General features: G+C 37.0%; 58 protein-coding genes and 1 pseudogene (1 of these 59 only partly in view). 34 read left to right on the top strand and 25 right to left on the bottom strand.

Annotated features, from left to right (window positions below; all coding sequences use genetic code 11):
- Positions 1-362: 362 nt before the first annotated feature.
- Complete coding sequence (locus E2K98_RS02755; RefSeq protein ID WP_133332752.1) at positions 363-986, bottom strand: NAD(P)-dependent oxidoreductase; 624 nt, start codon at positions 984-986, stop codon at positions 363-365.
- 315 nt (positions 987-1,301) lie between these two features.
- Between E2K98_RS02755 and fumC the strand changes: the two genes are divergently transcribed.
- The gene (fumC, locus tag E2K98_RS02750; RefSeq protein ID WP_133332751.1) at positions 1,302-2,681 is read left to right on the top strand and encodes a class II fumarate hydratase; all 1,380 of its coding nucleotides are present in this window, start codon (positions 1,302-1,304) and stop codon (positions 2,679-2,681) included.
- A 75-nt stretch (positions 2,682-2,756) separates the two neighbouring features.
- On the opposite strand, the gene E2K98_RS02745 is transcribed toward fumC, so the two are convergent.
- Entirely contained in the window at positions 2,757-2,966 is a 210-nt protein-coding gene (locus tag E2K98_RS02745; RefSeq protein WP_026574432.1) for an alpha/beta-type small acid-soluble spore protein, read from the bottom strand.
- A gap of 351 nt (positions 2,967-3,317) precedes the next feature.
- Between E2K98_RS02745 and E2K98_RS32195 the strand changes: the two genes are divergently transcribed.
- Positions 3,318-3,470 carry a hypothetical protein gene (locus E2K98_RS32195; RefSeq protein WP_308913059.1) on the top strand — a complete coding sequence of 51 codons (153 nt, stop codon included), beginning with the start codon at positions 3,318-3,320 and terminating at the stop codon, positions 3,468-3,470.
- A 34-nt stretch (positions 3,471-3,504) separates the two neighbouring features.
- On the opposite strand, the gene E2K98_RS02735 is transcribed toward E2K98_RS32195, so the two are convergent.
- The 8 genes from E2K98_RS02735 to E2K98_RS02700 all read right to left on the bottom strand — a co-directional run bounded on the left by E2K98_RS02735 (position 3,505) and on the right by E2K98_RS02700 (position 11,290).
- Positions 3,505-4,617 (bottom strand): ABC transporter ATP-binding protein, encoded by a 1,113-nt coding sequence (locus E2K98_RS02735; protein ID WP_026574434.1) that lies wholly within the window; start codon positions 4,615-4,617, stop codon positions 3,505-3,507.
- Between the two features lie 109 nt (positions 4,618-4,726).
- Complete coding sequence (locus E2K98_RS02730) at positions 4,727-5,632, bottom strand: PucR family transcriptional regulator (protein WP_133332749.1); 906 nt, start codon at positions 5,630-5,632, stop codon at positions 4,727-4,729.
- 97 nt (positions 5,633-5,729) lie between these two features.
- Positions 5,730-5,921, bottom strand: coding sequence for a hypothetical protein (locus tag E2K98_RS02725; protein WP_372512604.1), 192 nt, complete (start codon positions 5,919-5,921; stop codon positions 5,730-5,732).
- 74 nt (positions 5,922-5,995) lie between these two features.
- Entirely contained in the window at positions 5,996-6,208 is a 213-nt protein-coding gene (locus E2K98_RS02720) for a YheE family protein (protein WP_133332747.1), read from the bottom strand.
- A 90-nt stretch (positions 6,209-6,298) separates the two neighbouring features.
- Positions 6,299-7,474 (bottom strand): YheC/YheD family endospore coat-associated protein, encoded by a 1,176-nt coding sequence (locus tag E2K98_RS02715; protein WP_235824691.1) that lies wholly within the window; start codon positions 7,472-7,474, stop codon positions 6,299-6,301.
- The gene (locus E2K98_RS02710; RefSeq protein WP_133332746.1) at positions 7,471-8,832 is read right to left on the bottom strand and encodes a YheC/YheD family endospore coat-associated protein; all 1,362 of its coding nucleotides are present in this window, start codon (positions 8,830-8,832) and stop codon (positions 7,471-7,473) included. Before E2K98_RS02710 ends, E2K98_RS02715 begins: the two co-directional genes overlap by 4 nt.
- On the bottom strand, positions 8,810-9,913 hold the full coding sequence (locus E2K98_RS02705; RefSeq protein ID WP_133332745.1) for a YheC/YheD family endospore coat-associated protein: 1,104 nt from the start codon (positions 9,911-9,913) through the stop codon (positions 8,810-8,812). The genes E2K98_RS02710 and E2K98_RS02705 overlap by 23 nt, the downstream gene beginning before the upstream one ends.
- A 3-nt stretch (positions 9,914-9,916) precedes the next feature.
- Entirely contained in the window at positions 9,917-11,290 is a 1,374-nt protein-coding gene (locus E2K98_RS02700) for a YheC/YheD family endospore coat-associated protein (RefSeq protein WP_133332744.1), read from the bottom strand.
- A 204-nt stretch (positions 11,291-11,494) separates the two neighbouring features.
- On the opposite strand from E2K98_RS02700, the gene E2K98_RS02695 reads away from it, so the two are divergent.
- The 4 genes from E2K98_RS02695 (at position 11,495) to E2K98_RS02675 (ending at position 15,599) form a co-directional block, all read left to right on the top strand.
- Entirely contained in the window at positions 11,495-11,842 is a 348-nt protein-coding gene (locus tag E2K98_RS02695) for a YlbF family regulator (protein WP_133332743.1), read from the top strand.
- A 347-nt stretch (positions 11,843-12,189) separates the two neighbouring features.
- Positions 12,190-13,059 carry a Cof-type HAD-IIB family hydrolase gene (locus E2K98_RS02685; RefSeq protein WP_133332741.1) on the top strand — a complete coding sequence of 290 codons (870 nt, stop codon included), beginning with the start codon at positions 12,190-12,192 and terminating at the stop codon, positions 13,057-13,059.
- A gap of 118 nt (positions 13,060-13,177) precedes the next feature.
- Positions 13,178-14,689, top strand: a complete 1,512-nt coding sequence (locus tag E2K98_RS02680; protein WP_133332740.1) for a coproporphyrinogen III oxidase — start codon at positions 13,178-13,180, stop codon at positions 14,687-14,689.
- A 118-nt stretch (positions 14,690-14,807) separates the two neighbouring features.
- Complete coding sequence (locus E2K98_RS02675) at positions 14,808-15,599, top strand: enoyl-CoA hydratase (protein WP_133332739.1); 792 nt, start codon at positions 14,808-14,810, stop codon at positions 15,597-15,599.
- A gap of 40 nt (positions 15,600-15,639) precedes the next feature.
- On the opposite strand, the gene E2K98_RS02670 is transcribed toward E2K98_RS02675, so the two are convergent.
- Positions 15,640-15,825: a YhzD family protein gene (locus E2K98_RS02670; protein ID WP_133332738.1), complete on the bottom strand. Its 186-nt coding sequence runs from the start codon at positions 15,823-15,825 to the stop codon at positions 15,640-15,642.
- Between the two features lie 124 nt (positions 15,826-15,949).
- Between E2K98_RS02670 and E2K98_RS02665 the strand changes: the two genes are divergently transcribed.
- The 6 genes from E2K98_RS02665 (at position 15,950) to E2K98_RS02640 (ending at position 23,755) form a co-directional block, all read left to right on the top strand.
- A complete protein-coding gene (locus E2K98_RS02665; RefSeq protein ID WP_133332737.1) occupies positions 15,950-16,849 on the top strand; it encodes an ABC transporter ATP-binding protein in 900 nt (299 codons plus the stop codon).
- Positions 16,842-18,095 carry an ABC transporter permease gene (locus tag E2K98_RS02660; protein ID WP_133332736.1) on the top strand — a complete coding sequence of 418 codons (1,254 nt, stop codon included), beginning with the start codon at positions 16,842-16,844 and terminating at the stop codon, positions 18,093-18,095. The genes E2K98_RS02665 and E2K98_RS02660 overlap by 8 nt, the downstream gene beginning before the upstream one ends.
- A gap of 124 nt (positions 18,096-18,219) precedes the next feature.
- Positions 18,220-19,440: a metallophosphoesterase family protein gene (locus tag E2K98_RS02655; protein WP_133332735.1), complete on the top strand. Its 1,221-nt coding sequence runs from the start codon at positions 18,220-18,222 to the stop codon at positions 19,438-19,440.
- An 18-nt stretch (positions 19,441-19,458) separates the two neighbouring features.
- Positions 19,459-22,458, top strand: coding sequence for an ATP-binding protein (locus E2K98_RS02650; RefSeq protein ID WP_133332734.1), 3,000 nt, complete (start codon positions 19,459-19,461; stop codon positions 22,456-22,458).
- A gap of 54 nt (positions 22,459-22,512) precedes the next feature.
- The gene (yhaM, locus tag E2K98_RS02645; RefSeq protein ID WP_133332733.1) at positions 22,513-23,457 is read left to right on the top strand and encodes a 3'-5' exoribonuclease YhaM; all 945 of its coding nucleotides are present in this window, start codon (positions 22,513-22,515) and stop codon (positions 23,455-23,457) included.
- 109 nt (positions 23,458-23,566) lie between these two features.
- Positions 23,567-23,755, top strand: a complete 189-nt coding sequence (locus E2K98_RS02640) for a sporulation YhaL family protein (protein WP_133332732.1) — start codon at positions 23,567-23,569, stop codon at positions 23,753-23,755.
- Positions 23,756-23,810: 55 nt separating this feature from the next.
- Here the strand turns inward: E2K98_RS02640 and E2K98_RS02635 are convergent, their stop codons facing one another.
- A complete protein-coding gene (locus tag E2K98_RS02635) occupies positions 23,811-24,686 on the bottom strand; it encodes a peptidylprolyl isomerase (RefSeq protein WP_133332731.1) in 876 nt (291 codons plus the stop codon).
- Positions 24,687-24,880: 194 nt separating this feature from the next.
- Between E2K98_RS02635 and E2K98_RS02630 the strand changes: the two genes are divergently transcribed.
- On the top strand, positions 24,881-24,976 hold the full coding sequence (locus E2K98_RS02630; RefSeq protein ID WP_081810749.1) for a YjcZ family sporulation protein: 96 nt from the start codon (positions 24,881-24,883) through the stop codon (positions 24,974-24,976).
- An 87-nt stretch (positions 24,977-25,063) separates the two neighbouring features.
- Here E2K98_RS02630 and E2K98_RS02625 read toward each other — a convergent pair whose 3' ends face one another.
- Positions 25,064-25,243 (bottom strand): hypothetical protein, encoded by a 180-nt coding sequence (locus E2K98_RS02625; RefSeq protein WP_026574454.1) that lies wholly within the window; start codon positions 25,241-25,243, stop codon positions 25,064-25,066.
- Positions 25,244-25,424: 181 nt separating this feature from the next.
- On the opposite strand from E2K98_RS02625, the gene E2K98_RS02620 reads away from it, so the two are divergent.
- Positions 25,425-25,808: a DUF1878 family protein gene (locus E2K98_RS02620; protein WP_235824690.1), complete on the top strand. Its 384-nt coding sequence runs from the start codon at positions 25,425-25,427 to the stop codon at positions 25,806-25,808.
- Here E2K98_RS02620 and E2K98_RS02615 read toward each other — a convergent pair.
- The 3 genes from E2K98_RS02615 to E2K98_RS02605 all read right to left on the bottom strand — a co-directional run bounded on the left by E2K98_RS02615 (position 25,805) and on the right by E2K98_RS02605 (position 27,808).
- Positions 25,805-26,377 (bottom strand): HTH-type transcriptional regulator Hpr, encoded by a 573-nt coding sequence (locus E2K98_RS02615; RefSeq protein ID WP_133332730.1) that lies wholly within the window; start codon positions 26,375-26,377, stop codon positions 25,805-25,807. The two genes, E2K98_RS02620 and E2K98_RS02615, sit on opposite strands and share 4 nt — an antisense overlap.
- Before the next feature lie 344 nt (positions 26,378-26,721).
- Positions 26,722-27,252: a tryptophan transporter gene (locus E2K98_RS02610; protein ID WP_133332729.1), complete on the bottom strand. Its 531-nt coding sequence runs from the start codon at positions 27,250-27,252 to the stop codon at positions 26,722-26,724.
- A 136-nt stretch (positions 27,253-27,388) separates the two neighbouring features.
- A complete protein-coding gene (locus E2K98_RS02605; RefSeq protein WP_133332728.1) occupies positions 27,389-27,808 on the bottom strand; it encodes an HIT family protein in 420 nt (139 codons plus the stop codon).
- Positions 27,809-28,399: 591 nt separating this feature from the next.
- Here E2K98_RS02605 and E2K98_RS02600 point away from each other — a divergent pair.
- The 3 genes from E2K98_RS02600 (at position 28,400) to E2K98_RS02590 (ending at position 31,308) form a co-directional block, all read left to right on the top strand.
- On the top strand, positions 28,400-29,140 hold the full coding sequence (locus E2K98_RS02600; RefSeq protein WP_133332727.1) for an ABC transporter ATP-binding protein: 741 nt from the start codon (positions 28,400-28,402) through the stop codon (positions 29,138-29,140).
- On the top strand, positions 29,133-30,344 hold the full coding sequence (locus E2K98_RS02595; protein WP_133332726.1) for an ABC transporter permease: 1,212 nt from the start codon (positions 29,133-29,135) through the stop codon (positions 30,342-30,344). Before E2K98_RS02600 ends, E2K98_RS02595 begins: the two co-directional genes overlap by 8 nt.
- A 241-nt stretch (positions 30,345-30,585) precedes the next feature.
- Positions 30,586-31,308 (top strand): EcsC family protein, encoded by a 723-nt coding sequence (locus E2K98_RS02590; protein ID WP_133332725.1) that lies wholly within the window; start codon positions 30,586-30,588, stop codon positions 31,306-31,308.
- Between the two features lie 21 nt (positions 31,309-31,329).
- Here the strand turns inward: E2K98_RS02590 and E2K98_RS02585 are convergent, their stop codons facing one another.
- Positions 31,330-32,508: a M20 family metallopeptidase gene (locus E2K98_RS02585; protein ID WP_133332724.1), complete on the bottom strand. Its 1,179-nt coding sequence runs from the start codon at positions 32,506-32,508 to the stop codon at positions 31,330-31,332.
- Positions 32,509-32,556: 48 nt separating this feature from the next.
- Complete coding sequence (locus tag E2K98_RS30715; RefSeq protein WP_165976149.1) at positions 32,557-32,727, bottom strand: hypothetical protein; 171 nt, start codon at positions 32,725-32,727, stop codon at positions 32,557-32,559.
- A 186-nt stretch (positions 32,728-32,913) separates the two neighbouring features.
- On the opposite strand from E2K98_RS30715, the gene E2K98_RS02580 reads away from it, so the two are divergent.
- From E2K98_RS02580 to E2K98_RS02535, 10 genes are all read left to right on the top strand, one after another.
- Entirely contained in the window at positions 32,914-33,279 is a 366-nt protein-coding gene (locus E2K98_RS02580) for an ArsR/SmtB family transcription factor (RefSeq protein WP_133332723.1), read from the top strand.
- A complete protein-coding gene (locus tag E2K98_RS02575; protein WP_133332722.1) occupies positions 33,276-35,411 on the top strand; it encodes a heavy metal translocating P-type ATPase in 2,136 nt (711 codons plus the stop codon). The genes E2K98_RS02580 and E2K98_RS02575 overlap by 4 nt, the downstream gene beginning before the upstream one ends.
- A 54-nt stretch (positions 35,412-35,465) precedes the next feature.
- Positions 35,466-36,095: a class I SAM-dependent methyltransferase gene (locus tag E2K98_RS02570; RefSeq protein WP_133332721.1), complete on the top strand. Its 630-nt coding sequence runs from the start codon at positions 35,466-35,468 to the stop codon at positions 36,093-36,095.
- A complete protein-coding gene (locus tag E2K98_RS02565) occupies positions 36,092-36,595 on the top strand; it encodes a copper resistance CopC family protein (protein ID WP_133332720.1) in 504 nt (167 codons plus the stop codon). The genes E2K98_RS02570 and E2K98_RS02565 overlap by 4 nt, the downstream gene beginning before the upstream one ends.
- Before the next feature lie 353 nt (positions 36,596-36,948).
- A complete protein-coding gene (locus tag E2K98_RS02560) occupies positions 36,949-37,146 on the top strand; it encodes a hypothetical protein (protein ID WP_133332719.1) in 198 nt (65 codons plus the stop codon).
- 174 nt (positions 37,147-37,320) lie between these two features.
- A complete protein-coding gene (locus tag E2K98_RS02555) occupies positions 37,321-38,259 on the top strand; it encodes a cation diffusion facilitator family transporter (protein WP_133332718.1) in 939 nt (312 codons plus the stop codon).
- 204 nt (positions 38,260-38,463) lie between these two features.
- Positions 38,464-39,126 (top strand): glutamic-type intramembrane protease PrsW, encoded by a 663-nt coding sequence (gene prsW, locus E2K98_RS02550; protein WP_133332717.1) that lies wholly within the window; start codon positions 38,464-38,466, stop codon positions 39,124-39,126.
- A gap of 266 nt (positions 39,127-39,392) precedes the next feature.
- On the top strand, positions 39,393-40,130 hold the full coding sequence (locus E2K98_RS02545; RefSeq protein ID WP_133332716.1) for a ZIP family metal transporter: 738 nt from the start codon (positions 39,393-39,395) through the stop codon (positions 40,128-40,130).
- A 95-nt stretch (positions 40,131-40,225) separates the two neighbouring features.
- Positions 40,226-40,528 (top strand): hypothetical protein, encoded by a 303-nt coding sequence (locus tag E2K98_RS02540; protein WP_133332715.1) that lies wholly within the window; start codon positions 40,226-40,228, stop codon positions 40,526-40,528.
- A gap of 136 nt (positions 40,529-40,664) precedes the next feature.
- Complete coding sequence (locus E2K98_RS02535; RefSeq protein WP_133332714.1) at positions 40,665-40,988, top strand: ArsR/SmtB family transcription factor; 324 nt, start codon at positions 40,665-40,667, stop codon at positions 40,986-40,988.
- Positions 40,989-41,656: 668 nt separating this feature from the next.
- On the opposite strand, the pseudogene E2K98_RS02530 reads toward E2K98_RS02535, so the two are convergent.
- From E2K98_RS02530 to E2K98_RS02510, 5 genes and pseudogenes are all read right to left on the bottom strand, one after another.
- A pseudogene (locus tag E2K98_RS02530) lies at positions 41,657-41,878 on the bottom strand (hypothetical protein); the annotation flags it as partial.
- 27 nt (positions 41,879-41,905) lie between these two features.
- Positions 41,906-43,465, bottom strand: coding sequence for a recombinase family protein (locus tag E2K98_RS02525; protein WP_133332713.1), 1,560 nt, complete (start codon positions 43,463-43,465; stop codon positions 41,906-41,908).
- 129 nt (positions 43,466-43,594) lie between these two features.
- On the bottom strand, positions 43,595-45,256 hold the full coding sequence (recJ, locus tag E2K98_RS02520; RefSeq protein ID WP_133332712.1) for a single-stranded-DNA-specific exonuclease RecJ: 1,662 nt from the start codon (positions 45,254-45,256) through the stop codon (positions 43,595-43,597).
- A gap of 18 nt (positions 45,257-45,274) precedes the next feature.
- On the bottom strand, positions 45,275-45,637 hold the full coding sequence (locus E2K98_RS02515; RefSeq protein WP_133332711.1) for a hypothetical protein: 363 nt from the start codon (positions 45,635-45,637) through the stop codon (positions 45,275-45,277).
- Between the two features lie 143 nt (positions 45,638-45,780).
- Complete coding sequence (locus E2K98_RS02510) at positions 45,781-46,128, bottom strand: helix-turn-helix domain-containing protein (protein WP_133332710.1); 348 nt, start codon at positions 46,126-46,128, stop codon at positions 45,781-45,783.
- Positions 46,129-46,773: 645 nt separating this feature from the next.
- On the opposite strand from E2K98_RS02510, the gene E2K98_RS02505 reads away from it, so the two are divergent.
- Both E2K98_RS02505 and E2K98_RS02500 read left to right on the top strand, forming a co-directional pair.
- Complete coding sequence (locus E2K98_RS02505) at positions 46,774-47,331, top strand: PepSY-associated TM helix domain-containing protein (RefSeq protein WP_133332709.1); 558 nt, start codon at positions 46,774-46,776, stop codon at positions 47,329-47,331.
- Between the two features lie 140 nt (positions 47,332-47,471).
- Positions 47,472-47,693, top strand: a complete 222-nt coding sequence (locus E2K98_RS02500; RefSeq protein ID WP_133332708.1) for a hypothetical protein — start codon at positions 47,472-47,474, stop codon at positions 47,691-47,693.
- A gap of 594 nt (positions 47,694-48,287) precedes the next feature.
- Here the strand turns inward: E2K98_RS02500 and E2K98_RS02495 are convergent.
- The gene (locus E2K98_RS02495) at positions 48,288-49,952 is read right to left on the bottom strand and encodes a GMC family oxidoreductase (protein WP_133332707.1); all 1,665 of its coding nucleotides are present in this window, start codon (positions 49,950-49,952) and stop codon (positions 48,288-48,290) included.
- Between the two features lie 501 nt (positions 49,953-50,453).
- Here E2K98_RS02495 and E2K98_RS02490 point away from each other — a divergent pair.
- The 3 genes from E2K98_RS02490 (at position 50,454) to E2K98_RS32275 (ending at position 52,586) form a co-directional block, all read left to right on the top strand.
- Entirely contained in the window at positions 50,454-51,956 is a 1,503-nt protein-coding gene (locus tag E2K98_RS02490) for an FTR1 family iron permease (RefSeq protein ID WP_133332706.1), read from the top strand.
- The gene (locus E2K98_RS02485) at positions 51,953-52,327 is read left to right on the top strand and encodes a hypothetical protein (protein WP_133332705.1); all 375 of its coding nucleotides are present in this window, start codon (positions 51,953-51,955) and stop codon (positions 52,325-52,327) included. Before E2K98_RS02490 ends, E2K98_RS02485 begins: the two co-directional genes overlap by 4 nt.
- 178 nt (positions 52,328-52,505) lie before the next feature.
- Positions 52,506-52,586 (top strand): cold-shock protein, encoded by an 81-nt coding sequence (locus E2K98_RS32275; protein WP_133332781.1) that lies wholly within the window; start codon positions 52,506-52,508, stop codon positions 52,584-52,586.
- Positions 52,587-52,752: 166 nt separating this feature from the next.
- On the opposite strand, the gene E2K98_RS02475 is transcribed toward E2K98_RS32275, so the two are convergent.
- Positions 52,753-53,361: a polysaccharide deacetylase family protein gene (locus E2K98_RS02475; protein WP_133332704.1), complete on the bottom strand. Its 609-nt coding sequence runs from the start codon at positions 53,359-53,361 to the stop codon at positions 52,753-52,755.
- Positions 53,362-53,718: 357 nt separating this feature from the next.
- Between E2K98_RS02475 and E2K98_RS02470 the strand changes: the two genes are divergently transcribed.
- Positions 53,719-54,270: an NADPH-dependent FMN reductase gene (locus tag E2K98_RS02470; RefSeq protein ID WP_133332703.1), complete on the top strand. Its 552-nt coding sequence runs from the start codon at positions 53,719-53,721 to the stop codon at positions 54,268-54,270.
- A gap of 658 nt (positions 54,271-54,928) precedes the next feature.
- Positions 54,929-55,568, top strand: partial view of a group II intron reverse transcriptase/maturase gene (gene ltrA / locus E2K98_RS02465; protein WP_133332702.1) — the start only. Its footprint extends 689 nt past the window's final position; 640 of the gene's 1,329 nt are visible here — the first part of the coding sequence; it begins with the start codon at positions 54,929-54,931; the stop codon falls past the right edge of the window.

The following is a 55,568-nucleotide window of genomic DNA, read 5'->3' as shown; positions in this document are numbered from 1 at the left end:
AAAAGGTGAGGAATATTTTACCCCTCATCGCTTACAAAAGATGCAAAATGCCTGGAATGCATCCTCTTGATAAACATTGTAACATTTGGTAAGCCGTATGCCTTAATAGGGCACGTACGGTTTGATAAGGGGGAAGCCTCGAGAGAGGTGTCCCTACTTTCTTATAGGCTGTGTAAAAGGACAATGTTGATTTTTAAAAACGTTGATTGGAGCGGAAGGTGCGAGACTCCAGCGGGAGCAGCGGGACAGGTGAGACCCTACAGGCGCTCAAGTGCCGAGGAGGCTCACCGCCCGCCCCGCGGAAAGCGAGCATCCTGGAGCGGAAATCAACAACTAAGTTTAACAGAGGTTTTTTATAAAAACTAATAAGTCAACCCCACCCGAAAACCAACAAAATCCTCACGAAACAATTGCTGATAGGCAAAATCACCCGTATCATAAACAGAAATCGACGAAGGATTTTTCGGAAGAACATCTTTTTCATAGCGGTATTGCCCGATTCTTTCACCAAGCGGTAAATACGTCGGACAGACAATCGTCCAATCAAGGCCTGATTCTTTCAAAATTAAATAAGCACGTAAATGTTCCTCAGCATCACGGGTCGTTTTTCGTTTTGATTCCGTTGATTGAAAACGATAAAGCTGAGGTGCTGAACGGGCTTGTAGAATTCCGGCACTACCAATCGTGACGATTCGTTTAATCCCTTCGCTCTTCATATTTTTTATAATCAGTGGCATGGAATCAGAAAGTGTAGACATGCCATCCGTATTCAAGGCACTAACTACTACATCCGCACCTTGGATCACCTGAGCAATTTTACTTTCTTCTAAAGCATTCCCCTTAATCATCGATAACCGGGAATCCTTATTTAAGGATAGTTTATCTGGATATCTTACAAGTGCTTGTACATCATGTTGGTCGGAAAGGGCGTTAGCTAAAATAATCGAACCCACTCTCCCTGTTGCTCCCAAAAGGCAAATGTTCACAAAAAGTTCACTTCCTAACCTTAAAGTTGTTGATATTTATCACAGGATTACGCTGCTTCCTATGATAACTTAAAATTGTTTAAGTATATTTATAAGGAGGGACATGTGTATGTCTGAGTATTCTGTAGTGCTGACAATCGGAAGTTTTTTAATCCTATCTTATTATATTATATATACCATCGTGAAAGTATAAGCCTGCAGACAGATTGTCTGCAGTTTTTTAATTTAACACAAGCCCCCTCCACCATTTTTATAAATAAAATGGATAAGAATGGGAATATATATGTAGAGGAAAAAACAAGTGAGGTGGGTTTTTTGGAGAATTTCAGAATTGAAAAGGATACACTAGGAGAGGTTCATGTGCCTGCGGATAAGTTCTGGGGGGCACAAACACAGCGCAGTAAGGAAAATTTTAAAATTGGAAGAGAAAAAATTCCATTAGAAATGGTTTATGCTTTAACCTACATAAAAAAAGCAGCCTCAATGGTAAATGGGCAACTTGGAAAGTTGAATGAAACAAAAATGGAGGCCATCAAGAGTGTATGTGATGACATTCTTAACGGGAAATATGATGAGCATTTTCCTCTGGCAGTCTGGCAGACAGGAAGCGGGACTCAAACGAATATGAATGTAAATGAAGTGATTGCGAATCGTGCAAATGAAAGGCTAAAAGGGGAGGGGAAAGCAGAGAAAATACATCCTAATGATGATGTAAACATGTCACAAAGTTCGAATGATACCTTCCCAACCGCCATGCATATTGCCGCTTATAAGAAATTAATTGAGCACTTAATTCCTTCGCTTCAAGAACTAAAAAACACACTAGAGGAAAAAGAGATTTCCTTTAAGGGATTAGTTAAAATTGGGAGAACTCATCTTCAGGATGCAACTCCACTAACATTAGGCCAGGAAATAAGCGGCTGGAGAGCGATGCTTGAAAAAAATGAGAAAATGATCACGGATGCCTGCCAATATTTACTTGACTTGGCGATTGGCGGTACAGCAGTAGGAACCGGTATCAACGCACATCCCGAGTTTGGAGCTAAAATGGCTGAAAAACTTTCAGAGCTGACGGGGCATCCCTTTCGCTCCTCACAAAATAAATTTCAGGCTTTAACCAGTCATGATGAAATTGTTTTTGTTCACGGCTCATTAAAAGCACTTGCTGCCGATTTATTGAAAATAGCCAATGATATAAGATGGCTTGCCAGCGGTCCAAGAAGCGGTATCGGTGAAATCAGTATTCCTGCTAATGAGCCGGGAAGTTCGATTATGCCAGGGAAGGTAAATCCTACTCAAAGTGAGGCCTTAACAATGGTTGTTTGCCAGATTTTTGGAAATGATGCTGCTATCGGCTTTGCTGCAAGTCAGGGGAACTTTGAATTAAATGTGTTCAAACCAATGATTATCTTTGATTTAATTCAGTCGATTACATTACTTTCTGACGGAATGCGCTCCTTTAACGAAAACTGTGCAAAAGGAATAGAGGCAAATGTGGATATAATCAGGCAGCATGTAGAAAATTCGTTAATGCTGGTCACAGCATTAAATCCGCATATCGGTTATGAAAAAGCTGCAGAAATAGCCAAACTGGCATTTAAAGAAAACACCACGCTCAAAGAAGCTGCTGAAAAAACAGGTTATGTTTCTCCAGATCAATTTGATGAATGGATTAAACCTGAAAAAATGGTCTAAAATGAAAGCCCCCTCTTCGAAAGAGGGGGCTTAGCCATATTATTTATTTTTTTTATTTACCAAATTACCCTTTGATTAACGGTTGAATGCGCCGCCGCCAAGTTGAGATTCAGCCATTGCAACAAGACGCTTTGTGATTTCTCCTCCAACAGATCCATTTGCACGAGAAGTAGTATCTGCTCCAAGATTTACGCCAAACTCTGATGCAATTTCATACTTCATTTGATCAAGTGCCTGTTGAACGCCTGGTACTAAAAGTTGATTAGAGTTGTTGTTACTTGCCATAGTTGAATAACACTCCTCTTAATAAATTTGGGGTCAGTATGGAATTGAACCATAATGGTTGAACCATTGCCGCCTTGGCCTAACCCATCGTTGAAATGTTTCTGTGTTTCTGTGTGTTTGTGTTTTTGTGTTGCTTTGTATTCTCTATTATGTTTAAAAATGAGAAGCTTATGCGAATGAGTGATTGGTAGTTTATTCCACTATTTTTGTTTTCCAAAACGAGCAAACTAATTTCATCTTATAACCTAAAGGGTGAGAGCTATGTCAGTGTGCCCGGTATGTAATGGATTACGGGAAGTATACTTACTATGCACGAATTGCGGAGATCCTATGTTAGAAAGTGGAAGACTGATGGATTTTTATGATGACTACAGTCCTTATATGGAGATTGATTTAATGAAAATGGAAGATGGATATCCGGATTCATATTCAGGGAATAAGTGCCCTCATCTATATCGATGCCCATCCTGTTTAGCCGATACAGTTGTATTTATAAAAGAATAAGCCCGTATAAAACGGGCTTATTCCAAAGAAGAACCTATTTTTCATTGTTTGGTCGAATACGGAATTCGTTGTCGACATCAAAGAAATGTGCTTTATTTAAATCAAATGCAAGTTCAATGGTATCTCCTGGTTTAACATCAGCGCGTGAATCTAGTCTGGCAACAAAATCCTGTTCGCCAATGGATGAATAAACCATTAATTCCGCACCAGTTAATTCAGCCACATCCACTTTTGCAGAAATTTTTGTACCGATTGAAGCTTCAATGAATACTGGCTCATCATGAATATCTTCAGGGCGGACCCCTAGAATGATGGATTTTCCGACATAGCCTTGCTCACGAAGGTATTTCATTTTACCTTCCGGAACGGCGATGGAGTTTTTGCCAATGACAAATTTTCCATCTTCAAGCTTCCCACTTAAGAAGTTCATGGCTGGAGAACCGATAAAACCGCCAACAAAAACATTTTCTGGTTTTTCATAAACTTCTTTTGGTGAACCAACTTGTTGGATAATACCGTCTTTCATGACCACAAGGCGAGTCGCCATTGTCATTGCCTCGGTTTGGTCATGGGTTACGTAAATCGTTGTGGTGTTAAGTCGACGGTGAAGCTTTGCAATCTCTGCACGCATTTGGACACGAAGCTTAGCATCAAGGTTTGATAATGGCTCGTCCATTAAGAATACCTTTGCATCACGAACAATTGCACGACCTAATGCAACACGTTGACGCTGACCACCGGAGAGTGCTTTTGGTTTACGAGTTAAATAAGGCTCCAAACCAAGGATTTTGGCTGCTTCTTTTACACGGCGGTCAATTTCATCCTTTGGAAACTTACGAAGTTTCAAACCAAACGCCATATTATCATAAACGGTCATATGCGGATATAATGCATAGTTTTGGAATACCATGGCAATATCACGATCTTTAGGAGCGACATCATTCACTCGCTTGCCATCAATGAAAAAATCTCCCTTTGAAATTTCTTCTAAACCGGCAATCATACGAAGCGTTGTTGATTTCCCACAGCCGGAAGGACCTACAAAAACGATAAACTCTTTATCATCAATATGAAGGTTAAAGTCTTCAACTGCAGTAACCTTATTATCATAAATTTTATAAATATGGTCTAATTTTAACTCAGCCATTTAACTGCCTCCCCTAATCAATTTATTCTATTCTCAGTTTACAAAGAAAGGGGAAAATTCGATATAGACAGGTTGCACAAAAAATGAAAACGCTTTTTTGGGCAGTATGTTACTTTGATCGATGTTCGAAGAGTAAACAGGCTAGAAAGACAGTAAAGGCACCGAAAAAATCCTTTAATTGAATCCCTGTTTTTTCGATAAATTTATCGATTCGATATTGAAGCGTGTTTCGATGAATATATAATTTTTTTGCAGTCAGGCTGGCATTTAAGTTATTTTCTAGAAAGGTTTTAATCGTAAAATACATATCAGGATCTTCATTAAACACTCCTGACAATTCTTGATGAATCATCTCCCGGAGTGTATCTGGCAGCTGAACGGTTAGAAAGGCTGGAAAAACACGTTGAAAGGTAAAAAAGCTGCTTTCTGTCAGATGATTTTGCCCGAATGTAAAGTATTCTTTTTCTCGCAAAAATTGCGAAGAAAGCCCTTTCGTAAATGGGGTGAATTTCCCAATATAAAAGAATGATTTTGCGTAAAAGTCACTTTCAAGGGTTTCGGACATCGTAAATAAATCTTTCTCCGGGAGGGACATTTGGTTCTTTTCTTCTACCAAAATGCCACTATTACCATTTTCCCAAATGATGATTACATCTTCCGAAAAAAATCCCTTTAATGCAGATTCAATCTCGGTTTGGTCCAAGTCATTTCCTTTAAAGTAGAAATGGATGAATCTAATTTGGATATCATGATCACAAGAAGGAGGTTGTCCATTTGTAAATAAAAATTCATACCATCGTTTTGAAAGATCACTTGACGGGATAATAGGGAATTCAATCCATTCATAAAGAGTTTTTAGCAGCATGAATTCTTGATCCGTTATGCATCCTTTTGGAATACCAATCCATTCATTTTCATGCTGGTTATAGAAGACATGAAATGATTCTGATGGACGATCAGGTTTTTTAGGAAATAAAACTGCTCCATCATACAAAGCTAATAATTTATTTAACATTGTTCATTTTCCCCATATCAAATTTTTGTCAGTTCCTTTTTTATTATAACAGTTTAAAGCTGAAAAAAGGCTGAACCGAAAAACGGCTCAGCCAAGATTATTCAACCTCATATGGGGGCTCTTCTTCTTTTAGGTCACGGGCTTCTTCAATATTGGTGGAATCATAACGAGCATGAACAGATCCGCCGGACATTCCCTCATTCATCATTCGGTCGATATCAAGGAAAACCTGGTCACGGCCTTCGTATTCCAAATCTTGCTGAGTTGAATTATCTTTTTCCTTTTTCAAGATTATCGCTCCCTTTCCCATTTTCTCCTAATTAGTTTGTGGAAAGGTCTCATTTTCATACGTAAAAGAAAAGATTAGTGATCATAAACATGGTAAAGCATAAGCTCGTGAACCTGACTAGTTAACCATTCAACCTCTTCTTGTAATGGGGGTACAAGAGTCCATTCGATTTTTCCTGTTTGATTATAGATGCCCGTATATCTTTGTTTCTTATAGTAAAAGGAAAAACTCCAGCCGGGAATATTTTGGTTTTTAAAGAGCGGCTTAAACTGAAAATGCATGAGCAAGGTAATCATCCCCTCAGGTAAGTTGTCCCTTTTAGCTTACCTTGTTCATGGGAGGAAGGAAATACTGAATTTATGGAAATATTAAAAAAGTTAAAAATTAGTGATTTGGTAAAATAAGCTGCAAAGCTTTTCAATTTTCCTAGTTTCTATTTCTGTTTCGTCAAAACTCATTGGTTTTGAATTAATTTCATAAAGATAATAATTCCCGGAATCGCTGACGCACGCATCAATGGAAAATTCGCCAAAAAACCCAAGCTCATCCGATAGAACCTTTCCAGCATGCTTGACGATTGTCTGAATAAATTCATCGTGTTCATTCGTTTGAAGGAGCTGATAAGGGAGAAGTCTGCCTCCTAGCGGAACATGGGTAGTGAGATCTTGATGATACGATTGGCGAATTCCAATCCCTGTAATTTGATAATCATTTTGCACTGCATGGACGAGAATTCGAAAATCAAAGCGATTCCCTTCAAATTCGGCGGAGTCAATCTCTTCTTGTGCCAAATAATGCTTTGAGGTTAGTTCCTGCTCCCAGTGCTCCCAAAAGGCTTGAAAAGTGGGGAAGTTTTCATTTCTTTTAAGGCCCTGAAGAAAGATTTCATTATTTTCAATTAGTTTTAATCGGTAAATTCCTTTTCCTTTGGCTGATTGAGCAGGTTTTAAATAAATATTTCCATGTTTTTGGAGAAATAAAAACAGGTCTTTTTTTGGAAATGCCAAAATCGTTTCAGGCAAAAAATTTTGGAGAATCGGATGATTTTTAAAGAGGAAATGAAGTTCAGCTTTGTCGATAAAACATGGGTTGAAGAATGGGATATTCTTTTCCTTCAAGATTTGGAAAACATGTTGACTCTGCTCAGCCTGTTCATAGTTTCGAAAAGGTATTCGATTATAGACAAGGTCAGGAAAGGGGACAGTAATTTTAATCCAATTCTCTTGTGCAGGAAGGAATGTAAATCCTTCAATAGAATCATCGTGAACTCCTTCGGATGTAAAGATAAAGCTTATTCCACCGTGTGAAATAAGCTTTTTTTGGAGTTCTATAAAGAGGGGCCCATTACCGGTAATTGCCCCATTTCTTTTTTGAGCTGTCATGATTCCAATGAGCGGCCCAAGATGATTATTTTTTATCCCCAATTCAAAGCTCAAATAATCCGGAACGGCTTGCTTGAAGCAAATCGGCTGCTTCTCTCCGCCAAGAGTTAAGGTCCCTTCCATCTCACTTTGATACCACTGTGTCGCAACTGGGTCAAAGTAAATTTTCATTTGAATAATTCCTCAGGATGTAAAATGGATTGTTCGGTAATAAAGATGGCGAATGCAAGGGTAAGTTTCCGGGTTAATAAGTCAAATTCCTCTAAATCGGGATGATTGAAGATTGATCTTCCTGGTTTCGAATTGGCTTCAAAAAGCCAAACGTCCCCATTCCGGTCAATTCCTAAATCGAAGCCAATTTCTCCAATAATACCTTCGATATTATGTTCGAGGGCTTCACTTAACAATAGGGCTGCATGGGAGAGTTTTTCGGTATAGAGTGCATTTTCTTCCCCAAGGAAAATTTCCTCGAGTGTTTTAATATCCCCACCGCTCCTCTTATGGGTTGTTACACTGCCGAGGCCAGCAATTTTTGCAGCAATTGCTGTTACCTGCCATTTTCCTTCCTCATCCTTATTAGTGTGGACTCGAAAATCAACCGGCCGTTTCTCGTGACGAAGCAAATGAATTCCCTGTTGTACAAGCATTTTATCTAAACGTTGAGTGGCAAAAACATTAGGAAATAATTTTTCAAGACTTGAGAATTTCCGTAGTCGATTTACGAAGTCCTCATCCTGATAGCGGCAAAAATACTCGCCCGTATGTTTATCGTAAATAATTTGATGGACACCCAATCCAAGACTACCATTTTTCGGTTTGATATAAACATGCCCATATTTGGCCAGCATCGTTTCAATTAAGGAAAAGGATGTAAACGGGATGGTTTCGGGTAAAAAGTTTGCTGCTAAACCATCCTGCTGGAGTCTTTCATACACATCAAGTTTATTGAAAAAACCCGGATTATACCAGGGAATTAGATAATCCTTTTGAAGCTTTTCTTTCACTTTAATTAATTTAGGGTTCCTTTCGCTTTTGCGATTGGGAAGACGGTCATAAATGACATTAGGGAATGGAACATCAAAGGTCTGCCATGTATTTTTGTGGTAAAAAAACCCGTTAATGAGTCCCTGCTCCCAATCTATATGTTGTTCACCAAACACAAAAGGCAAGGCCCCTGAATTTTTAACCGATAGAAGCTTGGTAAATAGCTGTGTTCTCTCTCCCATCGGCTGTGCAGGAAAAGGCGTGAAGCCAGCGGTGAAAATCCCAATCAGTGGACCGATATGGAGAGTTTGCTTATCTAAAAAGACATGCATTGGAACAGCCAGGTCAGGTAAAGACAAAGCTTCCTGGATAGCCTTACTAAGAACAATCCGATCACTCTTATCAGGATGCGGGAAAAAATGAACCTCGGTTGATTTGGAACCGAATGCGATTTTATTAATTGCTTCTCCCTTCAAGATGGAGGAGGGACAGAAAACAATCTGTTGGTTGTTTGGAGCAATCTCAATTCGATAGTGTTTTCTCATATAAGTTCTTCCTTTCTTGTAAATCAGACTGAGAAAGGTATTTTCCATAGAGAAGCGGCGCAAGGTCAAGAGTTTCTTTTAAGTCTTTCCGGGTCTGTAAGAGGACCTTTCTTCCGGGTTTTGAATTCATATCCAGAATCCATAGTGAACCGTTTTTCGCAAGTCCAATATCGACACCAATTTCAAATAAAGGTAAAAACTCTTTTTCAAGTAATGGGGGAAGATGTGTAATAATATATTCCAACTCACTGCAAATAAAGTCTTTATTGTGTGCTGGTAAGGTGGAGAGCCATGTAGGAAAGTCTTGGGCTGAACCGCCAGCACTTAAGTTTGATAGGATTCCACCGGTTGTTCCGACTCGAACTCCTTTCCCTCGTTCAACCCATACGCCATTTTCGTCTTTTTGGATAAAAATGCGGATATCAAAGGGCTGAAAATCGTCATTATATAGCTCTAAATATGGTTGATATAGGTATTTGTGCTGCTTCAATAGGGTCTTTAACCAGGCCATTAATTTGGCCTCATTTGGAAAAATGTGGGAAATGATTTTTTTGTTTTTTTCTGTTTTGACATGGAAGGTTTTGTCATTCTTTTTTAAATAATAAATGCCATAGCCTTGTGAGCCATTAATTGGCTTTAAAATGATTTTCTTTGTTTTATCCAGTTCTTTTAACAATCCTGTAATTTCATTCACTGGGTATGATTTCGGTAAATAAGCGGATAAAATTGAACTGCGTAATGCTTCGTAAAGGTCTAATTTATTAGGCAGACCATATCCTAAAAAGGTAATATCATCCCTGCTCTTTAACCAGGATACAATGGGCAAACATTGCTTCGAATGCTCATCCTCCCCGTAAAAGCAGCGATCATATAATATGGTTGGGATTGGAAATTCACATTCTACCCAACGGTTTATCTCTGAATCGAATTTTTTTCCTTTTACTTGAAGGCTATGGGGATGGATTTGGGAAGGGATAAAGCGGAAACATTCTATACCGCAAGAGTGTGCTTTTGCTGCAATTCCATCAAGATAGGAAGTCTCACTATCTATATTTAATGTCATAATACCTAATGCAATCAAAGATTATTCCTCCTTTTTAAGCGGGGGCTCAAAGGTAAGTTTAGTGCAAAAACGGATAATTGCTTTTGCAGACGGGCGAATTTTCCTGTTCCCATCCTCAAAGTTTTTCGACGGCTTGGAATTCACTTCAATAAGCCAAAGCTTCCCGTCATTGTCCACTCCTATATCGATTCCTAGTTCACCTGTAATTCCAGGGGAATACTGGCAGATGGTTGTGGCTGTATCAATCGAAAGTTTTTTCATTTGCAAAATAATCTTAGCGGCCTTTTCCTTTTCACTTCCGGTACTTAAGGCCTGAAGTGGCTTCATAATTCTTCCGCCTTTGGCAATATTGGATACGAACTCTTCTTCATGAGAAATTCGTGCTACAAGGGACGTAACAGACCAATTATTCTCAATATTTTTATGGCATAAGGCTCTAAAGTCCATGGGACAGGATTCTCTCATCATAAGATGAATTCCTTGCTGGATAATATAAATTCTATTACCTTGAATCATTTTTATTTGTTTATAAATATTTTCGATGGAGTCATTGGCTAAAATTTTATTTGACACTGCCTTTATAGAAGTTTTCAAACTATATCCGTTTTCACCGTGTGTTAATCTGAAAATATTTTTTCCTTGACTCCCATGGATGGGCTTGATAAAGACCATATCATATTTTTGTGTGAATTCTTCAAGATTTTCCTTCGTGAAGATTTTTGTCTCCGGTATATAGGAGTGTAGGGAATTTTCCTGGATTAATTGCTCATGTACATCCCATTTGGAAAGAAATCGGTCGTTAAAGATGGGGATCTTTAATTGGTCAATTTTTTCACGAAAACGTCCAAATTGGCTTGATTTTTCTCGCTTGCGTGAGTGAATTCGATTGTAGACCACATCCGGTAAGGGAAGCTTGGTTGGAACCCATTTTCCTTCTTCTAGGTAATATCCTTTATTCGAGAATTCCTCATCGGAAAAAACATAAAAAAATCCGCCCGCTTCAGAAATACCATGATGAAGCTCCTCACAAAATGTATGGATTGAACGAAAATTAGGTTCTTCCTGGTTTATAAAATTAAAATCGGTTAAAAGCCCAATAATTGGTCCAAGGAACAAAGTGTGAGTCTCTACATCAAATTTTGCTTGGAAGTTATAATGTTTTACAGGTAGGCAAAAATCTTGTATGAAAACTTCCGAAAGAGAGATTTCATTTGCCGCCATTTCGGTCATTTGAATTTTTGTCTTAATGGTTTGTTTCCCTAATGATAAAATTAATTCCCGCTCTCTTTGTAAATGTAATTTTTTAAATAATTGATTCGACAAATAGATATGATTGTCGTCCTCGCAGGCGGGTTTCCTGGGGGTAATGGTGATTTTGGTTAGGATTAGGGACATGATCACTCCTCATTTACTGAAGAATCGGTTAAAGTAAAACTTCACGAGGTAAATAGGCATTAGCTGACATAGTATCCTATGTAAATACAATCCAAATTGTGATTTTACTAAGAAAGGACATGGGAGTTAGTGACATTCTCGCTTTACCCGTCATAATTTGGTATAGTTGAATGTAATTGTTGAATGGTAAAGGAGTGGAAAGAAGTGGCAGTTAATTTATATGATGCAGCTTATGCATTAGAAACATCCATTCGTCAAAGTGATGAATTTGTACAATTAAAACAAATGTATAATGAAGTAAATGCTGACCCGGCAGCGAAACAAATGTTTAATCAATTTCGGGAGATTCAAATGAATCTTCAGCAAAAGCAAATGATGGGACAAAATATTTCTGAAGCTGAGGTACAACAGGCCCAAGCAACCGTCGCTCATGTACAACAAAATGAAAAAATCGCCCGTCTCATGCAGGCTGAACAAAGAATGAGTATGATTATCGGGGAATTAAACCAATTAATTATGAAACCGTTAGAAGAACTCTACGGCAAAATGTAAAATGTTTAAAAAAAGCATTCAGTGATTAAAACTGAACGCTTTTTTTATTAAAAAGGCTGTGTTAATGGACAATATTGATTTTGAAAAACGTTGATTGGAGCGGAAGGTGCGAGACTCCTGCGGGAGCAGCGGGACAGGTGAGACCCCACAGGCGCTTAAGCGCCGAGGAGGCTCACCGCCCGCCCCGCGGAAAGCGAGCATCCTGGAGCGGAAATCAACAACAAAGTTTAACGAGCAGAGCTTTATTGAAAAAAACAAATGTTCACTTCCCCCCTTGTTCTATAAATTGGTAAAAAAACATAAATGTGATATAAGGGTAATTTCACCAAAGAACAGGGGGCAACATAATGATTTATCGCTTGCTTGCGTTAAATATTGATGGCACACTTCTTCAATCAAATGGGAAGATTCAAAAATCAACAAAGGAAGCCATTGAATATGTCGGGCAAAAAGGGATCTATGTAACACTTGTGACCTCAAGAAGCTTTCCCTCGGCACGTAAAGTTGCCAGGGCTTTAAAAATAAAAACACCATTAATTACCCATCAAGGTGCCTATATATCTAGTGTACTAGAAAAGCCTATTTACGTGAAAAGAATCACCGAAGAAATTACCTATGACACTGTACGTTTGCTAGAAACGGTCCCATGTCAGATTCGGCTTGTCCATGAACAATTTTCATTAGCCAATAAATTAAAGCTGCACAATAATTTATTAGCAAAAACTGTTTTTACTTCTGGTGATCCTGTTTTCTATTCTCAGCAATTTGTGCCGTCATTAAGCGAATATTTGCATGATCAACCAGTAACACCGCCAAAAATTGAAGTTTATTTTGAAACCGAAAGTGACTTGAAGGATGCAAAAATAGCACTGGAGAAAATGTACACAGAAATTGATATGATTGAACTGGATTCCCTTCGTTTAGATATCGTTCCTGCAGGAGTTTCGAAATTAAGTGGATTGACTTATCTTGGTCAACAACTAGGGATTAGTAAAAAGGAAATGGTTGTGATCGGCGAAGGAATGGATGATATTCCACTCATTGAAGAAGTGGGTCTCGGAGTAGCAATGTGGAATGCAAGATACGAAGTGAAAAGAGCTGCGGACTGGGTAACACGTTCTCAAAATGAGAATGGGGTAGCCTACATGGTCAAAGAGCATTTCAGAAAGCAGCAGCCAATTGAATTTTTAAGGAAAATGAATATTATCAAAAAATAATTTTTGAAGGTACCAAGGTTATAACTTTGGTATCTTCTGTTTGCAATGATTTCCATTATATTGACCTTGAATTAGTGATTTTGTACACTTAAGGAAGTTTAATTTGAGGTGATTGTTTTTGAAAATATCTATTATTGGGTTAGAGGATACAAGATTTGATCGGCCGCTCCAGTTGATTGCCAATTTGTTTTTTGAAGAATCATTGATTCTAAAACAATATGATGAAAAAGCAGATATAAGCATAAAGTTTTCGATGCAAATAAACGAATTTGTGACAGTCTCGGCTGAATTAATCAGCCTTTCCGGAAAAAAGGTGACGGCAGAATACGAAAAAGAACTGCTACTGGGTGTTTCAGATAAAGAAACCTTTAAACAAATAAAGAATGCTGTTGCCCATGTATATTTAACAGTGCTGCAGGATTTTACCGGAATGATTCAAAAATGGGGAATTTTGACCGGTGTCAGGCCAACAAAGCTGCTCCATCGTAAAGTTCAAGAGGGGATTCCAAAGGAGCTTGCCCATCAGCAGTTAAAGGATGATTATCTGATTACCGATGAAAAGATAAACTTAATGCAACAGATTGTTGATAGGCAGCTGTCAGTCGTACCAGATTTATATACTCTGCAAAAGGAAGTCAGTATTTATATTGGGATACCGTTTTGTCCGACAAAATGTGCTTACTGTACCTTCCCGGCCTATGCCATCAATGGCCGCCAGGGGTCAGTAGATTCCTTCCTGGGTGGGCTTCATTATGAAATGAAAAAAATCGGCCAATGGCTAAAGGATAAAGGAATTCGAATTACGACCGTATATTATGGTGGAGGGACGCCGACGAGTATAACAGCAGAAGAAATGGACATGCTTTATGAAGAAATGTATGATTCATTCCCTGATGTTGAAAAAATTCGTGAGATCACGGTCGAAGCGGGACGCCCTGATACGATAACGTCGGAGAAGTTAGAGGTATTGAAAAAGTGGAAGATTGACAGAATTAGCATTAATCCTCAGTCATACACTCAGGAAACCTTAAAAGCAATTGGCCGGCACCACACTGTCACAGAAACAATCGATAAATTTCATTTAGCGCGTGAAATGGGAATGAATAATATTAACATGGATTTGATTATCGGCCTACCTGGGGAGGGTCTGCCGGAATTTACCCATTCACTCGCTGAAACAGAAAAATTGATGCCGGAATCTTTAACGGTTCATACTCTGTCTTTTAAACGTGCTTCTGAAATGACTCAGAATCGGGAAAAATACAAGGTTGCCGAACGTGCTGAAGTCGAGAAAATGATGGAGCTTGCGCAAGTTTGGACAGAGGATCATGGCTATGTCCCGTATTATTTATACCGTCAGAAGAATATTCTCGGCAATCTCGAAAACGTAGGATATTCATTCCCTAATCAGGAAAGCATCTACAACATTATGATCATGGAGGAGCAGCAGACGATTATCGGGCTTGGCTGCGGTGCTGCTAGTAAATTTGTGGATCCTGTTACAGGGAAAATCACTCACTTTGCTAATCCAAAAGATCCGAAGACCTATAATGACAGTTTTGAAGCCTATACAGAAGATAAGATTAAAATCTTAAATGAGCTATTCTCTGAGAAAGGTTCCCCTGCTTAAGCAAGTAGGGGGATTTTTCTATCTCCGGAAAAATTGCTTATATTGCGAAAATTTATTTTTATTCCTACCATTTCCATTTATAATAGAAGGAGAAAATTAATGGGGGGGCGCTTTTAGGTTGTCGAATCAATTTTTAACTGAAAAGGTAAATGTAATTGTCAATGGCCGTGTAGCAACTGTCGAGTTAAATCGACCGGAAACATTAAATGCAATGGATATCGATTTAATTAAGGGATTAGTCTTTAAATTAAAAGAAATCAGTGATTCTGATGACATCGATATTGTCGTGTTAACTGGGAAAGGTAGAGCTTTCTCGGCAGGCGGAGATATTAAAATGATGCAGTCGAATATCTATGAGAATGAATTTTTCTCTTTCATGGATTCAATTAGCGAACTGATTGTAACCTTGTACAGTATGCCAAAACTAACCATTAGTGCTGTCTCCGGAGCAGCAGCAGGCTTAGGATTTAGTTTGGCATTAGCCACAGACTATATTATTGCTGATCAGTCTAGCAAATTAGCGATGAATTTCATCGGAATTGGCTTAATCCCTGATGGTGGAGCTCACTTCTTTTTAGAGAAAAGAGTAGGAGAAGTAAAGGCTAAGCAGATTATTTGGGATGGTAAAATTATGAAACCAGACGAGGCCTTAGCACTCGGTTTAATTCAAGAGGTGGCAGAAGGTAATATCGACAATGCATTGGAAGCGAGAATTTCGGATTGGTTAAGCCGCCCTGTACAGGCGATGATTAAAACGAAAAAGATTTTAGCAGAAAAAAACCGCCCGCAGTTGCTTAAAATTTTAGAATTGGAAAAATACGGGCAAATAAAAATGCGGCAAACACACGACCACCAAGAAGGTATTCAAGCATTTATCGAAAAAAGACAACCAAACTTTATCGGAAAATAATGTAAAAAAGAAGCCCTTGAGCTTCTTTTTTTGATATGATTTAAGAATGAAATAGTAAGAGTTTACCACTTGGAGAAATGACACGATGGGTTTTTTCCAGTAAGTTTTTTTCTGATAATAGTTTCGTACCTAATTCTTTTGCTGCATCATCATGGTCAGCCTGGAAGGCTTCATCTAAAATCTTTTCTCCATTTGGTTCAAATGCAGTTAGTTTATACGTTTTCATCCTGAAATCCCCCTATTTAATAGATTGCTACTATTATTTTTGCATAATTCTTGAAATTTAGCAAAATAAAAAAGGAAACTTTTCAACCGTTTTCTCGTAATAATAATAAAGGAGTGATGGAAAATTGGTACTTCAACTTGAGAATGTGTCAAAGCGGTTTGGGCAATTTACTGCTGTAAATGAACTGTCGCTATTGATACCCGAAAAAGAGATGTTTGGCTTTTTAGGGGCCAATGGTGCCGGCAAAACAACCACTTTCCGAATGATATTAGGATTGCTTGAGCCAACTGGCGGGAAAATAACCTGGGATGGTAAACTGATTGATTATTCAACAAGCCACTTAGTCGGCTATCTTCCAGAAGAAAGAGGCTTATACCCAAAACTAAAGGTTCGGGAGCAAATTGTTTATTTAGCACGTCTTAGAGGAATGCAAAAGGCAGAAGCCGTAAAGGCATTACATGCTTGGCTAGAACGTTTTAAAATACCGGAATATGAAAATAAAAAAATTGAGGAGCTTTCAAAAGGTAATCAGCAAAAAATTCAATTTATCGCTGCTGTTATACATAAACCAAAGCTATTAATTCTCGATGAGCCCTTTAGCGGTCTTGATCCTGTAAATGTAGAACTTTTAAAGGAGGCGGTTGTCTCCTTAAAGGAAAACGGTGCAACCATTGTGTTTTCCAGTCATCGGATGGAGCACGTTGAGGAAATGTGTGAACATTTATGTATTTTGCACAAGGGAAGTCCGGTTGTTCATGGAGAATTGAAGGAGATTAAACGCACTTTTGGCAAAAAGAATCTGGTCATTCATGCCGATTTTTCACTAGATTTTTTAAAAAATCATTTCGGGGTGTTAAAGGCAAAAGCGACTGCCCAAGGAATTCATCTGCAGATTGAAGGTGAAATGATAGCGGAACAGATTTTGAAGGAAATTGTCGGAAAAGGATTCATTCGTAAATTTGAACTTGAGGAGCCTTCCTTAAATGATATTTTTATAGAGAAGGTAGGGGATTCCTATGAATAGTTTTTGGATTATTTTATTCCATACCTATGTAAATAAATTAAAAACAAAATCCTTTTTTTTCACCACATTGTTAACGGTAGTAATAGTTCTCGCCTTAACAAACATTCAAAATATCATTCATACATTTGATAAAAATGATGGAAAAGAAAAGGTTGCTGTATTAGATGAAACTGGTCAGCTTTATAATCCTTTAAAGAAGCAACTCAGCACAATTAATAAAGACATTACACTTACCCTTTATAAAGGCAGTTTAGAAAAAGCAGAAAAAAAGGTTGAAAAAGGCGATTACAGCGCAATTATTCAGCTGCGTTATAATGATGAAAAATTGCCGGAAGCCTCCTTTAAGGCAATGAGTATTGCGGACTCCGCCCTTTTTACCGATCTGCAAACAAGCCTTCAGCAGGTTAAAACCATGCTCGCGGCTGCGAAGATTCAGTTAACACCTGCTCAGCTGCAAAAGCTGTATGAACCTGTATCGTTTAATAAGGTGGCGTTGGAGAAAAATGCGAAAACAGAAGAGGAACTAAATCAGGCAAGAGGACTAGTATATGTTTTGCTTTTCATTATTTATTTCTCGGTCATTATGTATGCGAATATGATTGCCATGGAAGTGGCCATCGAAAAATCTTCAAGGGTAATGGAAATTTTAATCTCAAGTGTTTCGCCAATCAAGCAGATGTTTGCAAAAATTATCGGGATTGGTCTTTTAAGCTTAACTCAGCTCGCTATTTTTCTATCTGTCGGTTATGTCTCATTAAAACAAAATATGGAATCCTTGAAGGAAGGATTTTTCGGTGTTTATGGTTTTGGAGACATCCCGGTTGGAACGATTACCTATGCGGTTATTTTCTTCATTCTTGGCTATTTTCTTTATGCTACACTTGCGGCTTTTTTAGGGTCACTGGTCAGCCGGATTGAGGATGTGCAGCAGATGATTACGCCGATGACCCTATTGGTGGTTGGAGGTTTTATGATTTCCATGTTTGGGCTCGGGAAGCCGGATTCAACCTTTATTACGGCTACTTCTTATATTCCGTTCTTCACCCCAATGATCATGTTTTTACGGGTTGGGATGCTAAATATTCCGGCATGGGAGTCGTTGATTGGAATCGGCCTCCTTATTGCAACCATCATTATATTAGCAATCTTCGGTGCACGTGTTTATAAAGGCGGCGTTTTAATGTATGGGAAATCCAATTCCTATAAAGATATTAAAAAAGCACTGCAATTAACAAAAAATAAATAATCCCAAAAAAGAGTATCAGCCATTTATTATTGGAGGGTACTCTTTTTTAAAAAATTTAACACAGAACGTGCATTCGGTTTTTGGAGATGTTAAAATAAAGAAAAGACCGTGAAAGGAAAATTTTATGAAACAACTATCCTTTATTCATGCTGCTGATCTTCACTTAGATAGTCCGATGGTCGGCTTGAAATATTTGCCCGCTGACATTTTAACTAGAGTTAAGGAAAGTACGTTCACAGCTCTAAAAAGACTAACTGCCGAAGCAATTCTTCGTAAAGTCGATTTTGTCATTTTTGCCGGAGATTTATTTGATGGAGAAGACCGCAGCCTGCGAGCGCAATCCCGTTTTCGAACAGAAATGCTAAAGCTTGCTGAACATGATATTCCTGTTTTTGTAGTCCACGGCAATCACGATCATTTAAACGGAACTTGGGTACATCTAGACATGCCTGAAAATGTACATATATTTAGCCATGAGGTTGAAATGAAGCCGCTCGAAACCAAGAGCGGAACCCGGAGTCATCTTTACGGCTTTAGTTACCCCGAACGCCATGTATTTGAAAAGAAAATTGATGATTATCAAAAAATTGACGGGGCTGATTTTCATATCGGTATTCTTCATGGAAATGAAAGCGGCCGTGAGGAGCATGGTAACTATGCACCCTTTTTCATTAAGGATCTATTTGAGAAAAACTTTGATTACTGGGCGTTGGGGCATATCCATAAACGGGCGGTCTTATCTGAAAATCCGCCAATTATTTATCCCGGGAATCTGCAGGGGCGAAATAAAAAAGAAAAGGGGCCCAAAGGCTTTTACCATGTAACCTTAAAGGATACAGATGCTAATCTTGAATTCGTAGAGACATCCGATATTGTTTGGCAGGAAGCAACCGTCGATGCTTCTTCAGCAGAGAACTTTCATCAAATTTTACACTTATGCCAAATGACTATAAATAGTCTAAGAAAAGAAAAAATAGGAACTCTTTTAACGTTATATTTAGAAAATGTCCATTTAGAAAATGCAAAGGAAAAAAAGAGTGTAAACAACGAACTTCTAGAACTCCTTCTTGAGGACGAAAGAGAGGAGAAGGAGTTTGTATGGATCGTAGAACTGGGCATTGCTGAAAATGTTCAAGTGGACCGGGAGCATTTAATGGCCGAAGCGAATTTTTATGAGGAAATGTTTAAAACCTTAGATGACCATACAGACATTGAGGAAACATTAGCACCCTTGTATGACCATCGTTTAGGGAGAAAATATCTCGAGAATTTGACGAATCTCAACCAGAAAGAAATAGTTGAACAAGCAGAAAAGCTTTTAATTAGCTTACTTTATCAAGCATAGAGAAAGGAGTGAGTTGATTTGAAAATTATTGAGATTCATATATATGGGTATGGTCAATTGGAGAATATGCAAATCAAAGACTTAGCTGATTTTCAAGTATTCTTTGGGGAAAATGAAGCGGGTAAATCCACCATCATGGCCTTTGTTCATGGAATTTTATTTGGTTTTCCCACTAAGCAATCTTCTGAACTGCGCTATGAGCCCAAACATAATAACAAATATGGCGGAAAAATTAGAATCTTTCATGATGATTTTGGTTTTGCTGTCATTGAACGGGTCAAAGGGAAATCCACTGGAGATGTAAAGGTATCATTGGAAGACGGCAGATTAGGTGAAGAAGAGCTTCTTAAGGAATTATTAGGAAATTTTGACAAAGGTTTATTTCAAGCGATTTTTTCATTTAACCTAAATGGGTTACAGAACATTCATCAAATGAAAGGCGAAGAGATTGGAAAGTTTTTATTTTCCGCTGGTACATTAGGAACAGAACGCCTATCAGAAGCGGAAGCAGTCCTGCAAAAAGAACTGGAAACACGCTTTAAGCCAAGCGGGAAAAAGCCATTGCTAAATGAAAAATTACAAGAGCTTCATGCACTAAATGGAGAGTTGAAAAAGGCTTTAGCTAAAAATGATGAATATGATTCTTTCATTAAAAAACAGGAATCCATTCAAGAGGAAATGGCAGGAATTCACCACCAGCTGTCAGAAATGCAAGAAAGCAATGAAAAATTGAATGAGTGGAAGAAAATACATTCACTTGTCAAAGAAGAATTATGGACGAAAAATGAGCTCGCTGATCTAGGAGAAATTCAATTCCCTGCCCAAGGGATCGAGAGGTTTGAGAGATTAAATCAGTTGCTTTACCCGTATAATGCTCAAATCAAAAGCCTGCTTGAGAGAATTGAAGGCTTGAAAAAGGAATTGGCAGCTATTCGGCCAGACGATTTATTCCTTGAACACGAATCCACGTTAATGACAATATTGGATCAAATCCCTCTATTTGACCAGTTAGAACTGGAGAAACAGCAGTATCTTTCAAAGCTTCAAGATTATCAAGGTAGACTTTCTGAAACACTTGACCGCCTTCATTTGCCGGTAAAGGGAGAGGAAATTCTTTCCTTTAATACAAATATCTACGTAAAGAATGAAGTGGAAGTAGTAGCGAGCCGTGGCAAAAAGCTTAATGAAATGAAACTGGAATTGGAAGAGCGGTTTCAGGAAGAAAAAGCTGCTCTTGAAAAGCTTGAGATAGAGGTAGAATCAGCGGAAAGCCAGGTTCTTCCCCATAAAGAAAGAGTCCTGCTTGAGGAAAAACTAAATGGGGAGGACAAAAAAAGTTTAGAAAATGAACTAAATTCAATTAAAGACAAAATTGAATTTTATCGTCTTGCCAATGAACGTGAACAAAATGAATGGAAAAGACTCCAGAAGCAAAAGAAGCTTCAATTTCTTCTGTTTGAATTCATTTTACTTGGACTAGTATTCTACGGAATTTTTACGAAGCAATCCGGATTAATATTTTTCGGTATTTTTGCCGCCTTATTAACAGGAGTTTTAATGGTAAAAAGCTTCAATCGACCAAAAGGACAAGATTCCAATCCAACTTTAGATTCTTTGAAGGAAAAAGAGAAACAAGTAATCCAAAAGCTAGGTTCAGCAGAATATGCAAACTTTATGAAACTTCAGGAGCAATTACTTCTGGATAATCGGCGGAAGGAACAGTTACAAGGGTTGCAAATGCGACTTGAGCAGCAGAATGACCAATATGATAAGGTAATCTCCAAATTTGAAGCCTGGGAAATTGAATCGGCAAAATATAAGGAAAATCTTTTTACCCTTGCCAGCCAACTGAAGATTCCTGAATATATCGCCATGGCGCATTTACGCGAGGCTTTCGGGCTTATTGAACAATATAAAACGCTATGGAGAGAAAAGAGCCATCTGCAAGAGCGTGTTTCACAAATCAAGGCAAAACAATTATCCATAGAGAATAGTCTTGAATTATTTGCAAATCGTTATTTATCGGAAGTTCATATGGATCTGCATAAAAAAGGCTATGCACTCAGAGAGAAATTAAAGGTTGAAAATGAGAAAAAGATAATGAGTCAAGAGAGACTAGCAAAACTCCTGGATTTAGAGAATGAATTAACACAAAAGAAACGGGAACAGTTGCACTTAAAAGAAGAAATTACAAAGCTTTTTGATGAAGCTGACGCCAGCAATGAACAGCAATACTACGAACTGGGGGTAAAAGCTGAAAAACAAGCGAAGTTTAAAGAAAGATTAAAGGATATTCAAAAGCAGCTTCAGTTTTCAATAATTACTGAACCCGAGCGTGAGAGCTTTTTACACCTTCATAATATTGAAGAAATGGTAGTGGAACAGCAAAAAGAAGCCATCCGTTTAAAAGAAAGACTGACAGCACTGCAAGAGGAAGATGCCTCTATAAAATATGAGATTCAGGTCCTCGAAGAGGGTGGTATTTATTCTGAGCTTCTTCATCAATTTAAACAGAAAAAATATGAACTGGAAGAATTGGCAAAGGAATGGTCTGTTTATTGCCTTGCTCAAGATATTCTGGCTAAGACGGTTGAAAAGTATAAAAATACATACCTGCCAAGAATGCTGTCTAAAGCGGAGGAGTATTTGTTTTTTTTAACAGAGGGGAGATACCATCGAATTCATCTTCAAAAGTCGGGGACTGGCTTTTTAATTGAAAGGCAGGACTACACGATTTTTGAGGCAAATGAACTTAGCCAAGCGACTACCGAACAAGTCTATGTTTCGATAAGGCTTGCCTTGGCCACCACACTTTATGAAAAATATCGTTTTCCGATCATCATTGATGATAGCTTTGTAAATTTTGATGCAAGAAGAACACAAAAAATCATCGAACTATTAAAGAGTTTAAAACAAAATCAAATTTTATTTTTTACCTGCCATACCCATTTGCTTTCGAATTTCTCACATGAAAATATTCTCTTGCTAAATAAAGGGATTGTAGAAATTCCTTCATAGGGTGATAGACCAATATGTTATACTAGGTTTCATAGGAAGGGGCGTTGGAATACAATGGGTAAAGGAATTCTATATTATAATGTCGGTGACCAGGTTGAATTGTTTTTACTGATTAAAAGCGCCACGAAAGGGACGGCTAGTAATGGCAAGCCTTTTTTGACGCTTATTTTGCAAGACCAAAGCGGGGAAATTGAGGCTAAACTTTGGGATGCTGGTGAAGAAGATGAGAAAAACTATGCACCTCAAAATATCGTAAAAATACTTGGGGAACTTCAAAATTATCGTGGTAAAAGTCAGTTGAAAATTAGACAAATTCGCAAATCAGGACCAAATGATCATGTTAAGCTTGATGACTTTCTTGAGGCTGCACCACTAAGTCAAGATGAAATGTCTAGCAAACTGACTCAATATATTTTTGATATGAAAAATCCTAATATCCAAAGAATCACCAGACATTTAATTAAAAAGCACCAAGACGCTTTTTTAGTCTATCCGGCGGCAACAAAAAATCATCACGAGTTTGTTTCCGGTCTGGCCTACCATGTTGTCAGTATGCTCGATTTGGCCAAGGCTATATCCTCCTTGTATCCTAGTCTTGATCGGGACCTTCTTTATGCAGGGGTTATTTTACACGATATGGGGAAAGTTTTAGAACTTTCTGGACCAATCTCAACGAAGTATACGATTGAAGGAAATCTCCTTGGCCATATTACCATCATGGTGAATGAAATTGGCAAAGCTGCCGAAGAATTAGGAATTTCCGGGGAGGAAGTATTAATCCTTCAGCATCTTGTTCTTAGTCATCATGGAAAAGCTGAATGGGGCAGCCCGAAACCTCCGCTCATTAAAGAAGCAGAGATTCTTCATTATATAGATAATTTGGACGCAAAAATGAACATGCTTGACCGTGCGCTTGAAAGAGTAAAGCCGGGGGAATTTACAGAGCGAATTTTTGCCTTGGATAACCGCTCTTTTTATAAGCCAGTGTTTCATAAATAAAAGATAGCCCAATTGGGTTATCTTTTTTATTTGGATAAGAATAAATTCTGGAAATCCGAATACATTGTATTAAAAACATGGACAACCAATCGTGGAGGGAGTATTAAATATGTCTATTCCTATTTGGGTATTTGCAGTGGTAGCAGGAATCGTAATCAGTGCTTTAATGGCTATTAAGACCGGCAGGGAGGAACACCAGCTGGAAATGGAGAGTATTGAAAAGGAAGGGGAAATCTATCTAGAGCGCCTGGAAAAAGAAAAGGAACGGCGTGAAGGAGAAAAAGCGGCAGGAGTATAAGAAAAAGAAAGAGTGACTCACAAAAGTGGTCACTCTTCTTTTGTATCATTTAATATTATTGCTGTGGTGCAGCAGTTGTTGTTTCCGGTTTAAGAGCGTCTTTAAGGTCTTTATCACTAACAGTTACATCTGCAGCTTTTAATTCATTCTGCATTGCTTTATTAATGTCATCATTTGTTAATTTTGAGGATTTTACTTGATATTCAAGTTCTTTCTTCATTTGATCAAATGATTTTTTCTTTTTCTTGTCTGTAACTTGGATAATATGATAGCCAAACTGTGATTTAACCGGGTCACTAATTTCATTAATCTTTAGGGCATATGCTGCTTTTTCAAAGGCAGGATCCATTTTTCCGGTGCCAAACCAGCCTAAATCGCCGCCGTTTTGAGCGGAACCTGGGTCTTGTGAGTATTTCTTAGCCAGGTCTTCGAATTTTTCGCCGGCATCTAATTTTTTCTTAACCTCTTTTGCGGTTTTTTCATCGTTCACAAGGATATGACGTGCCTTAATTTCAGGCTGATATTTAGCGTAGGCATCTTTTAATTCTTTGTCAGTGACTTTGACATCTTTCATGGCCGCCTTTTCCTGCATCATGCCAACCTTCATGGTTTTCTTTAAGTCAGCTTCACTTTTATATCCATATTGTGCAAGTGCAGCCTCAAAATTAGACCCAAGCTGTTCTTTTAATTGTGCAACTTTGGCGTCCAATTCTTTGTTTGTAACGTTGTATTTCTTTGCAAGAACTTTTTCATAAACTAACTGCTGCAGAGCTTGATTCCCAATCTTGTCTTTCATGGCTTGATAAAGCTCTTCTTTTGTTACGTCTCCGACCTTGCTTTTTGCTACGGTATCAGATGACCCCGATTGATTACATGCACTTAATGCAATAACCCCGCCGGCTAACGTAAGGGCTAATAACCATTTTTTCACGATGAACCTCTCCTAAACAGTAAATTCTTGTGGCACACATAACTTGACCACAACCTATACTATAACATAAAAGGGAATAACAGCAAAAATTTAAGCCATGGAAGTTGGGCTTTTATCAGAAATTTTCATCGAGCCTAGTCGAAATGAGCATAGCCTGAATAGGATATCGTAATCGGCATGAAGGAGGGAAACATATGACAGGTGCAGCTGGTGGATACGGTGGAGGATTTGCGTTAATCGTTGTCCTTTTCATCTTATTAATTATCATTGGAGCGGCTTGGGTTTATTAAAAGCCAAAATTAAAAGCGATGAGATGTCTCATCGCTTTACTGTTTATGACGAATTTACTTACTCGTCATGCTGGAGATAAAAGAGTACTATGTATACAAAATCTCCACGTATGACGATACAAGTAAAATGGTAATGAGGACATTTATGGTCCGGAATACCTTATGCTGCCGATCTTCTGGAATTTCCTTTTGAATACAAAGGGAATTAGTCATTTTATTTACATAAAACAGGATAAAGATAGCAAAGACAATAAAAATGGAGATCATCAACGATTCCCTCCTTGTTGTTCATCAGTATACTCTTATTACAATATCAAAAAAAGTTAGAAAAAGATAGTCTAAAAGAGTGAAAGAAAAAAAGCCTTTGATATTTGAAACATAATTAAGCTAAAATGCTGTAAAGCCATAAAATAAAAAATTGTTTACCTTCTGGTAGAAAAGGTAAATAATGAACTTAAAAGTATTGATTTGGAATGAGGTAAATCCAGTGGAGAATCACGAATTACTAAATAAAATTCAGTTGCTTGAATATCATCAAAGACTTCTTCTAACATTAATCAACAATCCTAAACAGGATTTTTACAGGATGATCATTGAAAAAGGCCTTTCAGAGCAAGAAGTAAGGGAATTCATGCAAATTTGTGACGAATTGAGCATAAAAATGGAAGAACAAAAAGCGGAAGGATTTATTTATTTTCAACCGCTTTTTACCGAGTTTTTATATTTATTACCTGAAAAATTAGATAGTAAAGATGTAATTCGGGCTTGCTCTTCCCAGGGACTTTATTTACCGCTTATGAAGGAATTGAATAAATACATATACGCTGATTAGACTAGTTCTTGTTCTGATTTTGCTTTTCTTAGTTTGCCGTCTTGCTCCGTAAATTCACTTTCAATATTATGGAAAGAACGTTCGAAAATTTCCATGAAATCATCCCCGTAAATATTTCGAACAATTGCCATCATTTCAATAATATCGGGAAATTTCCCATACAAATCGCGTAGCGGTAGGGCACCTGTATATACGGCATTGCTGTTCGGTTCATATGTCTCCATCAATTGAAGCAAGATCTTTTCCCCTTCGACCGTTAGCTGGATATAGGTATTCCGTTTGTCGTTTTCCTTTTTCGAGAATTTGAGTAATCCTCTTTCTTCTAACTTCTTTGAAAAATTAAACGCTGTGGAGACATGCATAACTCCGAATTTTGCCACATCGGAAATGGAGGCACCGTTTAGATGATAGGCAATCCAAAGAATATGATGTTCATTAATATTTAAATCAAAAGGTTTTATCCACTGTTGCCAATCCTTCTCAATTGACTTCCACAAAGCTTTACTTAATTGAGCAATCCGCTGGCTAAAAAGCATCGCTTCTTTCATAGAATATTGTTTCTCTGACATCCCCAATTTCACCTACTTTTATATTTCTCTATTATCATTATGCCAATAAAATAAAAATTAATAAAGATATAAATTTACAAAATCTTTAGAAATTACAACAATGTTTCTAATTTTTTGATAATTTTTTTTAAAAAAAGGGTACGAAATAATTCTTATCCCTATTTTACGTGTTTTGTGGATTAATTCCAACCTTTTGAATATTCTATTTCTTAAAAAGTTTTTCCAGTAAGTTGATTACTATGTAGATAGAAAGCACAATACAATTGACAGATTATAGCGAGAACCATAAATATTATATAAAGAAAAGAACCCTTTGGGTTCTTTTCTAAATCGCAATCAAAAAATTATTTTTGAATAACAGACGGTGATGCCAATTTTGTTCTTTTTACAACTGATTGAGCAATTGGGAATAAAATCACCATAGCAACAGTATTTACAACAGTTGCAGGTAAAACAACTGCAGCAAAAAGTCCAACAAAAGGCCCAGGCAATCCAACAATTACTAAAGCAGACGATAAAAAGACAGTTCCAGATACTAATGTACCAAGGGCTGTTAAAACAGCAGCACTAATAACGGAATTCCGGAATTGCTTTAAAGCTGTAAATAAGCCAAAGAACACAGAAGCAGTGACAAGTTTGTCAATAATATTTGGAATTTGACCTCCTGGGAAACCAGTCGTTAATGCAGAAATAATTCCAGTAACAATGGCTAAAAGAAATACATTCTTAAACTCAGGAAATAGAATAATTCCTAAAAACATCATTAATAACATCATGTCCGGCTTCATGCCTAAAAATATTGGCGGAATCACCGCGTGTAAAACAGCCCCTATCCCTACTAGTAAAGCTAAAGCAACCAGATTCTTTGTATTCATTTCTCAACTCTCCTCTTCTAATCTCTGCTATTGGTTTCTCCTGCAGTGCACTCATTGCCTGCAGCGAAAAACTTGAAATCATTATACCACATTATCATTAAAATGATAAAGAAATAATTTTCAGAGAATTAAAAAATCAAAGGTGATTTTTGATTCCAGACGCCATTTCCTGCAGGATCGCAGGTGTGTAATCACTCTGGTTATTTTTCCATACCGCACCAAAACCATCACCTTTGCCATAGCGCGGAATTAAATGCATATGATAGTGGAATACTGTTTGTCCTGCTTGTTCGCCATTATTATTCACCGTATTTAACCCAACAGGTTCAAATTCCTGCTTTAAGGCCCTAGCAATTTCCGGGACAACTTCAAAGAGGTTTCGTGCAATTTCAGGTGTTAACTCGAATAAATTTTCTTTATGTATTTTCGGTATTATGAGAGTATGTCCCTTTGTGACTTGGCTAATATCTAAAAAAGCCAGTACATGTTCGTTCTCAAATACTTTCGCGGACGGGATTTCACCATTAACAATTTTGCAAAAAATACAATCGCTCATTTTTCGCACAACCTTTCCAATATGTTTGTCTTATTTTACCATGGTGGGGGAGCAATACAAAAGAAAAGAGCAGAATCCGTATAGGATTCCGCCCTCTCGAAGGGGAATTGCTTCAATTGGAACGTTCATTTAGGAGTGTTCTTTGATAAACACCTCATTTGACCTTAGAGTGTTTTTATAAAGAATCATCATTGTTCAAGCTGACCATCCCCTATGTTGTTTTTATATGTTTTCCCAACTTATAAAAACAGGAAGCGATCTGCGGTAAACACCTCATTTGTTAGTTTATTTGTGAATAAACCTTGGTGTTATGAACTCAAAATGGTTACATGCACATTGTACAAAACAACCATCCCCTTATTTGAAACGAATAGAAGCTGACTTGTTTGAAAGGAAATTGTCTTTAACAGACACCTCATTTCAAGTTTTGATGAATTTCTTCATCGAAGTAAGTTATTTCCCCTTCGAATATTATGATAACCAGTTTGATGGCTTCTATACAAAAAAAGATAAAAAAATTGAATTTCTATTTTTATCGTGGTCAATTTGTTAAAATGAAAGGAAATATCATTCAATGGAAGGGCGTTGTACATGTCTTTATTAACGATTGAACACCTTGTCGGGGGATATACAAAAAACCCCGTTCTAAAAGATGTTTCATTTGAAGTAAAGGAAAAAGAAATCGTTGGACTTATTGGCTTAAACGGTGCCGGAAAAAGTACCACGATTAAACATATTATTGGATTAATGGAACCGAGAAGCGGTGAAATAAAAATTAAGGGTCAAATTTTTACGGAAAATAAAGAAGCATATCGAAAATTGTTTACCTTTGTTCCGGAAACCCCCATATTATATGAAGAACTTACATTGGATGAACATTTGCGGTTAACCGCTATGGCTTATGGTCTTAATGAAAAAGAGTATAAGTCGAGGGTGGCACCATTGCTTTCTGAATACCGAATGGAAAAACGTCTAAATTGGTTTCCAGCCCATTTTTCAAAAGGAATGAAGCAGAAGGTTATGATTATGTGTGCCTTTTTAGTTCAGCCCGCACTTTATATTGTCGATGAACCATTTGTGGGATTGGATCCGCTTGGTATCCAATCACTACTAGATATGATGAAAAAAATGAAAGAAAACGGGGCAGGAATTCTCATGTCGACCCATATCCTTGCCACCGCTGAGAAATATTGCGACCGGTTTGTCATCCTCCATGAGGGGAAAATCAGGGCAAAGGGGACCTTGGCTGATTTACGTAAGGAATTTTCCATGCCGGATGCGTCTTTAGATGATTTGTATATTCAATTAACAAAGGAAGAAAAATATGTTTGATGAAAAAAGTCTTTGGAATCAGCGTTTTGGACACCGGCTTAAGGATTTAGGAAGTTATCTGCGCTATATTTTTAATGGTCATCTTGTAATTGTCTTGGTATTTTTAACAGGGGGGGCCGCTTTTTATTATCAGAAATGGATTGAGAAGCTGTCGGCCGGTTTCCCCGCCGAGCTGATTATCGCTGTAATAATTGGGCTTTTTTTAACCTATAGTCCTGTTTATAATTTTTTGCTGGAAGCAGACCGGGTTTTCCTGCTGCCTCTTGAAACGCGTCTTCGGGATTATTTTTTGCGGTCGGGGATTGTCAGCCTTGTTTTCCAAGGATATATTCTCCTAATGGTTCAAGCTGTTCTGATGCCCATGTATGCCCATGTAAGTACTAATGGTTTTCATTCTTTTTTACTGTTTTATGCAGTGCTATTGATTATTAAAGCATGGAACTTAGTGGTAAGCTGGAAAATTCACTATTTTGTTCAGCCCTCGATTTACCGTTGGGACATGGTTGTGCGCTATTTTATCAATGCTGTTTTTACCTTCCTGCTATTTAAACAAGCTAATTTCGTGATCCTATTAGTTATGGTGTTGGTGATGGGATTCTACTATTGGTCGTTTCGGGCTCGGACAAGAAAGCTCGGGTTGAAATGGGACTTGCTGATTGAACAGGAAGAGAAAAGAATGGCTGCTTTTTACCGGCTTGCAAATCTGTTCACAGATGTTCCGAAGTTAAAGGATACGGTAAAAAGAAGGAGATGGCTCGATCTTTTCTTGAAGAGAATCAGTTTTATTCAAAAAAATACTTATTTATTTCTATTTTCACGGACGTTTTTGCGTTCCTCAGATTACTTAGGTCTGTTTATTCGCTTAACAGTCATTGGAGCTCTCGCCTTGTATTTTATTTCGTTTGGTTTTGGGCAAATTGGCTTGGCCGTTTTATTCCTATATTTAACCGGTTTTCAGCTGCTGCCGCTTTGGAATCATCATCAAAACAAACTCTGGGTGGATCTTTATCCGGTTGCAGCGCAAGACAAGACAAATGCTTTTCAGTCGTTATTGATGGTTATTCTGGTGCTACAGGCCTTCCTGTTTGCTTTATTTATTTTACTAAAAGGGGAAATTGTAATCGCAATGCTTGAACTCGCAGCAGGACTAGTGTTTTCATACTTGTTTGTTTACCTTTATAGTAGGAAGCGGGTAAAGGCTTGATAGGTGATGGGATGTAGTGGAAAGTATCTGGCAACGTGGAAAGTAAAAAAGACTCATTGAAAAGTATTTCAGTAAAAATGGAAAATAAATCCATTAAAATTGCAAATAAAATCCTTACTAACTCGAAATTGCTCTTTACAGGAAAATTTAAGGATCGTGTCTACCGTCAACCCAAGAAATGAAACCTTTTTAATGAGAATTTCGTAAAATACTTTAAAGGCTCATTAAAGGTTGTGTTTTCATGAATGATTACGAATTAAAGGTTTATGATGAGGTAGCGGATTGGAAATTTAAAATCACGAAACGCTCGGGTATGGTCAGTAGATTTTCGAAAAAAGCGCAGGGGAAAATTAACGGATTGATCCCTGAAAAAGTTCATCAGGTCGTCACTGAGAGCATCAAAGCAATGGTGAAAACCACATTATTTGGTTCACAAATGACTACGAATAAACTTCAAGCAAACGGTCTTTCCCTAAAAGAACGGGATGAATTAATGGGCAAGAAAACAGCAGCCTTTCAAAAAACAGCACTTATTGAGGGAGCGGGAACTGGTGCGGGCGGAATCCTACTAGGACTTGCTGACTTTCCATTGCTGCTTACAATCAAAATGAAATTTCTTTTTGAGGCAGCTTCAATTTATGGCTTTAACACAAATGAGTATGAAGAAAGGCTGTTTATTCTTCATGTTTTTCAACTGGCATTTTCAAGTGATGAGGTCCGAAGGGAAACCCTTAAGAATATCGAAAATTGGGAGGAGCGAAAGCAGGTTCTTATCGAAATGGATTGGCGCAAGTTTCAGCAGGAGTATCGTGATTACATCGATTTTGCCAAAATGCTGCAGCTCGTACCGGGAATCGGTGCTTTTGTCGGTGCCTATGCCAATAACAATCTCCTCAAGCATTTAGGTGAAACAGCAATGAATGCCTATAGGTTGCGGGTATTAAAAAAAGCCCCTGAACTATAAAAAAGGTTCAGGGGTTAACTATTACTCTTGGTTATGAATTCGAATAGCCGCTGTACCTAGTGTTTTAGCAGCAATGAGCATTGCTTTTTCATCAATATCAAATTTAGGATGATGGTGCGGAGCCGGTTTTTCGACTCCTTCCGGTTTTGCCCCGGTGAAAAAGAACGTACCCGGTACCCTTTCCAAATAATAGGCAAAATCTTCACCACCCATTTGCGGTTCCGTTTTCTCAATCATTTGGACCTCCGGAACCTCTTCAGCACAGGTAATAAGAAAATCTGTTTCCTTTGCATGATTCACAACAGCCGGATAGCCTCTTTCGTATAAGAATTCGTAACTGCTATCAGCCAGGTAACACGTTCCATGAATGATTCGATCCATTTCTTTTTCAATAAACGATCGAACATCTTCGTTAAATGTCCTCACCGTACCGACAAGCTTTACTTTATCCGCTATGACATTAAAGGCGTTTTGGGCAGTAAAAGAACCTACCGTCACAACAGCAGAATCTACCGGATTTACTTTTCTGCTGACAATTTGCTGGAGATTTATGACGAGCTGGGATGCGGTAACAATTGCATCTTTTGTTTTGTGCGGCTGGGCACCATGCCCGCCCTGACCTTGGATATCAATTTCAAACCGATCGGCTGCAGCCATGATTGGGCCTGTTCGATATTGAATTTTACCAGTAGGCTCACTAGCCCATAAATGTGTGCCAAAAATAACATCTACACCCTCTAAGCAGCCATCTTCAATCATCGAAATAGCCCCGCCCGGTGCGTATTCTTCTGCATACTGATGAATGAATACATAATTACCGGCTAATTCATCCCGAAGTTCATTTAAAGCTTTTGCGAGAAATAACAGTGTTGCTGTATGACCATCATGTCCGCATGCATGCATAACTCCGGGAACGGTTGATTTATATGGAACATCCTTTTCATCCTGGATTGGCAAGGCATCAAAATCTGCCCTTAATGCAACGGTCTTTCCTGGATTTTTTCCATAAACCTTGGCGACCACTCCATTGCTGCCGATCTTTCCTTTTACCTCAATTCCCAGTTTTTCATAAAAATCTTGAATGAATTTTGCTGTTTGATACTCTTTAAAAGATAATTCTGGATGCTGATGCAAATAACGGCGAACTGAAACCATATCATCATAGTAACCTTCCAATTTAGCAAAAAGCTTATTAAGCATGAAACCCCTCCAAGATTTTTAATTTTTAAAATAGTAACTATTTTTATACTATTTTACCACTCTTTCATAAATATGTAGAATAATTGAAAAAGAGGCCGGTTCAGCCGGCCTTTTTAAGTAGCCGATTTTCTTCCAGATACCATCCTTCCACGGGTGATTTGCCATTACGACAATGGCATCATATTTTTCATGTTTAATCCCTTCTATGATCCTTTTCATTTCATGTCTTTTCTCAAGGCTCTACCCTGTTACAATTTTTTCAAATGTATGGTGGGGAAAGGGAGCACGGGCTACGTGTGAAAATTTTCCATATTTTCAAATAATATTCAAATAATCGTTTGACCAACTGGAATTAATTGCATATACTAATAATCAAACAGATATTTGAATATAGGTGGTGAAATGATGAAACACGAAGATATATGTGAGGTAACCTGTGTCGATGAAGATAAGGTGAAACGAGTTAAGGAATCAGTTTCCAACCAAAATACATCGGCAGTATCACAAATATTTAAAGCATTATCCGATGACACCAGGATTAAAATCGCCTATGCCTTAAGTGTAGAAGACGAATTATGTGTATGCGATGTTGCCAACATCGTTGGCAGCACGACGGCTACTGCATCTCACCATTTACGACTGCTTCGTAATTTAGGGTTAGCGAAATATCGTAAAGAGGGAAAATTAGTTTTTTATTCCTTAGATGATGATCATGTCAAACAATTGATTCAAATCGCTTTTGAGCATCAAAAGGAGGTGAAAAACACATGAGTGACGCTTTAGAAAAAACACAAGAAAAAGCTGTTTACCGAGTGCAGGGATTCACCTGAGCAGGCTGTGCGACAAAGTTCGAAAAGAACGTACAACACCTGGATGGTGTTGTGAATGCGAGTGTTAATTTTGGAGCATCAAAACTTACGGTTTATGGTGAAACAACTATAGAGGAATTAGAAAAAGCAGGGGCTTTTGAGAATATAAAGGTCATTCCTGAAAAACAAAGATTTGAAGAGAAAAAAGAACCTTTCTTGAAAAGACATTCAATGGTTATTACTTCATTTGTTTTTCTGTTCATTGGATGGTTTTCAGGGCAAATCAATGGTGAAGAGAGCATCTCATCGATACTAGCGTATGCCGCTGCAATTTTAGTGGGTGGTTATCGTCTATTTATCACGGGATTCAAAAACTTATTCCGTTTAGAATTTGATATGAGAACGCTAATGACTATCGCTGTTATCGGTGCTTCAATCATTGGTGAATGGGGCGAGGGGGCAACAGTAGTCATTTTGTTTGCCATCAGTGAGGTTTTAGAGACTTACTCTATGGATAAAGCAAGAGAATCGATTCGTTCGTTAATGGATATTGCTCCAAAAGAAGCCTTAATCAGAAGAGGTAATCAAGAGTTTGCCGTAGAAGTGGAAGATATTCGAATTGGCGATATTATGATCGTCAAGCCAGGACAGAAAATAGCCATGGATGGAATCGTAGTTAAAGGGGAATCTTCTGTAAATCAAGCTGCGATTACGGGGGAATCCGCCTATGTTTCTAAAAAGATCGATGGAGAAATATATGCTGGAACGTTAAATGTGGATGGACTACTAGAAGTCAAGGTCACGAAGCATGTGGACGATACTACCATTGCAAAGATCATACATTTGGTTGAGGAAGCACAAGCAGAAAGGGCTCCATCTCAAGCATTTGTAGATCGTTTTGCCAAGTATTACACACCAGTTATCATGTTGATTTCATTGTTGGTTGCTGTATTACCACCATTGTTATTTGATGCAGATTGGAGTAAGTGGATTTATCAGGGGTTGGCAGTGCTAGTCGTTGGATGTCCATGTGCACTTGTTATTTCTACTCCAGTATCGATTGTTACTGCCATCGGAAATGCTGCTCGAAATGGTGTCCTTATTAAAGGTGGAATTCATTTAGAAGAAATGGGTGCAATAAAAGCCATTGCCTTTGATAAGACTGGAACCTTAACATACGGAACTCCTGTTGTAACGGACTACATTTCATTGCCGAATATAGATGCTAAGGAATTGCTTACCATTATTGCAGCCCTTGAAAATGGTTCGCAACATCCGCTTGCTTCAGCCATCATGAAAAAGGCGGAAGAAGAAAAACTCCCTTATCAGAATCCTTCTGTTGAGGAATTCACCTCCATTACAGGCAAAGGGATCAAAGGAAGAATCAAGGAAAAAATGTATTATGTGGGCAGCCCGAATTTATTCGAGGAAATTTTAACAAATGGAATTCCATCTCACCACAAAGAAATGATTTCTGGGATGCAAAATCAGGGAAAAACAGTCATGGTGGCAGGAACTCCAAATGAAATATTGGGACTTTTTGCAGTGGCTGATGAAGTCAGAGGAAATAGTAAGACCGTAATTCAGAAACTTCACTCATTAGAGATTCAAAAAACCATTATGTTAACGGGTGATAACAGAGGAACAGCAGATGCGATTGGGAAACAAGTAGGAGTATCTGATATAAAGGCAGATTTGTTACCTCAAGATAAATTAACCTATATTAAAGAACTGCGAAATCAATACGACCGAGTGGCAATGGTTGGGGATGGTGTGAATGATGCACCCGCTTTGGCTGCATCCACTGTTGGTATTGCCATGGGTGGAGCTGGAACGGATACGGCATTAGAGACGGCTGATATTGCTTTAATGGCGGATGATTTAAGTAAACTTCCATTTACGTTAAAACTAAGCAGGAAAGCCTTATTTATTATCAAACAAAATATTACTTTCTCTTTAGGGATTAAAATTTTGGCCCTATTGTTAGTGATTCCTGGTTGGTTAACCCTTTGGATCGCGATTTTTGCCGATATGGGTGCAACGCTTATAGTCACGTTAAATGGGTTAAGACTTCTCCGAGTGAAAGACAAATAGCAGTGGCTTCCCATTATGTAAATGGGAAGCATTTTTTTGTGGGAGGAGATAAATGTGAATAATGGTTGGAATCGATTTATTTATAAATGTTGGTCGCCGATTTATGATCGCTTTTTTAATTCAGGGTTGTTCCTGAAGGCTAGAAAAGAAATATTTAAAGATATTTCTCTTGAAAAGGGCAGTAAAGTTCTTTTTGTAGGGGTCGGTACAGGTGCCGATATTCCATTCTTCTGGGGCAAAGGTTACGATATAACAGCGATTGATTATTCTGCTGATATGTTAAAAGTGGCAAAAGAAAAGTTTCCTGACTCTTCCGTTACTTTCCTTGAAATGGACGCACAGAAGATGGATTTTCCTGATGACTCCTTCAATTTTGTTGTCGCCAGTTTAATTCTTAGTGTAGTACCCCATCCAGAAGAATCATTGAACGAAATTATAAGGGTATTAAAGAAGAACGGTACGTTCCTAATATTTGATAAATTTGCCCCTAAGACCAAAAAAATAACTCTGAAACAAATTCTCTTACGTCCAGTGGTTAAATTACTTGGGACGGATATAGGATTAGACTTCTATGAGGTTCACAAAATTTTTGAAAATCAATACAAATTAATACAGGATAAAAATGTTATGATGAATGGAATGTATAGAAAAATCATTGGGGTTAAGAAAGGAAAAGGGAATTGAAAAAATTATTATTCTTATTAATCACTCTATTGGTGATGATTCCTACCATCGCCAGTGCACATACTGAGTTAACTTCCCCTACTCCTGCTGCGAATCAAGTGGTGAAAGAGGACCTAAAAACAATTGTCCTTACATATGAAGGAAAGATAGAATCTTTAAGTACAATGGATTTAATTAAAGACGGGCAAAAAATTTTTTTCGTTAGTGTCACGCCAAAAGATAATCAAATGATTGGCACATTATCAGCACCACTTGAAAATGGATCTTATACGATCCAATGGAGTATTGCGGGTGCACACGGTCATCCAATAAAAGGCGAAATTCCCTCTAAAGTGCAAAAGGAAGTTAAAGCAGAGCAAAGGCTGAAACAAAGCAATCAGTATGGACAAATGCTCCTTTTAAAGCACATTAGCATTATTCCTGTTCTCATATTTGCCTTTATTAATGGCGTTCTTTCAAGAAAATCTATAAAATTACCTTCCTTTAATCCACGCCCTTAGATTAGAGGGGAGAGCATGATCATCTTCATTGTTTTTTATATTACTGCTGTGATGAATTTACCGTCAAGTCGGAAGGTGCATCCAAGTGGGTGGAATGGCTTTTAGGGAAAAATATCCTTTCAACCTTACAAATGCAATTTTCACCATCATTTCAATCGGTATTATTAATCGTTCTTTCGATACTATTTTTGTTACTGATTTTGTTCAGCTTCAAACAGAGGAGACCTATTATAGCAGTAACATTTGGAGTGATTTTTATCATTGCTATCTATATGGGCCTGATGCTATCACTGTCCATTTAAATTTTAGAAGTTAGATGGACGAAAGAAATAAACAATTTAGGATGTGGCAAGGTGAAACGAGCTATTTATGTGATCATCACTATGATAATTGTATCAGTATTGGCGACATGGGTACTAGGAAAATATCATTCCGAAGTTCCATTTCAAACGCGTATGCTGATTACGGCTGGAGGGGTACTCTTATCAGGCATACTGACCATTTTCATGTCGAGGAAAGATGTTGGACATGTGGAAACAAAGTTGAAGTAAAGACTGATTCTTTCAGTCTTTTTTTATGTTACTTTATTGACAATATGCTCATATGTGCATATATTGAATTTATCATATTTATAAAACAATCAGAAAGGGTATTGAATGATACAGCAACTTAAAATATAGAACGAACATGCTTGTCATAATAAATTTAAATGAGGAGAGATAGAGATGGGACATCATCACAGTCATGGGCACGATCATGGACATCACCACGGTCACGGGCATTCGCATGCCCCTGCAAATTATGGATTTGCATTTGGTTTTGGAATTATCTTGAACACGATATTTATTATTGTTGAAATTATCTACGGTATCATAGGGGATTCATTAGCATTACTAGCTGATGCAGGGCACAACATAAGTGATGTCCTGGGGTTAATAATTGCCTGGATCGCCGTTTGGCTAGGGAAAAAAGCTCCTACTAAAAAGCGGACATATGGATTTAAAAGAAGTTCCATACTAGCCGCTTTATTCAATGCAGTTTTCTTACTGGTAGCCATCGGTGCTATTGCATGGGAAGCCATACAACGTTTTTCTTCACCAGCACCAGTTGCAGGAAAAACAGTGATTATCGTAGCAATCGTAGGAATCGTGATTAATGGCTTAACAGCATTACTTTTTATGGCTGGAAGAAAAAACGATCTAAATATCCGTGGAGCTTTCTTGCATATGGCTGCTGATGCCTTAGTTTCACTTGGGGTAGTCGTTGCAGGGGTTGTTATCCTTTGGAAGGGATGGCAATGGATTGACCCTCTCGTAAGCCTTGTAATTTCCATCGTCATTTTCTTTGGCACATGGGGTTTGTTAAAAGAGTCTATTAACTTATCATTGGATGCGGTACCAGAAGGAATAGATATTCATAAGATTAAAGAATATCTAAGTGGATTACCTACAATTTTAGAAGTTCATGACCTGCATGTTTGGGGAATGAGCACGACAGAAGCTGCCTTAACGGTTCATTTAATTCGGTCTGAAATTGATGATAACGATGAACTGCTTCAAAAATTAACAAAGGAATTGCATGACCAATTTGGCATTGAACATGCGACTATCCAAATTGAAAATGGCACCTATAACTGTTCCTTACAACCTGAGGGTACGATATGACTTCTTATGCAGAGCAGCGATTTCCATTAGGATATTGCTGTTTTTTGCAAGCTAATGGAGGTTTTATAGCGGTCCTAAGGGGTGAATTGGGACTAATTAAACATACCGCTTCAGGAAAGTTCATTATGTAAGTTTTAGAATCAGAAAGAAACTAATATATAATTAGTATGAGATATTGATAATATGTAATGGAAGGAGTTAGATATGTTAGCCATAATACTAGCTGGGATTGCTCCAGGCTTAGCATTATTAAGTTATTTTTATTTAAGGGACAAGTATGAACCTGAGCCATTGTCATTGGTAATCCGTACCTTTTTATACGGTGCCTTACTAATCTTTCCAATTTCATTTTTTGAATATGTAATAGAAACAGAAAACCTTATCACAGCCAAAACTGATACCGTTTTGTTTTCTTCTGGAATACTTGAGGAAGTTTTAAAATGGTTGGTTCTTTATTTTATTGCCTATCGGAACGCAGAATTTGATGAACCTTTTGATGGGATTGTTTATGGGACATCCGTCGCTTTGGGGTTTGCAACTGCTGAGAATATTGTATATTTAATGACAAATGGGGTAGAAATCGCTCTTAACCGAGCTTTGTTACCTGTACCTAGCCATGCATTATTTGGGGTTATGATGGGGTTTTACATGAGTAAAGCAAAATTTACAAAAGGAAAGAAACTATTCTGGATCTTTATATCGTTAATGGTTCCTTCCGTATTGCATGGAGTATTTAATTATTTATTATTAAATGAAGATTCATGGGTAATGACGATGATTCCATTTATGATTTTCTTATGGTTGTTAGGAATGAAAAAAGTACGAAGGGCAGAATTTCTTAGTATGAACCATTTTAATAAGCAGTAAAGCATAGAAAAGGGCTGATTTTAAACTAAGTTTTATGGAAGGTTAATTATATTGTAAAACTTTGTTCATAGGTTATTAATAATTAATGGGTAAAATAAATCATGCAACTAGGACAATTTGCAAACTTTTCAACCAACCCCTTCTTTAAAGATTCGGTTTTCACCGAATCTTTTTTATTTTAGCAAGCTTTGAAATCAATGCCCTCGTCTAAGCATACAGCTATTAGCATATGTTGAAATGTAAAGGTTTTAAAGAGGGGGAACTGAATGATTGAAGAAATAAAGGTAAGTTCATATGTAGCATTGCTTATTTTTGCTGCGCTGTATCTTGGTGGAAGTTCAATCCAATTCATGTTCCTTTTCTTTAAAAGAAATACTATGTCTTTACAGATTCTTTGTGGAGGATTCTTATTAGGATTATTTACATTTGAATTACTTCCAGAGGCATTTAGCCGTTTTAATATAATAGGTATTTTAACAGGAATTTCAATAGGTATTTTTATTATGATTTTAATGGAAGTTCTCTTGCATAAAAATCGATTTCTTCATAAGTTCCATGAAGATACGATGTATTTGTTATTCCTTGCTTTACTCATCCATAGTATACCGACGGGAATGACTTTTGGCATGAGCTTACACGCAGGACAAGCGATAAATTATGGTTTATTGCTTGCTTTTATCCTCCACAATATCCCAGAAGGTATGATAATTATGGCATCAATTCCCTTTACTAAAGATAAAAATAAATTATTCATCATTTTTTGTATCGCTCTTTCCATTATGATCGGAATCAATATTTTTATGGGTTTAAATATGAGAATGGATTCAATAAAGTGGAATACAGTCATAATGGGGATATCCATCGGAACAATTGGGTATGTCGCGTTCTATGAATTGCTTTGGAAAAAATCGAAAAATCTCCCCAAAGGGAAAGTAGTTCTATTTGTTGTCATAGGAATGGTAGGTATGCATTTTTTCTTGCGTTTTCTTCCTTCTCACCACTAATTATACTTGAACCAGTGGAAGCGAGTAGTGATTAGAATAAACGAATGGTACTGTGAAAAACTAGGAGGGTAGGAAAATTACAAGGAGGAATTTTTTTGACTCACTTCACAGACCATCATCATACGGGAGAGACAGTATCTGAAACAGGAACTTACATTTGTTCTACTGGTGAAAAAAAAGAACTTCATCAGGGGAATACATTTCCAGAATGCCCATCCACGGGAGGCTCTACAACCTGGACTCATGCAAGTCATACTCATAGAACTGGAGAAACGGTTATGGAATCAGGACATTATATAGATGCAGACGGAGAACATGTAGCCCTTAAACAAGGTGAAAAATTTCCACGTTGTCCTTCCACAGGGGAATCAGTTACATGGACGCATGAACAACAATAGATAGAAACGAAAACAGTCCAAATTTTTATATAGTTGGACTGTTTTCGTTTTACAACCATTTTTGGATTTGACAATATGTACATATGGACATATATTGAGGTTGGCATATTACATTAAAAATAAGGAAGGGTTGTAAATGAATCCGGAAGAAGAGGGGAAAAAGAAGATTAGCTGCTTAAATGAAGAAACACTTTTTATTGTTTCTCAGACGTTCAAAGCACTATCGGATAACACAAGAATTAAAATTCTTTATTTGCTGTCTCAAAAGGAATGTTCAGTAAATGAAATTGCTGAGGTTTTAGAACTTCACCAATCTACTGTTTCCCATCAATTGAGTTTTTTGAAAAATTTACGGCTTGTAAAGTTTAGAAGAGAAGGGACAACGGTTTTCTATTCAAATGACGACCAGCACATTATTAACCTCTTACAACAAGCGATTGATCATGCTTGTCACGATTAGTGTTTTTTTAAAAGGAGAGTTTTACATTTCACATAGTCATCATCACGGTCATGATCATGACCACGGAGATGTATTCTATACTCATGCACCGATTGGAAAAATGAAACTTGCTTTTTTCCTTACCTTAATCATTCTCACGCTACAATCCAAATGGAAAACGAGGAGCACCCTCATGATGAATCTGCGGTTTGCTCTACTACTGGACATCAACATGAACACCAACATTAAGAACGATTTAATTACTAGACAAAAAGGCGAATTCTATTAGGGAATTGCTGTTTTTTATAGGTGAGAAGAGACTATTATACCTAACATGTCAACTCCTTATTTTGAGTCAAGTCATCCTATCTTTCAGCTTTCATATGCAGTCGTGCTTTTATTAAATTTACAAGTTGATAAAAAGAAACGGGGGAGTTTGTCAATCCGTTATGGCTTACGTGTGGTGGTTGTACCCTATGTAGTTCTTGTACCATAATAATAAAATTAATTTAACCTTGCCATGTAATGGCAAGGTTTTTTGCTCAAACGATTGTAACTTGTAGCAATAAATCTATCAAATATTTTTATGCTCTGAAAAGCTTGAGCGAAAAGGGATTGAAAATATGAAATTAATTCACAAATGTAGCATAATTGAAAAAGAGGCCGGTTCAGCCGGGCCTCTTTCATTCTTAAATTAAAAACATTGCTACTATTGTTGTGACAACTAAACCTACTAACACAGGGATAAGGTTTCGTCTTGCCAGTTCAAACGGGTCAACATTACAAATGGCAGCAGCAGGGATTAGCGCCCACGGGACAAGGGTTCCGCCCCCTACCCAAATGGCCGCAATTTGCCCAAGAGCAGTAAGCGTTGCTGCACCTTTGCCAATTGCGATTGCAAACAGATGAGCTTTTGCAACTTTTAACTATGGAAATTTTTATTGGAAAAAGGGGAGGTTTAATACAACGTTCAATTCAAAATCCGACCTTGTACCTTTTGTTCTATGGGTAATGGTTAATTCCACACAATCGAAAATAAAATGTAAGAGTTCATTCTGGAATGGAGGTTCTAATGATTCAAGCGTTTCCAACACACTTCCGATTTTACTTTGGAATTCGGCAACATTAATCGAAAAAGGGATATCTTTTGCCTCAGATTGTTTTTGTATCCCGACTATCTTGACTTGGATATCCTCCATTTGCTGGACATATTGATTGTTTTTGCTCTGGTATATATCTTGGTCGATAATGCCTCTCTCCGCATAGTCATCATAAAGGCGAAGACGAAGTTTTTTTAGTTTTTCTAATCGCTTTTGGAGTTCTTCAACTGCTAATAATGAATGATCTTCCTGTTTCGGAACAGAAACATTTTCCTGGATTTTTTCCAAAAGAAGTTTTTCATCTAATTCTTCAAAGTTTTCTAAAATATCGATTATTCGTTTCAGAACACGTTCATAAGAAATATTTCCTTGGCAACAGGAGAGCATATAAAGGGCGTAGGATTTTTTTTCACCCTTGACATTGGTATAATAACTTTTCGTATGTTTTTTAGTCATATTCTTTCCACAGACAGAACACTTTACCAATTTGCTTAAAGGATGAATTCTTTTATAGAGATAGGGGTCATGTTTTACTTTAATGGATTGGATCCGTTCCTGAGCGCTTTTGAATAGTTCCTCATCAATCAAATGGTCATCCATTTCAGCAACCGTCCACTGCTCTTTAGGTTGCAGCTTTACTTTATTTCCCTTTAATTTAGTTTTGCCGAAGATCGAAAATCCTGCATACTTTTCATTAGTTAAAAGTCTTTTGACGGTTGTTTTCAGCCATTGTTTTCCTCCAGGAGAAGGAATTTGCTGTTGATTTAGCAAATCAGCTATTCGCTGATAACCAAAACCATCTTCTGTATACCATTTGAAAATTTGTTCAACGATCTCTTTTTCGCCTTCTTTTGGAATAAGTGTTTTAGTTTTGGCATCCAATTGAAATCCATAGGGAATAGGCCCACCTATAAAAAAACCTCTTTCAGCTGCAGCCTTTCTTCCAGATAACATCCTTCCACGGATGATTTGCCATTCTTCATGGAATAAAAAGAGTTCCATCCGTAACATTCGAAGGTCATTTTCATCTGTGCAATTGATAACGCGGTCAGGCGTAATGATAAGAATCTCATTTTGGGTCAAAAGTTCATATAAAATACCAGCATCCTTTTGGCTGCCACGGCTTAAACGGGAAATGTCTTTTACCACAATGGCATCATATTTTTCTTGTTTAATCCCCTCTATGATCCTTTTCATTTCATGTCTTTTTTCAAGGCTGGAGCCAGTAACAATTTCTTCAAATGTATGGTATGGAAAGGGAGCATCCTTTAAAAAGTTTCGCATGAGTATCCGTTGTGCTTGTAGGGTATCTTCATTGGTTAATTTCTCTAGCTTTAAATCTTGACGGCTTTTCCTTAGGTACAAGGCTGCGAAGTTTACTTTCCTTGGAAGTCTCATACACTTTCTCCTTCCTTAGCTAGTACCACTATACATAAACCATTAGCGAAATAAAGATAATAATAGCTTCATCAAAAATGTGGACTTGCAAGATTTCCTTTTTATAAGGACTATAACTTTGTTAATAATTTATTCTTTAATTCTTAAATTTTTCAGCAAAATATTTTTTCTTTTCATACAATGGGAAGTATATAGAACTTCCAATTTACTACTCTTTTTCCATTGAGCGAAATTATTAGCTATGTCGAATCCAATTATTTCTTTTTTACTATGGAATAGTTTTAAGTGATTCTGCTTTCTTCCAAAAGTTTCATAATGCGTAATATCATTTAAGGATGTAAAAAAAATTGGTTTCGGAAAATTAATTCCAAATGGTTCTAATGAATACAAATCATTTAAGAAGGTGTCTGTTACGTCATTAATAGATAATTCAAAGCAATAGGTAATAAGTGGATCTCTAATTTCTTGTTTCTTCGCGATTTCTTGTATAACTTTCCGAAATTCACCTATTTTATTTGAATCAGGAGTAATGGAAAATCCAGCGGCGGCTTGATGCCCACCAAATTTTAATAAGTGATCACCACATTCTTTAATGGCAGAAACGATGGAAAAATCAGTTCCATTCACACTTCTTGCAGAGCCCACTCCATCTTTTGAGATGACAATGGTAGGTTTGCGAAATGTTTCTGCAATCTTCCCAGCTAATATGCCAATAATTCCATGATGAAATGAACCATTGACAACAATGACCTGATCCTTATGTAATTGGTTTTCCTCGATTGTATCCAATGCGATTTTAAAGGAAAGTTGTGTCATTTCTTTTCTTTTCTCATTTAGATAAATTACTTTATTCACCATTTCCTTTGTTAAATTTTTCATTAACAACAATTTCACGGCAATATTTGGATCCGAAATTCTTCCACAAGCATTAAAAATAGGTCCGAATGTAAATCCAACTGTTGAACTATCGACTTTTGAGATGTGCAATAAATCTTTAAGATGCTTAATCAAAGGGATAGGATGATTCTCAAGCTTTCTTAATCCAAGCGAGCAAATAATTCTGTTCTCATCCACCATGGGCATTAAATCCGCAATCGTTCCAAGAGTAGCTAATTCAATTGCCTCACTCATAACTGCATCTGTTCTTCGCCCAATTCGTTCATACAAAGCTTGTGAAACCTTTAAAGCTACACCTGCTCCTGATAAAGAAGGAAAAGGGTAAGTATTATCTACCCATCTTGGGTTTATGAAAGCATAACAGGATGGATGTGGTCCCAAAACTTCGTGATGATCGGTTACAATTACTTCAACTCCCCGTTGTTTTGCAACTTTCATTGCTTCATGAGCACTTGAACCATTGTCCACAGTAATAAGTAAACTTACATCAGTTGGTAATTCAAAAACTGCGTTTGCTGTTAATCCATATCCTTCTTTCCTTAATGGAAGGCGAAAAGATACTTTTCCATTTAAATGAACAAGAATTTTATATAGAAGCGTCGTGCTTGTGATGCCATCAGTGTCATAGTCACCGAAAATAAAAATATGTTCCTTTTGATACAATGCTTTTATAATCCGTTGTACAGCCAAATTCATATCGTTTAACAAAAAGGGGGAGTACATTTTATCTATACTTGGTACCAAGAAGTTGATCATTTGTTCTTCTTTTTTATATCCATTAAGCCATAGATAATGAATAAGACGGGGATCTAAATCGAACATACGTGAACAGTAATAAAAATATCCTCTTTTAGGATGGCTCTCATAAGGGATATCTATTGGTTTCCAATGCATGATTACAGCAACCTTTCGTTATGGAAGGTAAAACCAAATATAATGCTTTCCATAATAGACCTCTAATAAAGGCAAAACATCCTCAACTACATTGTCACTCTGATAATAGCTACGAATATAAGGAAGTAGAGATTTTTTCTCGCGTTTTTTAATTCTTCGATTATAAAAACTAATTGGTACAGGAAAAGCCTTACAATCATTAATCGTTCCTTTTGTTACAACATAATAAAGTTCAATAGGTTCGTCCCAAGCTTTGTTAAAAATGGTTCCAGGATAGAATAAGTAACCTTGAGATTTGTAAAATTGAAGTTTACGTTTTAATTCTAAGAGGTTTGTCTCACCTATTTGATCCATGATATTTGCTAAAGTAATATTGTTCATATGTGATTATCCTTTCGAAAATTTTCATTAAAAATAAGATAGGAGTAGTCCTATCTTATCCAAATTACAGTTCGTTATTCATTTTTATAAATAGTTGTTCATTTACGTGAATAATATTTTTATTAAGACATACCATATTAGTACTAGTTCTTATTTTTATTCGTTAGAAACCAATTGATCCCGTGCTCAAGGGAAGAAACCAGATACTCAGCTGCTTCTGGATTTTGGTTTTCTAATAACGCAAGTTCTTTTGTTGCTCTGTTGAGTCGGAGTGAGGTTTCGCTCAAAACCTCATCATCTGATTCAACAGGCAATAGCATTAATTCTTTTTGTAATGTTTCGAGTAACGATAGGGGAATTGTTTCCGTTTTGCCCGTTTCTAAATTACTAAGATAACCCGCAGAAACATCTAATCGTTTTGCAAATTCATTTAATGTAATCCCTTTCTGTGTCCTAATGGTTCGAATTCGTTGTCCGATGTTTTGCAACAAATTAATACTTCCCTCCTTTATTCTAATGTCACATGTTATGAAATAGTGGTATGTCCCAGAACTTAGATATTTCTTATATAATATTATTTACTTTAATTTTACAACATATTCTGAATATTTGTAAAAGGGATAACGTTTTGTAATTATAGATGATCCTAAGGTATGTCCTTTTCACCAATGAGGGACGAGAATACTTAATGGTATACGAGTTTATGACGCTGATGATGTAGGAGAGGGGATTGGAATGGATTTTAAGTGGAATCTATAAAAAAGATAGAAAAAGTAACATTCTATTCTTAAAATAACTCGTGCGTATCTGAAAAATCAGGTACGCTTTCTTATTTTAGCATATTACCATATTAATATACTATTTTACTAATATAGTAAAATTTGGTAAAAAACAATTGACAAACCTAATTTATCCACGTAAAATCACATTAAGTTGCTATATTGTTAAGAATATTCAAAAAATATTTTTAAAACTTAATAGCTTATACGGGGAGCATGTTAAAAGAAGCGATTTATAAGAAAGTGTTTGTGGTCGTGGAAATTTTTTTAGATGGAAGGAGTTTTTACAGAATCAAAAAAGGATTGGGCATTATCCTTGATGTTTACTAAAAATAAGACAAGGTGTGTGGTGGATAAGTGTCAAAAGCTTTAAGACTGTACCAATTTAGCCGAAAAGTACATAAATGGGCTGGCTTAATTTTATCTATTTTTTTTATGTTCATAGCAGTCACAGGACTCTTGCTGGTTTACATGATCCCACTAGGAGTGGCTGATGAATTAAAAACGGGAAAGGAGGCTAGTCCAAGTCAAGCGATAACTATGGATAAAGTTGTTTCCATTGCTACGTCTCAAGGGCTCCCAGGTGTGAAATCGGTTGAAGATATCTTTAGAATAGAATATAGACCTGGTTTAAATATTTATCAGGTTCGATTCAATAACAGTCAAGATGTTCAAATCGATGCAAGTACGGGAAAAGTTTTATCTACAAATCCAGATTACTCAACTTTCATTATAACTTTACATGATGGTACCTTATTTGGTGATTGGTATAGATACAGTATCCTAACAATGACTGGTTTATCCTTAATCCTGCTTTCATTCTCAGGGTATTATATGGTGGGCTATCCACTTTATAAGCGTTTAAAGGCGAGAAAAAAAGCAATTAGTTTAGAAAATATCTCCACGAAACAATAAAAAATACCAATGTGTAACCCAAGTTAACAAAAACACTTTAAAAGAAAGAAGGAAATAAAATTTGTTGCTTGTCCTACAAATATCCAATCCAAATTATTAAAAAATTCATTTAATAAATTGGAAAGGAGATGAAGTATAAGATGAGTAGCCAGGAATTTAAGCGCTTTGCCTCAGAGCTTGTAGGTGAAGAGGTAGAAGTAATCACTACCAATGGAACATATACAGGAACACTTGAATATGTTGGCAGCGACAGTTTAATTTTGATAACTAGAATTAGAGGTAGAAGAGTAAGATTAGCTATTCGAATCGCTCTAATTGTTGCGCTTTTCAGTTTATTGACAGGTCGTAGGTTTACTTTTTAATCAAAAATTCAATTAATTAAGTAAAATAGTTGCCACATTATTATGGGCAGCTATTTTTTTATCCCAGCCTATGACAAACCGAAATAGTCGTTTGGTTATGTCTCTTTACCTAATACATTTTATGGATTTTTGCGCTTTTCTTGCAATGAAGGTGGAGAAGAAAGGTAGTCCCTTTGCGAATTTTACTTGAATTGAAATCTTTCCATGATGTTGATTGACTATCCCATATCTTTTATCTAATCCTGTCAAGTCCTTTCACTATGGTCCTGGAGAATTGCTGTTAGGGGTGCTTTTAGTATTTAATAATGAAGTACGTCCTACATAAAAAATATTTATCATTATCATTCAAAAGATGAATATATAAAAATAAAGATATGCATCCCTTCCTTGACTGCTTTTTTGCTACCTTTTTTAAAAGGTAGTTGTATCAAGATTTGGTAGATACTGTAAATAAAGAAGCTCAAAAGAAACAATAATTTTTTTAGATAATAAACAAGCCCTTAACCAAAAATGCGTTAAGGGTCTTTTGATGGTTTATTATCAAGGTTTTAATGGGTTGAAACGTGATGTTTAAAAACAGATAAGTCCACTTACTTATTTTTGGTCCCGAATAAATTTAACAGCATTTAAACCAATCATCTGTGCAGCTAAAGCTGTGTTTCCATCAGGCATTATTGGCGAAATGGAGAGATCGGCGACTTTCAGATTTTCAGTACCAAATACATTCAGAAATCCATCCACAACTCCTTCTTCAATGCTTCTTCCCATCCTACATTGTCCACCGTAATGATTGAGTACGTTATAGGATGCCTTGGCAAAATTAGCAAGTTGAGCTCGCTTTTCTTTTGTGTCTTTTAAATTGAAAATATCTTCCGAAGGATATACAACCTTATAAATCCCTTCTGGGTCTAATTTACGCGCCCTTTTAATGATATTAAAAGTTTCAATATAGTGGTCCACCATGAAGTCTAAATCCTCTTGGTTTGCCAATGGATTAAAGTCAACAGATGGATATGCTTCAGGATCGCTATGTGCTGCCAAAATGGTCCCTTTGCTTCTTGGATTTAGATTTACAATTCCAATACTCATGATATTACTTGGTTTATTTTCGTTAAAATCCCAGTTGTTTATCAAGACATCCTGAACGGGAACAAATCTTGGGAATATGTTTCCCAATAGTTGAAGACGACGTCCTGCTCTCTGTCCTGTATTATCATCTCTTTTAAAGGCACCTAATGGGATTGGTTGATCGGGATCAGATGACATTACCATTAAAAGGCGTGTTGTTTCCACTTCTATTCCTATACCCACTGCATAATGTGTTTGAAAATTGTACCCTACATTGGGACTTTCAACTAATGTGGTTATACCTGCTCTATCTAAGTCGGACGTTTTACCAATTCCAGAGCGGTTCAAAATGACCGAGGAAAAATTTCCCGCAGAAACGATAATGCCTTTTGATGCAAAAGCTCTCTGGGATTTGCCGTTTCTGACGAATTCAACTCCCACAGCTCTTTGTATTTCCCCATCTTGTTCAAATAAAATTTTATTTACGGTAGATTTTGCGATTACTGCAAGTTTCCTTTGACCAACTCCAAACTCATCAGGGGCGAATTCGTCACATTGTGTCACAATAAATTCGTTTAAATATCCAGTTGCAGTTGAAGAACGTACAAATTTTCTTGGCTCCAATTCTTCTTGAGTAAATTGTGATTTAATAAAAGTACAGTCTCTTATACCAGTATTATAGTCTTCTACTATCGGAATTTTTAAGACATCTGATGTTGCTTTGGCTAAAATAGTGGTAAGCCCATCCTTAGGCGTGATCTGTTGTCTTATAAAGATGGGACCATCGAATCCCCTCTCATCTGGGGTTTGTGTGTTACCCGTATAGGTTTCATTTTCAATAAATAATTCGCGGACATTATTGTAACTCCATTGGTTTCCTGCTAGGCTAGCCCATTCATCATAAAGGTTCCTGCTTCCTCTTACAGCAAGCATTGCATTGTGCTCAGAACTCCCTCCAATAAGTCTTCCACCTGATAATAGGAGTTGACGACCGATAGTTTGTTCTAATTTTGAAAGGATATTAAATGAGAATCTATTATCTGAGGATAAAGTAAGTGCAGTTCCTCCATTAGGACTGCTCATTTCTTCTGTCATATTTGTCCCTGGTTCAAGAACAAGTACAGATGTGGTTTTATCATCTGATAACTCATTGGCAATCACACCTCCCGCTGTTCCAGCACCGATTACAATATAATCAAAAGTATTTCATGCGGACATTTCATTATTCCCCTCTCATAATCCACACAAATCTAATTTTCAGCCTTATTTTATATGTATGAAGAATATCCATCTTTGTGTGTTTATCCTTGTGTCCATCAATTTTTGGGTGGGATTTCCCTTAATTTGGTGATTGGAGAATCACATTATGAAACGAATAGTGCTAGCGAATACCTAGGGAGCTTCGATTTAACAAGCGGTGAAAATTGAATTTACATAATTAAATGCAGGAGTTGTTCCGCAGCCTAAAACAGGAAGTAACCGTAATTTTTTGGGGATTATGATTTTTAAGGATATTGTTCTCTGCTTGTTAGAAACCGCATTAGTTATCAGCCATATTATTTATTTTTTTAGACTGATAAACCCGAGGGAAATAATAAAACTCCAATTGACAATCAATATCAATGAAAATACAATAGTTTTAGATGAAATTGAAATTCGTTATCAATTGTGACTTCACAAGGGGGATCCTCTATGGGCAAAAATCTATTACTTAAATTATCTATCCTTCTATTAATATTAGGATTTGGGGTACATACTTCTGTATCAGCGGCTGGAAATTCCAGTGAGGATATAAAGAAAGCTGAAGTTTCAATTGATAAAGCCATCGACTATGCTTCTAAAGGGAATCTTTCAGAAGCACAAAAGGCGTATGATCAATTTAATAAAACCTGGAGAGAAATTGAAGAAGGGATTAAAGCTGATTCCGCGACTGCCTACCGAGACAACGAATCAAATATGGGGCAGGTTGTTTATGCGTTAACCCTAAAAAAACAGGATCAAGTTTTACAAGCTTTAAAAGGTTTAAAAGCTGTAAATGAAAAGTTTGCAAGTGGGGGTTACCCAAAAGAGGCAGGCTTTAAGAAAGAGGATATTTCTTTAGATGATTTTATCGTGCTTCTCCAAGAGACAAAAAAGGAAATTAACGAACAAAATCAAACTGAAGCACTAGATGATATAAAAAAGGCAAGTAGCAGCTGGTTGAGCGTAGAAGGAGTAGTTGTTGCACAATCTGCCTCAGTTTATAGTGATTCCGAAAGGGATTTGGTTACGATTCAAGCCATGCTTTCTGCAAATCCATCAAATTTTAAAGATGCAAATAAAACCGTCGATAACATGATAAAATACTTAACCCCTTTAGCTGATAAATCAGAGTACACTTATTGGGATGCATCAATGATTCTAATTCGTGAAGGTTTAGAAGCATTGCTTGTTGTTATAGCCCTTATGTCTTTTGTAAAAAAATCAGGTGAGGGAAAGGGAAAAGGCTGGATTTGGACTGGGGTTTTATCGGGTCTTGGCGTTAGTGTGATTCTTGCAGTCATTGTTAAATTCGTCATTTCTTCTGGAGCGTTTGGTAACAATAACGCTCTAATCGCTGGTTGGACAGGGGTTTTTGCAGCAGTCATGCTATTGTATATGAGTTATTGGCTTCATAGTCAATCTAACATCGCTGATTGGAATCGGTATATTCGTGAAAAAAGCCAAACAGCATTAACCACAGGTAAACTTGTTTCTTTAGGGGTTCTTGCCTTTCTTGCGGTATTCCGAGAAGGAACAGAAACAGTATTGTTTTATATCGGAATGGCGAGCCAGATAAAACTTCAGGCATTACTGTTGGGTTTTCTTATTGGAGCTGCAATTTTGGGAATCTTAGCTTATCTAATGATATTTGTCGGATTAAAATTGCCACTTCGTCCATTCTTTATGGTATCAAGTCTAATTGTATTTTACCTGTGTATTAAGTTTACAGGTATGGGGATTCACAGCCTACAATTATCTGGCTTAATCCCAACAACGAATTCTCAAAGCATCCCAAGTATTGACTTTTTTGCACTATACCCATCTTGGGAAAGTACAATACCACAAGTAATTCTAGTACTAGGTGCAGTAATTATACTTTTATCAAAAAAATTTAAAAATCAAAAACATAATGCTGTGAACAATAATCACAATGAAAGTAGGAAACTATCATGAAAAAATTAACATCAATGGTTTTAGCAGTTGGTCTAGGGAGTGCACTAGTATTAGCTGGTTGTAGTTCAACTGATAATAAAGTTTCTGATGGTGTAAATAAAATGTTGGATACAACAGGACAGTTATCAAAAGCAATCGATAGTGGGGACCAAGCAAAAGTAAAAGAAGTTGGACCAAAATTAGAAGATCAGTGGTCTTCGTTTGAAGACGATGTGAAAAAGGATAATAAAGACCTTTATGCAAAAGTAGAAAAATATCTAGATCCGACGATTGCTGGTTCAGAAGCAAAAACTCTTGATAAAGAGGCGTTGGGCACTTTGAATGATCAATTAACTGATGCCTTGAAAGAATTAAAGGAAAAAACCAAATAATTAATTTAAAACACCGACTAAATTTTAGATGTCGGTGTTTTATTTAATTCAATGATACTATTCCACATAGAATCACTCATTTTGTTAGTTTGGGGATTCCAAATAATTTAATAAGGAGGGTTTATAATGCAGAAGGAAAATTCAGCGGCAATCGTAGATATTTTAAAAGTCTTAAGCAATGATACCAGGTCAAGCAGTTACTTTCGACGTTGAGCAAGGACAACGTGGAGCACAAGCAACTAACGTGCGTAAAGCTTAATTTAGAAACATTTAACAGGCTCTATTTTTAGGGTCTGTTTTTTAATGATAGGGAGTACGAAAGAAACCGATATTGGAAAGAGACTGTTAGTTTGTAGAGAAATATCCGATGAAGTTCTTTCGTACCTGTTTTTGTAAACGCCTTAAGACACCAGTGGTAATCTTTTTTAAATTTTAAATGCTATTTTATGAAACTCAGGAACTGTTATGAACTGATAATCATTTTTCTGAAGATATTGAATGAGTTTATTCAAAGATGCCACAGTATGATCCCGAGGACCACAACCGTATAGATCACCATCATGCATCACAATAAGACTATTTTTTTGTAATCCAGCAATGACATGCAACTGTACGGCAAAAGGTGAGTCCTCACACCAATCCTGACTATCTACATTCCATAATACAGAAGTCATTCCCCATTTTTTTATAATAGCCTCGGTATCATTATCAATTGCGCCATAGGGAGCACGAAACAGATTTGGGGAAATTCCTATTAACTTTTTTATCTGATCATTTGTTGAATGAATTTCACTCCGTAATTGACTTTCAGAAAGAGTCGATATATCAGGATGACTCCAAGTATGATTTCCAATTACATGTCCTTCCGAGTGAATGCGGTTTATTATGTTTGGGAATTTTTTCGCTTCAGAACCGACGACAAAGAATGTGGCAAGAATGTGATTTCGTTTTAGAATATCCAAAATATAAAATGTATAAGGTGAAGGTCCATCATCAAAGGTCAAGGCAACATATTTAGGTGAATTTTTGTCCATTTTGGAAACCCCTTTCTTTTGTAAATTAATTACAATGAAGTGCAATCTGAAGGAGCATTTTTCCTTTTATTTCCTTTCGATATTGTTACCTTAGTATATGGGGGGTGTATAAAAACTGAACAAATATTGCAATAAACTTTAGTAATAAGATTCATAAGCAGTTGATTTTTAAAATGCTTACATTGAACCTGTAACAGTTTTTCTCAACAACTAATAAATCCGTTACAAGTTGAAGGAAATAAAATACCGACCTTAAGCCTTCCCGTATTTAGTTATTGAATATTTAACCTTAGGTGGAATGTGTATATAAACCTTTTCATACAAATTAAATGGACATCTATTAAGGAGGAAGAAATAATGACAAATGAAAAATTAAATATCGGAATTATCTTAGGAAGCACTCGTCAAGGTCGAGTTAGTCCTCAAGTAGGAGAATGGCTAAAAGGAATTGCTGACCAACGTGGAGATGCAAATTATGAAATCGTGGATATTTCTGATTTCCAATTACCGTTTTTAGGAACAACCGATGGGACTGAACCTGGAATTGCTGCTTGGAATAAAAAGCTTTTCAGCTTGGATGGATTCGTATTCATTGTTCAAGAATACAATCACAGTATTACAGGAGCACTAAAAAATGCACTTGATTATGCTCGTGAAGCTTGGAATAACAAGGCGGCAGGTATCGTAAGCTACGGGGGAACTGGTGGAGCTCGTGCAGCTGAACATTTACGTGGAATCTGTGCAGAATTACTTATAGCGGATGTGAAAGTTCACCCAACTTTATCTTTATTTACTGATTTTGAAAACTTTAAGACCTTTAAACCAGCCGCAATACATCTTAAAAATGTCAATTTAATGCTTGATCAAGTTTTAGCCTGGAGTGGTGCTTTAAAAACCTTGAGAAAATAGTTAAATTGATAAGTAGACTGTGACCCAAATATCAGGCGAAAAAAAAGTGTCTAATATTTTTTGAATCTAGTTAGTTATGAACATTTTGCACAGTGTTTTCAACAAAAATAAGACTTGTGAACTGTTGCACTTCAACTAACGGGTGCTTGTGCGGCCGAGCCTAGGTCGTATCATATAGCGGGTGGGATTCCCGTCGAGTAAGAACTAGCCATTCGCTCGCAGCGAGTCTTGGAGGACTAAAGGTAACTTTAGTTTTTAAGCGTAGACAGCTAGGTAGTGGGCCGAAAGCCAAATGGTTGAAGGGATTGAGCTCCATAATGTTAGTAAATCGAGAGGGCTGATGCCCTAAGCACAGCAGAAAGCTACATTTTATCTTTCGTTAAAGGCAAGAAGGATAAAACCTCTCTGGAGTCTGAGACCTTGGCACGTTACACATTGATATGATACGGCAACTCGGGAGACCCTACCGGTCTTTTCTTTTTTTTAGAAGAGTATGGTCTACAAGCGATAACAAGTAAGGAAACCAAATGCCGATGTAGGGAGTCGGATAGCAGCATAATACCAATGAAGTCGGGTAATGCCGATGGAGGGAAGGCTAGCTACCAGTTATCAGCCTTAATAGGGACACATTTACTACACACAGAGGTAAGGATAATAAATGGAAACAAAACTACTAAGGATAGCAGAATTAGCAAAGTTTGATTCTAAAATGAAATTTACATCTCTTGTACATTTATTAAATGAGCAATCATTAGCTCAATGTCACCAGGAGCTACCTACCAAAAAGGCAACTGGGGTTAATGGTACAACTAAAGAGCAATACAGTGAAAATCTAAAAGAAAACATAGAGAATTTAGTAAATAGGCTTAAAAGCAAAAGTTATCGTCCTGTTCCAGTAAGGAGAATGTATATTCCAAAGCTCAATTCAAACAAGAAAAGACCATTGGGGATTCCGGAACATGAAGATAAGATTGTTCAAAGAGGCATAACGAAAATACTAAATACCATCTATGAAAATGATTTTCTAGACTGTTCATTTGGATTCCGTCCAAATCGTAACTGCCACGATGCTTTGAAAATACTTAACCACTATATTGAAAAGAGAACAGTAAATTATGTAGTAGATGTAGATATTAAAGGATTCTTTGACAACGTTGACCACACATGGATGATGGATTTCTTAAAACTGCGAATCGCTGACCCTAACCTACTAAGAATCATTGGTAGATTCCTTAAAGGTGGATACATGGAAGAAGGTAAGAAATATAAAACAGACAAAGGCACACCGCAAGGTGGAG

The sequence above is a fragment of the Bacillus salipaludis genome (assembly GCF_004358205.1).
Note: the sequence above shows the minus strand (reverse complement) of the source record. Positions and strands in the feature narration are given on the sequence as shown.

What these genes read in the sequence shown, in the direction of transcription:
- E2K98_RS02590 (WP_133332725.1), top strand. Translation starts at nt 30,586, where the DNA reads ATGAATGATTACGAATTAAAGGTTTATGATGAGGTAGCGGATTGGAAA.
- E2K98_RS02670 (WP_133332738.1), bottom strand. Translation starts at nt 15,825, where the DNA reads ATGAAAACGTATAAACTAACTGCATTTGAACCAAATGGAGAAAAGATT.
- E2K98_RS32275 (WP_133332781.1), top strand. Translation starts at nt 52,506, where the DNA reads ATGATACCAGGTCAAGCAGTTACTTTCGACGTTGAGCAAGGACAACGT.
- E2K98_RS02485 (WP_133332705.1), top strand. Translation starts at nt 51,953, where the DNA reads ATGAAAAAATTAACATCAATGGTTTTAGCAGTTGGTCTAGGGAGTGCA.
- E2K98_RS02595 (WP_133332726.1), top strand. Translation starts at nt 29,133, where the DNA reads ATGTTTGATGAAAAAAGTCTTTGGAATCAGCGTTTTGGACACCGGCTT.
- E2K98_RS02535 (WP_133332714.1), top strand. Translation starts at nt 40,665, where the DNA reads ATGAATCCGGAAGAAGAGGGGAAAAAGAAGATTAGCTGCTTAAATGAA.
- E2K98_RS02615 (WP_133332730.1), bottom strand. Translation starts at nt 26,377, where the DNA reads ATGTCAGAGAAACAATATTCTATGAAAGAAGCGATGCTTTTTAGCCAG.
- E2K98_RS32195 (WP_308913059.1), top strand. Translation starts at nt 3,318, where the DNA reads ATGGATTTTTATGATGACTACAGTCCTTATATGGAGATTGATTTAATG.
- E2K98_RS02620 (WP_235824690.1), top strand. Translation starts at nt 25,425, where the DNA reads ATGAACTTAAAAGTATTGATTTGGAATGAGGTAAATCCAGTGGAGAAT.
- E2K98_RS02525 (WP_133332713.1), bottom strand. Translation starts at nt 43,465, where the DNA reads ATGAGACTTCCAAGGAAAGTAAACTTCGCAGCCTTGTACCTAAGGAAA.
- E2K98_RS30715 (WP_165976149.1), bottom strand. Translation starts at nt 32,727, where the DNA reads ATGAAAAGGATCATAGAAGGGATTAAACATGAAAAATATGATGCCATT.
- E2K98_RS02610 (WP_133332729.1), bottom strand. Translation starts at nt 27,252, where the DNA reads ATGAATACAAAGAATCTGGTTGCTTTAGCTTTACTAGTAGGGATAGGG.
- E2K98_RS02735 (WP_026574434.1), bottom strand. Translation starts at nt 4,617, where the DNA reads ATGGCTGAGTTAAAATTAGACCATATTTATAAAATTTATGATAATAAG.
- E2K98_RS02545 (WP_133332716.1), top strand. Translation starts at nt 39,393, where the DNA reads ATGATTGAAGAAATAAAGGTAAGTTCATATGTAGCATTGCTTATTTTT.
- E2K98_RS02710 (WP_133332746.1), bottom strand. Translation starts at nt 8,832, where the DNA reads ATGAGAAAACACTATCGAATTGAGATTGCTCCAAACAACCAACAGATT.
- E2K98_RS02700 (WP_133332744.1), bottom strand. Translation starts at nt 11,290, where the DNA reads ATGTCCCTAATCCTAACCAAAATCACCATTACCCCCAGGAAACCCGCC.
- yhaM (WP_133332733.1), top strand. Translation starts at nt 22,513, where the DNA reads ATGGGTAAAGGAATTCTATATTATAATGTCGGTGACCAGGTTGAATTG.
- E2K98_RS02730 (WP_133332749.1), bottom strand. Translation starts at nt 5,632, where the DNA reads ATGTTAAATAAATTATTAGCTTTGTATGATGGAGCAGTTTTATTTCCT.
- prsW (WP_133332717.1), top strand. Translation starts at nt 38,464, where the DNA reads ATGTTAGCCATAATACTAGCTGGGATTGCTCCAGGCTTAGCATTATTA.
- E2K98_RS02515 (WP_133332711.1), bottom strand. Translation starts at nt 45,637, where the DNA reads ATGAACAATATTACTTTAGCAAATATCATGGATCAAATAGGTGAGACA.
- E2K98_RS02555 (WP_133332718.1), top strand. Translation starts at nt 37,321, where the DNA reads ATGGGACATCATCACAGTCATGGGCACGATCATGGACATCACCACGGT.
- E2K98_RS02745 (WP_026574432.1), bottom strand. Translation starts at nt 2,966, where the DNA reads ATGGCAAGTAACAACAACTCTAATCAACTTTTAGTACCAGGCGTTCAA.
- E2K98_RS02600 (WP_133332727.1), top strand. Translation starts at nt 28,400, where the DNA reads ATGTCTTTATTAACGATTGAACACCTTGTCGGGGGATATACAAAAAAC.
- E2K98_RS02475 (WP_133332704.1), bottom strand. Translation starts at nt 53,361, where the DNA reads ATGGACAAAAATTCACCTAAATATGTTGCCTTGACCTTTGATGATGGA.
- E2K98_RS02630 (WP_081810749.1), top strand. Translation starts at nt 24,881, where the DNA reads ATGACAGGTGCAGCTGGTGGATACGGTGGAGGATTTGCGTTAATCGTT.
- E2K98_RS02655 (WP_133332735.1), top strand. Translation starts at nt 18,220, where the DNA reads ATGAAACAACTATCCTTTATTCATGCTGCTGATCTTCACTTAGATAGT.
- E2K98_RS02500 (WP_133332708.1), top strand. Translation starts at nt 47,472, where the DNA reads ATGAGTAGCCAGGAATTTAAGCGCTTTGCCTCAGAGCTTGTAGGTGAA.
- E2K98_RS02625 (WP_026574454.1), bottom strand. Translation starts at nt 25,243, where the DNA reads ATGATCTCCATTTTTATTGTCTTTGCTATCTTTATCCTGTTTTATGTA.
- E2K98_RS02605 (WP_133332728.1), bottom strand. Translation starts at nt 27,808, where the DNA reads ATGAGCGATTGTATTTTTTGCAAAATTGTTAATGGTGAAATCCCGTCC.
- E2K98_RS02685 (WP_133332741.1), top strand. Translation starts at nt 12,190, where the DNA reads ATGATTTATCGCTTGCTTGCGTTAAATATTGATGGCACACTTCTTCAA.
- E2K98_RS02490 (WP_133332706.1), top strand. Translation starts at nt 50,454, where the DNA reads ATGGGCAAAAATCTATTACTTAAATTATCTATCCTTCTATTAATATTA.
- E2K98_RS02715 (WP_235824691.1), bottom strand. Translation starts at nt 7,474, where the DNA reads ATGAAAATTTACTTTGACCCAGTTGCGACACAGTGGTATCAAAGTGAG.
- E2K98_RS02580 (WP_133332723.1), top strand. Translation starts at nt 32,914, where the DNA reads ATGAAACACGAAGATATATGTGAGGTAACCTGTGTCGATGAAGATAAG.
- E2K98_RS02585 (WP_133332724.1), bottom strand. Translation starts at nt 32,508, where the DNA reads ATGCTTAATAAGCTTTTTGCTAAATTGGAAGGTTACTATGATGATATG.
- recJ (WP_133332712.1), bottom strand. Translation starts at nt 45,256, where the DNA reads ATGCATTGGAAACCAATAGATATCCCTTATGAGAGCCATCCTAAAAGA.
- E2K98_RS02660 (WP_133332736.1), top strand. Translation starts at nt 16,842, where the DNA reads ATGAATAGTTTTTGGATTATTTTATTCCATACCTATGTAAATAAATTA.
- E2K98_RS02470 (WP_133332703.1), top strand. Translation starts at nt 53,719, where the DNA reads ATGACAAATGAAAAATTAAATATCGGAATTATCTTAGGAAGCACTCGT.
- E2K98_RS02640 (WP_133332732.1), top strand. Translation starts at nt 23,567, where the DNA reads ATGTCTATTCCTATTTGGGTATTTGCAGTGGTAGCAGGAATCGTAATC.